Here is a 57389-nt window from a genome sequence, read left to right as displayed (position 1 = left end):
GCCGAGGTCGTCCGCGTGGACCGGCCCGGCCGGCAACCGCACCGCCCGCACACCGACGTGCTCAACCGCAACCGCAGCCACATCGTGCTGGACCTGAAGAAACCGGAGGGCGTGACCGCCCTGCTCGACCTCGTCGACCGGGCCGATGTCCTGCTCGAAGGCTACCGGCCGGGAGTGGCCGAACGACTGGGCTTCGGGCCGGACGTCTGCCTCGACCGCAACCCCCGGCTGATCTTCGGCCGGATGACCGGATGGGGACAGAGCGGACCGCTGGCCCACACCGCCGGACACGACATCGACTACATCGCACGCACCGGGGCACTGCACGCCGTCGGCCGAGCAGATGGACCACCACAGATCCCGCTCAACAGCATCGGCGACTTCGGCGGCGGCGGAATGCTGCTGGCGTACGGCGTCGTCACCGCCCTGTTCGAGCGAACGAACTCCGGCCTCGGACAGGTGGTCGACGCCGCGATCGTCGACGGAGTCGCAGCGCTGATGGCGATGCAGTACGGCTTCATCGCCGACGACTACTGGCGCGACGAGCGAGGCGTGAACACTCTCGACTCCGGTGCTCCCTACTACGACGTCTACGAAACCTCCGACGGACGCTGGTTCGCGGTCGGCGCCGTCGAAGCCCAGTTCTACGCGCAGCTTCTCGACGCTCTCGAACTCACCGGGCTACCCGACCGCACCGACCGTGCGAACTGGCCGGTAATCCGCGAAGCCTTCGCGAAGCGCTTCGCCGAACGCACCCGCGACGAATGGACGAAGGTCTTCGAGAGCGTCGACGCATGCGGTGCACCGGTGTTGTCCCTGCTCGAAGCACCCCACGACCCGCACAACATCGCACGGGAGGTGTACCTGGACATCGACGGCGTCGTGCAAGGTGCACCGGCACCGCGGTTCTCCCGTACCCGCCCGTCCGCGGTCCGTCCGGCGGGCTCACCGGGGCGGGACACCCGGGCAGTCCTCGAAGCCTGGGGCGTAACGGATCCGGAGAAACTGATCGCGTCCGGAGCGGCGGTCGACGACTCGGCGTGACGGTTTGCGGTGCACATCACACCGCGATCCCATTGGACGGCATTTCGCCATTCCCCCTCGAACACCTCGCTGAATAGATTGCAGATCAACAGATCAGGCGACGCCGAAGCGAGGTGCTCGAGGCGATGGACACGACAACGTCCGCAGATTCGGCCGTGGTGGAGATACGCACTCTCCGAAAGAGTTTCCAGCGCAGGGACGGTGCCACGATCACGCCGGTCGACGACATCTCACTCGAGGTTCGTGCCGGTGAGTTCGTGGTGCTGCTCGGCCCGAGCGGGTGCGGCAAGACCACCCTGTTGCGCTGCGTCGCGGGGCTCGAACAACCCGACAGCGGCGAGATCGAGATCGGCGGAAAAACGGTATTCTCCTCCGCCCGCGGCATTCTCACCCCGCCCGAGCGGCGCTCGGTCAGCGTCGTCTTCCAGAGCTACGCGCTGTGGCCCCACCTGACGGTGTTCAAGAACGTCGCCTATCCCCTGCGTCGGCGTCGTCTCGGCACCGCCGCCGTCGCCGAGCGCGTCGCGCAGATGCTCGAACTGGTCGGCGTCGGACATCTGGCGCAGCAGTATCCGGGTCAGCTCAGCGGCGGTCAGCAACAGCGGGTCGCACTGGCCCGGGCGCTGGTGGCCGGCAACGACCTCGTCCTCTTCGACGAACCCCTGTCGAACGTCGATGCCAAGGTGCGCGACCAGCTTCGCGGCGACCTGCTGGAGATGCAGCAGGAACTCGGCTTCGCCGCCCTGTACGTCACCCACGATCAGACCGAGGCGATGGAACTCGGGCATCGCATCGCCACGCTCCGGGACGGCGTGGTCGAGCAGCTCGCGCCACCGCGCGAGGTCTACCTGCGACCGGCCAACCGTTACGTCGCCAACTTCGTCGGCCGGACCAACGAGTTCGACGGGCCCGTCACGCAGGTCTCCGGCGAGACCATCGAGTTCAAGTCCGCGATCGGACCGATGGTCGGCATGTCGAGCCGCGAATTCCCCGTCGGCGCACACGTGCTCGGGGTCGTTCGGCCCGAGGCGATCCGGATCACGGACATCGCCCCGGCCGCCGAGACCAACGTCCATTCCGGCACTGTGCGTTCCGTCGTCTTCGGCGGCGCTCAGGTGCGGATCCAGATCGACCTGGACGGCGCCTCGATCGAGGTGTGGCGTCCGAGTGACACCCCCGCCCCCGAACTCGGTTCCACCGTGTGGATCGACTTCGACGCCGGAAACTGCTGGCTCATGGACGGCACCGAACTGAGTCCGGCTGTCGGACAGGACGACCGGTGAGCGCCCCGTCGCCGGTCGCAGATCGTCCCGCTCCCCTATCCGGGACGGAACCCGAGACGACCGCACCGCAGCGGTATGCACGCTGGGCACAGCAGGTTCGGCACCGGCCATTGCACGCGATCACCGCCGCGGTCACTCTCGTGCTGTGCGCCCTGTTGCTGTATCCGCTGGTCATCATGATCTGGCGGACCTTCGTACTCGACGGCGACGTGATCGGTTTCGACGAGTTCGAACGCGTCTTCACCGACCCCCGGACGCGATCGGCGATCGTCAACACCGCGATCATTCTGTTCACCGCGGGCCCGCTGGCCCTGGTCGTCGGTGGAATGCTCGCATGGTTGAACGAACGCACCGATGCGCGATTCGGTATCGTCGGCGAACTCCTGCCCATCGCCTCGCTGCTGGTGCCGCCGATCGCCGGATCGATCGCGTGGACCTTTCTGCTGTCGCCGAACAGCGGGTTCGCCAACGTACTCATCCGCGACGGTCTGTCCGTTCTCGGTATCCAACTCGAGGACGGTCCGTTCGACGTCTTCAGCTGGTACGGAGTGATTCTCGCGTACACGGCCTACATGGTTCCGTACGCCTACCTGCCGCTGGCGGCGTCGCTTCGTTCCCTCGACCCGGCGCTGGAAGAGGCCGCCCGCATGGCGGGTTCGTCTCCGCTCCGGACCTTCGTCACGGTGACGCTGCCCGCCGTCAAACCGGCCGCGCTGTCCGCGGTCTTCCTCGTGACGGTCGTCGGTCTCGGAATCTATTCGGTTCCGAGCATCCTCGGCACCAGATCCGGTATCGACGTGGTGTCCACCCGCATCGTGCAGGCGATGAAGTTCTCCTATCCACCCGACACGCGCACTGCCCTGCTGCTCGGCCTCGCGATGCTCGTGGTGATCGGTGTCGTCTGGATTCTCCAGTCCCGCAGTGCCCGCAGCAGCAACTTCGCGCGGATCTCGTCGCGTGGACAGTCCGATGCTGTCGTGGCACTCGGCCGGTGGCGTCCGGTCGCTCGCATCGGCATGCTCGGCTACCTGCTGATGATGTCGGTGGTGCCGTTGTCTGCGATCCTGTTCGTCTCGCTGCAGCGTTACTGGACCCCGGACGTGAAGTGGGACGAACTCGGCCTGCACAACTATCGCGCTCTCCTCGCGAGCAGCGGGCCCGCCGGCGAAGCGCTGCGCAACAGCCTGTGGCTCGGCGTGGTGGGTAGCGTCATCGGTGTTCTCGCAGCTGTTTTCGCCGCGCTGTACCTGCACCGCAGTACGGCGTGGCAGGCGCGGGTGGCCGACGGCGTCCTCAAACTGCCCGGCAACATGTCGCACATCGTTCTGGCCGTCGCATTCGTCCTCGCCTTCGCCGGTGACCCCTTCCGGCTCGGGAACACTCGCTGGCTGCTGCTGATCGCTTTCATCGCGGTGTACCTCTACCAGGCCGTGCTGCAATCGTCCGACGCGTTGTCCCGCGTCGGCAACGACCTGATGGATGCCTCGTACACCTCCGGCCACGGGGAAGGCCGCACTCTGCGTTGGGTGACGCTGCCGCTGATGGCGCCCGGGCTCGTCTCCGCCGGGATCCTGTTCTTCGTCCACATCATCGGGGATGTCAACGCTGCCGCGATCCTGGCCGGGTCCCGTAATCCCGTCGTCGGTTCGACGCTCGTCGACCTCTACGAAGGCGGCGATCACGCTCAACTCGCAGCGCTCGCAGGCATTCTCAGCCTGATCTCGGTGCTGTTCGTGCTCACCGCCCTGTCGCTCGCCCGGTTCCTCGGCCGCCGCCGATAACTCCACGCGGCCCACATCTCAGAGAGGTACAGTCCCATGCCTTCACCGATCCGACGCCGACTCCACCTCGTCGGCGCCCTCAGCACCATCGCCCTGCTTCTCGCTGCCTGCGGTGAGAGCACAGGGGAGGGCCCCACCGAAGCGATGGACTCCTTCGACGCGATCGTCGAGGCAGCGCAGGAGGAAGGTAGCGTGGTCGTCTACAGCGCCTACAACGCCGAGCTCACCCAGAGCCTGGCCGACGCGTTCGAAGACGAGTACTCCATCACCGTGCAGGTCGTCCGCCAAGCGAGCGCCGACCTCAACGCCCGGTTCGCCGCCGAATCCGAAGCCGGATCGCTCGGCGCCGACGTTCTGTGGCAACCGGACCCGGTGTTCGCCGGAGACGTCGCAGAGAAGGGGTGGCTGGCACCGCTGGATCCCGCGCAGATCCCCAATCTGGAACGGGTCGATGCGGCCGAGCAGACCGAGTACACCGTGCCGGTGCTGGAGCAGCCGTGGGGCATCGCCTACAACACCGACCTGGTCACAGGGACCCCTCCGACTTCGTGGGAGGACCTGATCACCGGTGACGCCATCGCACGCGGATTGCTGGTCGCTGCACCGCAGAACAGCGTCGCCACCGCCGGTGTCTACAACTTCTGGCTCGACACCTTCGGCGAGGAGTTCTTCACCGAACTCCAGCAGACCCAGAACTACTCCATGGGTGATTCGGTCAGCAACGCCATTCAGCAGGTCGCGGCGGGCGAGGTGGGCGCATTCGTGCCTGCTCCGCTGAGCACGGTGTCGACGGTGCAGAAGGCGGGGGCGCCCGTCGAGGTCGTCGTCCCGGACAACACCACCGGCTTCGCGATGCTTGCCTCCATCAGCAGCACCGCCCCCAATCCGAACGCGGCCCGGTTGTTCGTCGAGTTCCTCCTCTCCGATTCCGGACAGGCGATCGCGGTGGGTGATCTCGCGGTGCCGGTCGTCGAATCGGTGACCACCGGAGTGTCGCGTCCGGCCGAGTACGTTCCCACCGACAACGTGGCGACCAGTTCCCGCCTGGACGAGATCGTCGAGCTGGTCACGCCGTGACGGTGGGATCGATCACCTTCGGGGTGAAGCTTCCCAATCTCAGCCCACTCGCGTCGCGCGACGCGATCCTGACGACGGGAACGACCGCCGAGCGACTCGGATTCGACGCGGTGTGGGCCAGCGACCACGTCGTCTTCACCCCGACCACCGAACACGATCACCCGGATCGGCGTTTCCCCGTCGGGTTCGACACGCCGGCCGTGGATCCGCTGATCGCGCTGTCGCTGGTGGCCGGCGCCACCGAGCGGGTCGAACTCGGCACGTCCGTCCTGGTGCTGGCCAACCGTAATCCGGTGGTGGTGGCCAAGTCCTGGGCGTCGCTCGATCTACTCGCTCCGGGACGTGTGGTGGCCGGTATCGGTACCGGCTGGCAGGAGAACGAGTTCCAGGCTCTCGGTGCGGGTGAGAGGTTCCGTCGGCGTGGCTCGGCAACCGCGGAGTTCATCGACATTCTGCGGACCTGCTGGAGCGACCCTTCGGACGGATTCAGCGGTGAGTTCTACTCGTTCGGTCCACTGTTCTTCGAACCACGTCCCACGAAGGAGATCCCTATCCTGCTGGCAGGTCGCACCTCGCGCGGGTTGCGCCGCGTCGCGAGCCACGGCGACGGCTTCCACGGCACGAACCTGAGCCCGGAGGCAGCGCGGGAAGCGATCACGCGCATCGAGGAATACGCGGTGGAGTATGGGCGCGAACATCTCTCGCGCCGGTACACCACGCTGTGCGAACTCGACCTTCGCGACCGCCCGGTCCGTCCGGACGAGGATTACGACGGCATCCACCTGGTGGGTACACCCGAGCAGGTCGCCGAACGCGTCCGGGCGTTCGCCGCCGCAGGCATCGCACACCTGGCCCTACGGGTGCGGGCGCTGTCCGGCAGTACCCGCAAGGAGGTTTCGAACGAGCTGTCGGTCTCCGCCGGAACGGAGCAGCTCGAACGGTTCGAGGCCGAGGTCACGCCGCTCCTCGCGTGAGCTTCCGGCTTCGGCCGAGTCATCGGATCCCGATACGCACCGAGAGTGATCGCTACTGGCGACCCGTCTGCCACTTCATTCCCATCGCGGTATCGGTGCCCAGTGTGCAGCGGTGCGCCATCCGGTACCGAGCTACGGGCGACAGTTCGAACCGTTCGGAGGCGAGGTGGTGAAGAGCAGTCGTGCTGCGCGGGTGATCGTATGACGGATGTCGGTGATGTTGGCAGGATCGGTCGTCAGGTCGAGCAAGCAGGTGGTCAGGACGTGGCCGAGGACCAAGGCTCGATCGTGGTCGTCGGTCCAGTCGGGGTCGGCGAGGGCGGCGCGGACCAATTCGGTGAACAGGGGGCGCCAGACCCTGATGCCGGGTCCGTCGCCGGAGTGCACAGAGTTCATCCCGGCTTGCAGCAGATTGCGGTCTTCGGCGGCCCAGTCGATGAATTGGGAGAACGCAGCAGCAATCCGGTCGGCGGACTCGGCGCCGGGATCGACCGGTAATCGGGCGAGGCGCTCGAGGGTGCCCAGGGCCCAGTCCGCCATGAGGTACTGGATCAGGCCGTCTTTGGACCCGAAGTAGCGGTAGACGGTGACCGGAGTGGTACCGGCCTGGGCCGCGACCTCGCGGATCGTGACGCCCTTGTAGCCGTGCTGGGAGGCCATCGTGCGGGCGGCCGCGGCGATCTCGGCGCGGCGCGCGCGTTCGGCGGGCCCGAAATCGCGAATCACGCGCAACGAGTCACGGGACTCACGCAGCAGGGAAGCAGTGTCATCGACCACCACTGGAGGGTATCGCAAGACCGGAACACGTTGTATAACACGTTATACAACGTGCGAAAGGACGGTGCCGCCGATGACCACTGCCGATGTGTTCTCTGCCGAGGCATTGCAGGACCCCTATCCGCTGTTCGAGCGATTGCGTGGCGCCGGGGATGTGCATTTTCTGGCTGATCAGCAGGTGTATGTGGTGCTCGGGTTCGATGCGATCCGCACCGTGCTGGCCGATCCGCACACCTATTCGAGCAATCTGGTCGCGGTGTTGTCGGCGGCGTCGGGGTCAGCGACCGTGTCGGTGGCCGAGGCCGGGGCCGGGGCCGGGGCCGGGGTGGATGTGCTGGCGACCGCGGATCCGCCCGCGCATACGGCGCAGCGGGCGCTGGTGATGTCGCGGTTCAGCCCGCGGGCGGTGGCCGAGACGACCGAGCTGATCGATGCTGCGGTCGCTCCGGCGGTCGCCGGGCTGGTTGCTTCCGGCGGCGGTGACTGGATGACCACGGTCGCCCACCGGGTCCCGGTGCAGGTGATCGGTGAGCTGATCGGGCTCCCGCGCAAGGACCATCAGCGCCTCGCAGCCTGGTCGGACGCTGCGATCGACTTGGTGTCCGGTGTCGCCAGTCCCGAACGCGCGGGACGGGCCGCGCTCGCGGTGCTCGAATTCGCCGGCTATCTGGGCGAGTGCCTCGACCAGGCCGGCCCGGACGCGGACGCGGGGGTATTGGGCAGCGTCGCCGCGGCGGTCGCGGCGGGAACCCTGACCCGTGATCAGGGAGCGATGCTGCTGGTGCAGCTGGTCACCGCGGGCGCGGAATCGACCACGAGCCTGCTCGGCACCGCGGTACGGCTGCTGGCCGACGACCCGCAACTGCAAGCCACCCTGCGCGCCGAACCCGACCGGATCGGTGCGCTGGTCGAGGAAGCCGTGCGCATCGAGAGTCCGTTCCGCGGCCATTTCCGCGTCACCACCGCCCCCACCCGCCTCGCCGGTGTCCGCCTCGAACCAGGCGCACGACTGATGTTGATGTGGGGCGCCTCCAACCGCGATCCACGCATCTTCGACCGCCCCGACCAGGTCGACCTCGACCGTGTCCAGCCGAAACTGCACCACAGCTTCGGCCGCGGCATCCACTTCTGCCTCGGCGCCCACCTCGCCCGCAAAGAAACCACCCAAGCCGTACGCGCACTGCTCGCCGCGACCTCCACCATCTCGCTCGACGGCACCGAACCCGCCTACGTCCCCAACCTGATGGTGCGTCGCCTGGCGCACCTGCACCTGTCGCTCACCCCGGTCGACTCCAGGCCGGGTTCGTCCTGATCCGGCTGCATTTCGGAGCACACCGACTGCGCGGACACCCGGGTGGCGTGGTCGATCTCCCTCGCGGTGAGCCGTCGGTCGAGCACGCCCGCAGGGACCGTGTACGTCTTCGCGAGCAAAGGGGGTGCACCTTCCCACCCGGCCTGGTACTACAACCTCACCACCGCCGGTCGAGCGGAGGTCGAGATCGGCACCGAGACCTTCGAAGTCACGGTAGAAGAGATCACCGGCGCCGAACGCGACCGTATCTATGCCGAACAGGCTCGCCGCTACACCGGCTTCGCCGAGTACGAGGAGAAGACCCGCGGGGTGCGCACCATTCCGGTCCTCGCTCTCCACCGAAACTGACATTCCGGTTCGACAATCGACATCCCGCCCGAGAGAACCGGACGCACACACCTCGGTGTCTTCGACCCCGCTGAGCGGGGTCGGAACCACCGAGATCCCGCCGGCACGCGCCGACGGGATCTCCGTGACCGGCCACCCGGGCCGGGACGACTTCTGGGGTAGACCTACTTACGCCCCGCCTGCCACTGCATGCCCCACCCGAACGCGCGGTCGAGGTCGGACTGGCTGCCGTCGATGTACTGCACGAGACGCTCGACGGTGATGCCCTGCCCGGTGTTCTGCAGCATCGCGATCGCGCAGATCCGCGCGCCGTTGTTCGGCGAGTCCAGACGCACCTCGATCTGCGGCCCCGACGGCGGGGTCAGGGTGACGACGCCGTCCACGGCAGCCCAGTTCGGCGCGCCCTCGTAGATCATCGCGAAGATCAGCACACGCTTGAACAGTTCGGGGCGTTCGAGGTTGACGGACATGTTCTCGCCGCCGGTGTTCGAGCCGGTGCGGTCGTCACCGTCGAGGTGGATGTACGGCGGGGTGTTCAGCGCGCCGAAGCTGTTGCCGAGCGCCTGGATGACACCTTTCGATCCGTCGGCGAGTTCGAAGAGGCAACCGAGGTCGAGGTCCACACCACCGCTCGCGCCGGTGAGCTTGGCGAGGAAGCCCTTCTTCTGCTCACCGCGCGACCAGTTGAGGTTCACCCGCGTGACGCCCTGCCCGGACCCGGCCTTCGACAGGCTCACGGTGGGCGATTCCTTGGTGAGGTTGATCTTGCTCAGGTTGACGCCGCCGGCGTTCTGCTCGGGCTTCTTGTTGTAGTCGATGGCCATGTCGAGCCTTTCGTCGGAGTTGCTGCGCGCGGTTGCGCACGGGATGGGAAAGCGATGGGAGCCCCCGATCCGAGGTGTCGGATCGAGGGCTCCCATCGGCATGTGGTTCGAACTGTCGAGGATCAGGGGATGCTGGTCTTCACAGCATCTTCGCCTTCCCTCGCCGCGATCTTGCGGTTGCGGTAGATGCTCGAGGCGAATGCCGCACCGATCAGGGCGACACCGACGAGGCCGGTGATGACCTCGGGGACGTGGGTGCCGATCGAGTACAGCAGGATCAGTGCCAGCGCACCGATGGCCCAGTGAGCACCGTGCTCGAGGTACACGTAGTCGGACAGCGTGCCCTTGCGCACCAGGAAGATGGTGATCGAGCGGACGAACATCGCGCCGATGAAGCCGAGGCCCAGGGCGATGATGATCGGGTCGGACGTGATGGCGAAGGCGCCGATGACACCGTCGAACGAGAACGACGCGTCGAGCACCTCGAGGTAGAGGAACAGGAAGAAGCCGGCCTTACCGGTGGCCTTCGCGAGGCCGCTCGGTCCGCCGCTGGGCTCTTCGCCTTCCTCGGGGATGTGGAACATCTCGCCGAGCCCGTTGACCGCGATGTAGGTGATCATGCCGAGCGCGCCGGCGATCATGACGGTCGAGACCTTGTCCTCGGGTGCGATGACGGTGGCCGTGATGAGCAGCAGCGCGGTGGCGACGACGACCTCGAGCTGTTCGAGCTTGCCGGCCTTGGCGAGGGGACGTTCGAGCCATTCCAGCCACTTGATCTCGCGCTCTTCGAGGATGAAGTGCAGGAAGAGCATCAGCAGGAACATGCCGCCGAACGCCGCGATCTGCGGATGCGCGTCGGTGATGAGGGTCTCGTAGCTGGGGCTGCCGTCCGGGAAGTAGGCAGCTCCGTCGGCCGGCGGATTGAGCGCCAGATTCAACGCCTCGATCGGTCCGAGTCCGGACGCCACCCACACGATCGCGAGGGGGAACACCAGACGCATACCGAAGACGGCGATGAGGATGCCGATGGTGAGGAAGATCTTCTGCCAGAACTCGCTCATCCGCCGCAGCACGGTCGCGTTGATGACCGCGTTGTCGAACGACAGCGAGACTTCGAGGATGCCGAGGATCACGCAGAGGAACAGAGCTTGCGGGCCGCCGTAGAGGAAGGCGACCACGAGGGAGACGACGGTGACCGCGAAGGATGCACCGAATATTCGCAGAACCACGAAGCGTGGCCTTTCTAATCGGAATCAGGGCGTTGCAGGGTGGTTACTGCACGGCGGTTCCGGCTTCGGTACTGCGACCGAAGCCGGAACCCGGAAGAAACGAACTAGACGTTGACGCCGTAATCGCGGGCGATACCCGCGAGACCGGACGCGTAACCCTGGCCGATGGCGCGGAACTTCCACTCCGCACCGTTGCGGTACAGCTCGCCGAAGACCATGGCGGTCTCGGTCGAGGCGTCCTCGGACAGGTCGTAACGAGCGAGTTCGTTGCCGTTCGCGCGGTCGACGACGCGGATGTACGCGTTGCGGACCTGGCCGAACGACTGGCTGCGGGAATCGGCATCGTAGATCGAGACCGGGAAGAAGATGCTCTCGATGTTCGCCGGGGTGGCGGCGAGGTCGACGTTGATGACCTCGTCGTCGCCTTCGCCCTCACCCGTGCGGTTGTCGCCGGCGTGCTCGATGGCACCGTCGGGCGACTTGAGGTTGTTGAAGAAGACGAAGTGCTGGTCGGAGACGACCTTCTTGTCGGCCCCGGTGGCGATGGCGCTGGCATCGAGGTCGAAGTCGGTGCCGGTGGTGGTGCGAACGTCCCAGCCCAGGCCGACGGCCACTGCCGTCAGGTTCGGAGCTTCCTTGGTGAGGGAGACGTTTCCGCCCTTGGTCAAGCTGACGCCCATGCGGGGTCCTTTCGATCGTTCCAACGGTCGACGTACCGGTATAGGGCACGCCCGGTGTGCGTTTCTCCCCACACTAGTTGTTGCCGTGGGGTACGCCCATATCCACTATGCCCGGTCCCGCGCCTCACTTCCGTGACCCGCACGAACCACGGTTCCGACCGGCGGAAAGGTGACGGATCGGCCCGGTGGACGTGCGCCCAGTACCATTCGGTTCTGTGGCGACCCGATGGACGCGCCGCCTGTTCGGCGGGGGAAACACGGAAGATCCCGCGGCTCGTCGTGCACACGATGCGATGGTCGCGGCGTTCCTCGACATGGACAAGCGCCAGTCCGTCATCGAGGCCGGTGTGGCCGCGTCGTACGAGCTCGAACCCGAACGGCACCTGCTGCGTCAGTGGGATCCCATCCGCCAGGCGTGTTATCGCGCCGGTGAGACGTATCTCGAACTGGCAGTGACGGATCCGGAACAACCGCTCGCACCTGCTCCGGCCTACGAGCAGGCGCTGCGGCAGATAACCGAAGCAACACGAACACTTGATGAATCCTTCGGAAACAACCGGGGGCACCTCGAGCACATGACGGCCGTGGCGAACACCGTGCCCGAGCTGGCGCACCGGATGCGTACCGAAGCGCGCAACACCCTCGCCGCGACACAGACCCCGGATTTTGTTGCCTTTGCGAACTATCCGTCGGTTCGATCCGCCACCGAAGCGCTCGAGAAGGCCCTGAACAGCCTCGATGCGGCGCACGGCGTAGGCGCGACCCGCACGACGGCCCTCCGAGTCGAAGAGGCGACCACCGCTCTGCTCGACGCCCTCGCCGCAGCACCGGGGCGCCGCGACGAGGCCGCTCGCACCCTCGCTTCGGTGACCACCAGGATCGGAGCGGTCCGGACCCGCACGGAAGGTCTCGCCCCGGCCTTCTCCGCGCTGCTCCGCGAGTTCAATGCGGCCAGCTCCGCCGACCTGTCCGGGAACGAGAAACAGGCCGCCGAACTGCTCGCTCGCGCCGAGGACCAGCTCGGACGCGCACGGGCGGCGGCGAAGGACGGCCGCCCCGAGGAAGCCCTCGAGCTGGTCGCGGCGATCCGCGCCGAACTGTCGCGCGCCGAAGAACTCGTCGACGCCGTGACCGCACGACTCGCTACGCTGCGTTCCGTCCGGCAGAATCCGGGGGCCAAGGTCGACGAGGTGCGGTTCCGCCTCCGTGACGCACAACACCTGGCCGTGCAACGCGGTCTCACCGCAGAATGGGGTTCCGTTCTCGACTCGCAGTTGAGCCGGATCGACAGGGCCGTCAACGCACTCACCGGTGTGCACCCCGACTACTGGGCCTACGTCAGAGATTTGGATGCGGTGTCTACCTTCATCGCAGGAGTGGTCGATCGGATGAGAGGACGGACCGAGAACGCATGAGGGGGGCCACGCTTACCGAAGTGCGCGCCATGCAGCACTTTCGGCATCTCGACGGCGCGACGATGGAGGAGTTGTTCCTGCACCGTCCCGGGCCGTTCGGGCACAGCGACGATCGCGACCGCCTGGCGACCGCTCTCGGCGCCACGCTCTACGTACCCGCGACGCGCGGCGATCTCGTCGCGACCATCTCGAAGCGTGCGACCGAGGGTGTGACGTCGATGGTCCTCGACCTCGAGGACGCCGTCGCCGACGACGAGGTCGAGCAGGGCCTGCAGAACGCCGTCGCGACGCTCGATGCGCTCGCCGAACACGGACCGTCGCCGATGATGTTGTTCGTCCGTGTCCGCACGGCCGACGGCGTCGGACGGATCGCGTCGATGCTCGGCGCCGGCAAGGCCGTGCTGACCGGATTCGTGGTGCCCAAGTTCACCGCACACACCGGGCCCGCCTTCCTCGAGGCGGTGGCCGCGGCGTCGGATCTGCTCGGCCGTCACCTCTACGCGATGCCCGTCATCGAGTCGGCCGAGGTCGTCCACCGCGAGACCCGCGACGGCGAATTGCGTGCGATCTCCGGCATCCTCGCCGAACATCGCCACCGTGTCCTCGCCGTCCGGATCGGTGCGACCGACATGTGCGCGACCTTCGGTATCCGGCGCGACCGCGACCTGACGATCTACGACGTGCGCGTCGTCGTCGACGTGATCGCCGACATCGTCAACCACCTCGGGCGTACCGACGGAACGGGTTTCGTCATCACCGGGCCCGTCTGGGAGTACTTCGCCGATCACGAACGCATGTTCCGCCCGATGCTGCGTTCGACGCCCTTCGAGGAGCAGGACGCCGTGCTGTTCCGTCAGCAGCTCGTCAGCCGCGATCTCGACGGTCTGCTACGCGAGATCGCCCTCGACCGCGCCAACGGTATCCAGGGCAAGACCGTCATCCATCCGTCGCATGTCGCTGCGGTACATGCCTTGTCGGCCGTGACCCACGAGGAGTTCCACGATGCGACCGACATCCTCGATCGCGACACCGGCGGTGTGCAGGCCTCGGGATACGGGAACAAGATGAACGAACGGCGACCCCACCGCACGTGGGCCGAGCAGACCCTGTTGCGCGCGTCGGTGTTCGGTGTCACCCGTAAGGGGATCACCTTCGTCGACCTGCTGACGGCGCTGGTGGACCGATGACCGATATTCTCGACATTCCTTGGGCCACCGCAGAACTCGGCTTCGCTCTCGAACATGTGGAGTCGCCGTGCGGTTACACCGTTCCCGAACTCGTCCGACCGGGGCTGCGACGCAATCCACGACGCGCGCACCTGCTCGTCTCCACGGTTCTCGGTAAGCACATCCCCACCGAGCCGGCCGCGGTGCGCGGTGCCGGTCACCGGCTCGGCCGGCTCGTCGCCGATCTCCTCGGCGATGCAACATCCGACGCTGTCGTCATGGGATTCGCCGAAACCGCAACGGGTCTCGGTCACTGCGTGGCCGACGCCCTCGACGCCGCATGCTACCTGCACTCGACGCGACGCCAGGTTCCCGGAGCGGAGGTGCTCACCGGATTCGAGGAGGGGCACTCGCACGCGACCTTCCACCTGCTCCAGCCGACCTCTGGCGCACTGTTCGCCAACGCTGCGCCGCTCGTCCTCGTCGACGACGAGATCTCCACGGGTGCAACGGCCCTCGACGCCATCCGCGCGCTGCACCGCGATCATCCTCGTGATCGTTACGTGCTCGCCTCCCTCGTCGACATGCGGTCGGAGCAGGATCGCCGCCGGACTGCGGAGGTCGCGGCGGAACTCGGCACGACCATCGAGCACGTGAGCCTGGCCGCCGGACGATCCGTCGTCCCCGACGATCTCGTCGCGCGGGTCGCGGCGTTGCCCGACCCTCTCCTCAATCCGGTGGGCGATCGACGCGGCGACGTCCGGTTCCTCCACGCGGCGTGGCCGTCCCACGTGCCCGACGGTGGGCGGCACGGGATGCTGCGGGCCGACGCGACGGCCTTCGACGCGGCGTTGTCGACACTCGCCGACGCGATCGCGGACGTGCGCGATGCCCGGCGTCCCGCCGTCGTCGTCGGACACGAGGAACTGATGTACCTGCCGCTGCGACTCGCCGAGGCGCTCGTCGAACGCGGCACCCCCGCCCGGTTCCAGACCACGACCCGCTCCCCCGTCCACGTGATGGACGTCGACGGATATCCGTTGCGCCGCGGATTCCGTTTCACCGCCCCCGAACACATCGACAGCGAGTTCGAGAACGAGGTGCCGCGCTTCCTCTACAACGCGCAGTGGCCCACGCCGACCGAGGTCCGCGCCGAGCTGATCCTCGTCATCGATTCGCCCGCCGATACCGACCGTCTGCGCGCACCGGGAGGCGTTCTCGACGTGCTCACCGCTGCCGGCGAGGACGTCCTCGTCGTGATCGTGCCCGCCACCGATCCGACGGTGCTGCGCACCCACAGGGAGACCGTATGACCGTGCCACTGACCGGACCCGAGTTCGGCTCCTACGCGCCCGACGAGGTGACGTGGCTGCTCAAGGACCTCTCCCACGCCGACCTCGAGGGCGACATCGCCGAACGTGAGGCACGGATCCAGGCGGGTCTCGCGCACTACGCGGAGTCCCTGCCGATCGAGTACCAGCCCGACGCCGCCTACCGCGAACTGTTCGACAAGGCACTGGCCGGCACAGCGGGCCGGTTGGCGCACGCGGTGGGCACGGTCACCGAACTGCTTCTCTCCGAACGCGGAACCGACCTGACCCTCGTGTCGCTCGCGCGGGCGGGCACCCCGATCGGCATCCTGATCCGCCGGTGGGCGCTGCACCACCACGGGTTGACGCTGCCGCACTACGCCGTGTCGATCGTCCGGGGCCGCGGAATCGACTCCGCCGCCCTCGACCACATCACCGCGCGGCACGATCCCGCGTCGATCGTCTTCGTCGACGGCTGGACGGGCAAGGGCGCGATCGCGCGTGAACTGTCTGCTGCGCTCGCCGAATACACCGCGCGAGGCGGTCCCGTCCTGTCCGACGATCTCGCGGTACTCGCCGACCCCGGCCACTGCGTCCGCACCTACGGCACGCGCGACGACTTCCTCATCGCCTCGGCCTGCCTGAACTCCACCGTCTCCGGACTGGTCTCGCGGACGGTCCTCAACGACAGCCTGATCGGCCCCGGGGAGTTCCACGGCGCCAAGTTCTACGCCGAGCTGGCCGCGGACGACGTGTCGAACCATCTTCTGGACGCCGTCACCTCAGAGTTCGACACGTGCGGCGACGTCGCATCGGCCGCGCAGACAGTGCTCGAATCCGATCGCACCCCCACCTGGGCCGGCTGGGCGTCCGTCGAACGGGTGCGGGCGCAGTACGGCATCTCGAGCGTCAACTTCGTCAAACCCGGTGTCGGAGAGACCACCCGCGTGTTGCTGCGCCGCGTCCCCTGGAAGGTTCTGGTACGCGACATCACCGCCGACGAGCACGCCCACATCCGGATGCTCGCGGCCGCCCGCGACGTTCCCGTCGAGGAGGTTCCCGACCTGGCCTACTCCTGCATGGGCCTGATCAAGGACCTGCCGTGACCAGCACTGCGCCCGCCCTGGTCGCCACCGATCTCGACCGCACCCTCATCTATTCGCGCGCCGCGATGACCGGCGACCAGTTCGACACGCGGGATCTGCTGTGCGTCGAGTACTACGAGGGCGCACCGCTGTCGTACGTCACCGACACTGCTGCACAACAGCTTCGGACGCTCGCCGACGAGGTCGCGATGGTGCCGACGACCACGCGCACACCCGAACAGTTCCGCCGCATCGACCTCCCCGGCGGTCCGTGGCGGTATGCCATCGCGAGCAACGGTGGGTCGATCATCGAGGACGGGCATCTCGACCCGCACTGGCGCAGGACCGTGGAAGCAGCGGTACGCGATGGGGGCGCGAGCCTCGACGAGGTGACGACCGAACTGCGTCGCCGCATCTCCGAGGACTGGGTGTCGAAGTTCCGCATCGCCGACGAGTTGTTCTGCTATCTCGTCGTCGACGTCGCAGCGCAACCGGCGGGATTCCTCGACGACTGGCACGAGTGGTGTTCGACGCGCGGCTGGAACGCCTCGCAGCAGGGCCGGAAGATCTACACGATGCCGAACAGCGTGTGCAAGAGCCGCGCGGTGGCCGAGGTGCACCGGCGGCTCCGCGACCGCGGGGTGCTCGCCGAGGATGCCCCCGTCTTCGCCGCGGGGGACGGTGCGCTCGATGCGGAGATGCTGAAGGCCGCCGACGCCGCGATCCGGCCTCGCCACGGCGAACTCGAACTGATGGACTGGCGCCACCCGACCGTCTCGGTGACCGACGCCGCGGGCGTCACCGCCGGAGAGGAGATTCTCACCTGGTTCGCCCGATCCGCTCGTCTTCCGGTCGCTTCGTAGAGTAGAAGGTGCCCGGTCACCGAACACAGTGAGGACACATCTCTTGCCGACTCCGCTCTCCAAGGGTCAGAACGGACCGCTCACCGCGTCCGACGTCGTCGTCTCGCTCGAGCTGACCACGCCCGCCGATCTGTCCGCACTGCTCGTCAAGGCCGACGGCAAGGTGCGCTCCGACGCCGACTTCGTGTTCTTCAACCAGCCCACCGGGCCGGGTGTGCGTCTCGTATCCGGCGCGCCCGGACAGGCAGCCTCGCTCGCCGTGTCGCTCGCGCAGGTTCCCGCCGACATCGATCAGGTACGCGCCGTGATCACGCTCGACGATGCGTCGAGCAACTTCGGCCGGTTCGCACCGCCCACCGCGCGCGTGTCCGACAGTGCGGGAACGGTGTTGTACGAGTACCGGATCGACGGACTGAGCACCGAATCCATCGTGATCGCGCTGGAGTTGTACCGGCGCCAGGGCGCGTGGAAGGTCCGCGCCGTGGGCCAGGGATATGCGGGCGGATTCGCGGCGCTGGTGACCGATCACGGCGTCAGCGTCGACGACGCACCGGCCCAACCTGCTGCCGCACCGCAGCCCGTCGCTCCCACGCCCGCTCAGGCTCCGCCCGTTCAGCAGACTCCGCCTCCGCCGGTGCAGCAGACCCCACCTCCGGCATATCCGGCGCAGCCGGCACCTCCGGCACAACCTGCCTCTCCGGCACAGCCCGCGGAGGTCAGCCTCACGAAGAACCGCCCGGTGAGCCTGGTGAAGGGCCAGAAGGTCACCCTCCGCAAGGACGGCGGCGTCGCGTTGACCTTCCTGCGCATGGGGCTCGGCTGGGATCCGGTGGAGAAGCGCGGCCTGTTCGGCAACCGCTCCGCCGACATCGACCTCGACGCCTCGGCCGTGATGTTCGCCGACAACCAGATCGCCGACGTCGTGTACTACGGCCAGCTGCAGTCGAAGGACGGTTCGGTCCAGCACCAGGGCGACAACCTCACCGGTGCCGGTGAGGGCGACGACGAGGTGATGCTCGTCGACCTCACGCGGGTCCCCGCCCATGTCACGACGGTGATGTTCATCGTCACCTCCTACAAGGGCCATACCTTCGAGCAAGTGAAGAATGCGTTCTGCCGTCTCATCGACGGCACGATCGACACCGAGCTGGCCCGCTACACGCTGCAGGGTGGCATGCCGTTCACGGGCATGGTCATGGCGAAGGTCTACCGCCAGGGCAGCGAATGGAAGCTGCAGGCCATCGGCGAGGGCATGCAGGCGAAGCATCCCGGTGAGGCTGCGCCGCAATTGGGCCGGTTCCTGGCCGTCTGACCGGTGGGCGAGCTCTTCACAGCGGGGCGCAACGCCCCGCTGCCGACCCGCACGGCCCGTTTCACGGCGACCGCATCCGTCCCGCTCGACGTGTGCGCGTTCGTCGTGGACGACGGCCTGCAGGTGGCGTCCTCCGACGACGTCGTGTTCTACAACCAGCCCGGCACGCCCGGCGTTCGACTCGAGGGTGAGGTGATCGTCGTCGACGTCGACTCGGTCCGTCCCGGTGCACGCGTGCTGTGCGCGGTCGGCTGCGAGCGACCCGCAGCCGTGTCGGCCTCGTTGTCCGACGCGGCGGGCACCGTCCTCGCGTCGTTTCACGTGGAACCGGCGGTCGGTACCGAGACGGCGCTGCTGTGCTGGGAGATCTACCGTCGTCACGACGAATGGAAGATCCGCGCCCTCGGCCAGGGATACGCCGGTGGACTCGCCGAGATGTTCACCGCGCACGGAGTGGATGTCGAGTCACCCTCCGATGCGGAGAAGGTGGCCGCTCCCGGGGCCGATCCCGTCATCGGCCTCTCACCCCTCGAGGTGTTGTGGCGGATCTTCGAGGACGCCGCCCGGTCGGCCGCCGCGTACACGTCGAGTGTGGAGTTCGCCCAGCACCGCTTCGACGACGAACTCTCGGCAGCCGTGGCCGATCCCGCCCGGCGCATGGAGCCCGAGGCCGACCGTGCCCGGGCACGTGCGCAGCAGCGCTACGACGAGCTCGTCGGTGTCGCCGAGGTCCGCTACCGCGACGACAGTGCGGTGCTCGCCGCCGAGCTGCTCACCGTCGACGCGACGTTGCCGCCCGCACTCGCATCGTGGATCTCCCCGGCCTGGATGCACCTGCACCTGCCGAGCGACGGCGTGCGGGTGGGTGAGGTGACGGCGCCCGATCTGGGTCCGCTGCGCATCCCCCTGTGTCTGCCGGCGCCGCTCACGCGACCGTTGTGGATCGACGGTGATCCGGCCGAACTCGGTCCCGTCGTGTCGTCCGTGGTCGTGCGGCTGCTCACGGCCCGGCCCGACACCCTGTTGCACCTCGTCGATCCAGGGCGGACGCTGCCCGCACTCGAACCCCTCACCGCAGCCCGACTTGCCGGACCACCCGTCCACGACCGGTCACAGGTCCCCGCCAAACTCCGAGGGCTGGCCGACGCGGCGGACCTCGACGCGCTCGCCCGGCAGGTCGACGCGGAGACCGCCTCACCCGTGTTGCTGGTCCTCGCCGGGTTCCCCTACGGCTACGACCACGACGACCTGATCGAGATCGTCCGGATCGCGCGTACCGGCAGTGCCGGTCGGGTCTCGGTCGTCCTCGCGGGCGATCCATCGGACGATCAGGTCGCGGAGATGCTGTGGGACGAGGCGCAGAAGCTCCCCGTCGACGGGGAGCTGGCCGATCCGTGGACGGGAGGCCGGTGGACGTTCGTTCCCGACAGCCTGCCCACCGAGACCGAGCATCTGCGCGGCGCGCTGGGTGGGAGCTCGCTCCCGGAGTGATCCAATCCTCGGACGACGGGGTCAGCGCCGGTCGACGAGCGCCGTGAAATCGGGCGCGTACACGGTCATCCAATGCGGATCCAGGCGGTAGTAGACCACCTCCTCGTCCCAGTCGAACGCGTCCCCGCCGTAGAACGACTGAAGGTAGGCGAGTAGTTCGGGCCAGTCGTCGGCCGGCTCACCGCCGCACGGGTTGAGAATCTCCACGTGACCGTGCGTGAACACGCCGAGGTCCTCCCCGCGTATGTGCGCCGCGCTGACTGCGGGACGTGCGGCGAGATGCCGGGCCTTGGCGGCGTTGGGGGCCGTGCCGAAGTACCACTTGCCGTGCAGGAAGTGTCCGTCCACACCGCTGATGCGCGGTTCACCGCCGGCGGTGACCGTCGCCAGCGAGAGGACGCACATGCCCGTGAGCACCTCGACGAGCTGCTCGGCCGTGAGGGTCCGCGACGCGTCGACGATCGACCTCAGATGGGATGTGGACCGGGACAGCGACGTGTCGAGGAGCACCTGGAGTTCGGCGAGTTCGGTGGGGGTTTCGTGCATGACTCCATGCTCACATCACCGAGGCCCACGGGACCCGACAGTTCTTGCTCTGTTCCACCTCGCCGCTCCATGCTCTCGGGGAGACCACCGAGCGCCGGGTCACCCGCATGGAGGACCCGCCATCCCCCGGTCGGCCGACGCGCACCGCACCCTCCGCGTCGCATGGTGAGGACCATGACGGTCACCGATCCGACGACGCGACAGCGACGCATCCTCGCCCTCGACGTGGCCCGGGGAATCGCCATCCTCGGCACCTTCGCCGCCAATGTCTGGATCTTCACCGATCCCGCCGGCATCGTCGGCTATCTCGCCTCGGTCGGCACCGATCCGTGGCCGCAACGCATCCTCATGCAGCTCACACAGGGGAAGTTCCTCGGGCTACTCACGCTGATGTTCGGGATCGGCCTGGCCGTGCAGGCGGCCTCCGCACAGCGAGCGGGGCGGCCGTGGCCCGGCGGCTACCGGGTACGCGCCGCCCTGCTCCTCGTCGACGGGCTCGTGCACTACCTGCTCGTCGCCGAGTTCGACATCCTCATGGGATATGCACTGACGTCCATGCTCGTGTGCGGGCTCGTGATCTCCTCCGGTCGTGTGCGGTTGTGGGTCGCGGGTGCGGCCGTCGCTGTGCACGCGCTGGCCGTGACCGCGCTCGTCGTGGCGCTCGCCGGTTCACCGCCGAATCCGGAGACCCCCGAGTTGACCACCGCCACCTGGTGGGACATGGTCGTCTTCCGCGTGGACAACGCCGCTGCGTTCCGCGCCGAGGTGATCTTCGTGATCCCGATGACGGTCGCGCTGTTCCTGACCGGTGCCGCACTGTATTCGACCGGTCTGTTCGACAGCAGAGGTGCGGTGCTGCGCCGACGGCTGATGGTGGTCGGCGCGATCGCGGCGCCTCTCGATCTCGCCGCAGGTCTGTTCGGTGGTGCCGCAGGTGTATTCGCAGCGCGCTACGGCATCGCACCGTTCGTCGCGCTCGGCCTGCTGGCGTGGATCGCCCATTTCTACATCGGCAGGTCCACGACCGGCACGGTCGGTACCGCCTGTGAACGCATCGGGCGGACCGCGCTGAGTTGCTACATCCTGCAGAACATCGTCGCGTCGGTGCTCTGTTACGACTGGGGATTCGGCCTGGCGAAGACCGTGGACGCCGACATGCGGGTCCCGTTCACGATTGCGGTGTACGTTGCGGTGGGAGCGGTGATGGTGGTCGGATCCCGGTGGTGGCTCGGCCGATTCCGTCAGGGTCCGGTCGAATGGGCGTGGCGGGTGTCCTACGAGCGGCTGTCGGAACGTCGTTGACGTGTCGTCCGCTCCCGTTTCGAAGCGCGGCCGAATTCGATTCCGTACTCGCGGATCTTGCGGTAGATCGTCGCGCGCGACATCCCCAGAGCATGTGCCGCGGCGGCCTTGTCGCCGTTGTGGAGCGCGAGGGCGTCGACCACCGCGTCGCGTTCGAGCGATTCGATTCTCGTCAGGCGCCGGCGGGTGGCCGACCGGCACTCCGCGGGCAGATCGTCGAGCTCGATCGTGCCGGACCGTCGGCGCCTGAAGATGTCCTCGAGCACCGTTCGAAGATGTGTCACGTTGCCCTGCCACGACAGTCGCGCGAGCTGGTTCGCCGCGGCGCGGGACAACGTCAGGTTCTCGGCACCCATCGAATCGAGCAGGAAGCGGGACAGTTCGGGCAGATCGTCGACGTGGTGGCGCAACGGGGGCACCGGCACGGTCTTGGGGAACAACCGCAACAGCGGATGCGTATCGGGCAGGCCGTCGGTCGAATCCATCGTGACCGTCACCCAGGAATCGTCCGCAATGGATTTCGACGCCGCATCGAGCAGGAGATCGCTCACCGCATCGAGGGTGTCGCCGTCGAGTCCGTCGACGCGGCGGATCAGCAGATCCGCTCCCTCGTCCACCGCCGCCGCGATCCGCTCGAGGAGCTCGTCGACGCTCACCGTCGACGCATCCGCCGAGACGAGAAGGCGCCCGCTCCTGGCGTATTCGTGCACCGCACGGACCAGGGCCGACCTTCCGGAGCCCGGCTCGCCGTCGACGACGATCCACTCGGTCCGCGCACAGGCGTCGAACACCTCCTCGACGGCGCGCGTCCACGTGGCGCTCGTACCGACGACGGACCGCAGAACCGGAGCGCCACCGCGACCGGCCGTCCGTGCCCTCCCGCGGCTCACCTGTTCCTTGATGTGCACGATCCCGCCTGCGAGCCTGTCGTCGACGAAGGTGGGCCGGTAGGACAACCGTGCGGTGACGCCGCTCGGCAGGTCGGCGAGGAGCGTGAACGGTTCGGACCTGCCCCGCGAGTCGCGGGTGCGGTCGATGATGGCCGCCTGGTCACGCGAATCGAACACGCGCTGCGTGAGGTCGTTCATCATGAGCACTTCGTCGCCGATCGCGATGACCGGTCGGCCCGAATGCTGGCAGGCGAGGTGGTAGTCGCGCAGCAGCGCGCGGTCGAGCTCGCCGGCCTCCTCGAGGATCTGTTCCCGGATCCGCTGCGCGACCATCTTCGCGAACGACAGCAGCAGCGCATTGGTGTTCTCCGCCAGGGTGGTCAGGTCCACGGCGCCGAGCACCGCCCCGGTCACCGGATGGGTCACCGGAGCGCCCGCACACGAGAACCGGCGTAGACGTCCGTTGTAGTGCTCGTCGCCGCGGATGAGCAGGGGTGCGCCCACCTCGAGGGAGGTGCCGATGCCGTTCGTGCCGACGCTCGTCTCGGCGTACCGGAACCCGGGGGCGAGATGGACGCTGTCGAGCGCAGCGGCGAGACCGGGGTCTCCGAGGTGCCGGCGCAGCACGGTTCCGGAGGCGTCGGTGAGGATGAGCGAGACGGGTTCGCTGTCGATCTCCTGGGCCATCGCATCCAGCACCGGCGCCGCAGCGCGGGTGAGCACGGTGTCCACCGTGTCCGGGTCGACGTAGTCGGCGCCCGGCTGGTCGGTGTCGACGTTCGCCTGCGCCGATCGCAACCACGACACGCGCAGCCAGTGCCTCATCCGACCGATATCGCCCGGTGCGATCGCACTACCTCCGGCTTCGTCTCGGGATGCTGCGCGTTTCGACGCAGCACCCGGTCTGTCTGCACTCACCGTCGATCTCCCGATTGTCGGTCGCGCGGGTCGCTCTTCGGAATGTTTCGAACGCAACTTTAACGCTTCAAACTGTGATCCACGTCTCAGAATGAGACAGATTGTGTGTTTCTTCCGGGGTTGTATCGACATCACCCCCGATCTCCCGACGGCCGGCGCCAGCCGGCTCCCGATCCAGGAGGCACACATTGAGCAGGCAGAGCCTCACCAAGGCGCATGCGAAGATCACCGAACTGTCGTGGGAACCCACCTTCGCGACACCCGCGACCCGCTTCGGCACCGACTACACCTTCGAGAAGGCCCCGAAGAAGGATCCGCTCAAGCAGATCATGCGGTCGTACTTCCCGATGGAGGAGGAGAAGGACAACCGCGTCTACGGCGCCATGGACGGCGCCATCCGCGGCAACATGTTCCGCCAGGTCCAGCAACGCTGGCTCGAATGGCAGAAGTTGTTCCTGTCGATCATCCCGTTCCCCGAGATCTCCGCGGCCCGCGCGATGCCCATGGCCATCGACGCCGTGCCCAATCCCGAGATCCACAACGGGCTCGCGGTGCAGATGATCGACGAGGTTCGTCACTCGACGATTCAAATGAACCTCAAGAAGCTGTACATGAACAACTACATCGACCCGGCCGGCTTCGACATCACGGAGAAGGCGTTCGCGAACAACTACGCGGGCACCATCGGCCGGCAGTTCGGTGAAGGATTCATCACCGGCGACGCCATCACCGCCGCGAACATCTACCTGACGGTGGTCGCCGAGACCGCCTTCACCAACACGCTTTTCGTCGCGATGCCCGACGAGGCCGCCGCCAACGGCGACTACCTGCTGCCCACGGTCTTCCACTCCGTGCAGTCGGACGAGTCCCGGCACATCTCCAACGGCTACTCGATCCTGCTGATGGCCCTCGCCGACGAACGCAACCGTCCGCTCCTCGAACGCGACCTGCGGTACGCGTGGTGGAACAACCACTGCGTCGTCGACGCCGCGATCGGCACCTTCATCGAGTACGGCACGAAGGACCGCCGGAAGGACCGCGAATCGTACGCCGAGATGTGGCGGCGGTGGATCTACGACGACTACTACCGCAGCTACCTGCTCCCGCTCGAGAAGTACGGGCTCACCATCCCGCACGATCTCGTCGAGGAGGCGTGGAAGCGCATCACCGAGAAGAGCTACGTGCACGAGGTGGCACGCTTCTTCGCGACCGGCTGGCCGGTGAACTACTGGCGGATCGACGCGATGACCGACGCCGACTTCGAATGGTTCGAGGAGAAGTATCCCGGCTGGTACTCGAAGTTCGGCAAGTGGTGGGAGAACTACAACCGTCTCGCCCATCCCGGACGCAACAAGCCGATCGCCTTCGAGGACGTGGGATACCAGTACCCCCACCGGTGCTGGACGTGCATGGTGCCGTGCCTCGTCCGCGAGGACATGGTGGTCGAGAAGGTCGACGACCAGTGGCGCACCTACTGCTCGGAGCCGTGCTACTGGACCGACGCGGTCGCCTTCCGCGGCGAGTACGAGGGCCGCGAGACCCCGAACATGGGTCGCCTCACCGGTTTCCGTGAATGGGAGACGCTGCACCACGACAAGGATCTCGCCGACATCGTCCAGGACCTCGGTTACGTCCGCGACGACGGGAAGACCCTCATCGGCCAGCCGCACCTCGATCTCGACCCGAAGAAGATGTGGACCCTGGACGACGTGCGGGGCAACACCTTCCAGAGCCCGAACGTGCTGCTGAACCAGATGTCGGACGCGGAACGGGAAGCACACGTCGCAGAGTACCGCGCCGGTGCCACTCCGCTCTGACACACCCCGGTCCGGCCGGCGCGGTCACACCCCCTGCATCCGCGCCGGCCGGGTCCCCCTACCGAAGTACAGGAGGTTCCAGTGGCCGACACCCACCGCATCCACTTCGAACCCGTCGACATCGAAATGGACGTCGCCGAGGACGAGAAGATCCTCGACGCGGCCTTCCGGCAGGGCATCCACCTGATGCACGGATGTCGTGAGGGGCAATGCTCGGCCTGCAAGTCCTACGTCCTCGACGGCGACATCCAGATGGACCGCTACTCCACCTTCGCCTGCAACGACGCCGAGGTCGAGGAGGGATACGTCCTGCTCTGCCGCTCGCATTCGTTCAGCGACTGCACCATCGAACTGCTCAACTTCGACGAGGACGAATTGCTCGGCGGCGTGCCGATCCAGAACGTCCGGACCGAGGTGGTCTCGATCGAACCGGTCACCCGGGACATCGTCGCGCTCGAGGTCCGGCCGATCGAACCGGAGGTCTTCGAGTTCAAGGCCGGCCAGTACGCCGACATCACCATCCCCGGAACCGAGGATCACCGGTCGTTCTCCATGGCCACCACCCCGGCGACCACCGATCGGGTGCAGTTCCTCATCAAGAAGTATCCCGGCGGTGTCTTCTCGGGCCTGCTCGACGACGGTCTGCACGTGGGAGACGAACTGGCACTGACGGGTCCGTACGGATCGTCGACGCTCAAGGACGGTCACGTGCTGCCCATCGTCTGCATCGGTGGCGGGGCCGGGATGGCGCCCATCCTGTCGCTGTTGCGGCACATGAGCGAGACCTCCGATCCGCGCCCGGTGCGCTTCTACTACGGCGCCCGCACCGCCGCCGACCTGTTCTACCTCGACGAGATACGAGAATTCTCGAAAAGCTTACGGGACTTCGTCTTCGTGCCATGCTTGTCGGAGAGCGCGGACTGCCTTCCCGACGATCTCACCGGGGTGGAGACGGGCATGGTTCCGGACGTGGTCGGTGCGCACGAGACCGAACTCCACCGGTGCGAGACGTATCTGTGCGGCCCGCCCCCGATGGTGGATGCCACCCTCGAGCTCCTCGAGAGCAGGAACGTCCCGAAGGACCAGATCTTCTACGACAAGTTCACCAGCCCGACCTTCGAGTGATCGAAGCTCCCCACTTCGTCCCAGCGACAGGAGAATCCACAGATGACCGCCACTGCAGAGCCCCAGAGGCGCAGTTTCCCGCGCATCGAGTTCACCGATGCCGAGGCCGGCGCACTGGAGTTCCCGAGTTCGAAGAGCCGCACCTACAACTACTACAAGCCGGCGAAGCTGCGGGCGACGACCTACGAGGACGTCACCGTCGACGTGCAACCCGACCCCGAGCGGCACCTGAGCCAGGGCTGGATCTACGGATTCGGCAACGGCCCCGGAGGCTACCCGAAGGAATGGACGGTCGCGAAATCATCGGACTGGCACCAGTTCCGGGATCCGAACGAGGAGTGGGACCAGTCGATCTACCGCAACAACGCGGCGGTCGTCCGGCAGGTGGACCTGTGCCTGAAGAACGCGAAGCGGGCACGCGCGTACGAGGTGTGGAACACCCCCTGGCTCACGTTCATCGCCCGGAACCTCGGTGCGTGGATGCACGCCGAGAACGGTCTCGGTCTGCACGTGTTCACGTCGATCCAGCGGTCGGGACCGACCAACATGATCAACACCGCGGTGGCGGTCAACGCGGCACACAAGCTGCGGTTCGCGCAGGACCTGGCGCTGTTCAATCTCGACCTCTCCGAATCCGGTGTGCCGTTCGACGGATCGGCCCACAAGGAGGTCTGGCAGTCCGCCCCCGAATGGCAGCCCACCCGCGAAGTGGTCGAACGCCTGACGGCAGTGGGCGACTGGTGCGAACTGCTCTTCGCCACCAACATCGTCTTCGAGCAGCTGGTGGGATCGCTCTTCCGCACCGAGTTGATCATGCAGATCGCCGCCCGCAACGGCGACTACATCACCCCGACGATCGTCGGCACCGGCGAACACGACTACGACCGCGACCTCTCGTACACCCGGGCTCTGTACCGAATGCTCACGCGCGACGAGGAATTCGGTGAATCCAACAAGGAACTGTTCTCGTCGTGGATGAGCACGTGGGTGCCGCGGTGCATCGACGCGGCACGGGCGTTGCAGCCGATCTGGTCGCAGCCGTCCGACAAGGCGATCACCTTCGCCTCGAGCCTCGAAACCGCCCAGTCCAAGTTCCGGTCCCTGCTCGAGGAGATCGGCCTGGAAGCACCGAAGGAGTTGGACCAGTGAGCATGAATTTCGGATCCTCCACCGAATTCTCCAACAAGTGCGGAGTGACGCTCATGAACACTCCGATCGGCCGCGTCGTCGCCGACGTCATGGGTGCGAAGGAGGGAGTGGAACTGACGGAGTACCCGTCGATGATCCGCGTCGACGGCACCAGGTTGCTCGAGTTCGACTACGACGAGCTCACCGAGGCCCTCGGCAGCGAGTTCGACGGATCGATCTTCGAGGAGATCAGCTCGACCCACTACGGACGCATGGTGCATCTCGACGACAGGACCATGTTGTTCGCCAGCCCCGAGGACGCCGCCGAGTACATCGGCTTCGACCTCACCGCGCCCTAGGAATCGAGGTACGACATGTATTCCAAGAACGACGAGAACTACTTCATCGTCGACGCTCACGTACACATCTGGGACGCACGGGCTTCCAACCTGAAGAACATCCACGGCCAGCAGTTCATCGACTGCTTCTACGACTACCACAGGAACCTCAGCCCGCAGGAGGAGGTGTGGGACTTCGACACCTACGCCTACTACGGCAGCGAGAGGTTCATGAAGGACCTGTTCGTCGACGGCTACGTCGACCACGCGATCTTCCAGGCGACGCTGCTGAGCGAGTTCTACAAGACCGGCTTCGGGCAGACCGAGGAGTGCCTCGCCCTCACCCGCAAGCATCCGGGCAAGCTCACCTACAACCACGCCTACGATCCGCGTCACGAGGAGGCCGGCCTCGAACAGTTGCGGCGCGACGCGGAAAGCATGAACCTGCAGGGCGTCAAGCTCTACACGGCCGAATGGTTCGGCGACTCCCGCGGATACAAGCTCGACGACAAGTGGTCGCGCCGTTATCTCGAGGAATGTATCGAGCTGGGCATCAAGAACATCCACGTGCACAAGGGCCCGACCATCAGGCCGCTCGACCGTGATGCCTTCGATGTCGCCGACATCGACAAGGTTGCCACCGACTACACCGACCTGCGGTTCGTCGTCGAGCACGTCGGACTGCCCCGCCTCGAGGACTTCTGCTGGATCGCGACGCAGGAATCCAACGTGTACGGCGGTCTGGCCGTGGCGATCCCGTTCATCCACACCCGCCCGCGCTATTTCGCGCAGATCATCGGCGAGCTGATGTACTGGATCGGCGAGGACAAGATCCTGTTCTCGAGCGACTACGCGCTGTGGACACCACGCTGGCTGATCGAGAAGTTCGTGGACTTCCAGATCCCCGAGGACATGACCGAATACGCACCGCTGACCACCGACCAGAAGAAGAAGATCCTCGGACTCAACGCGGCGGCGCTGTACGACATCGATGTGCCCGCGGAGTTGCGGCTTCCCGAACCAGCCGGACAGGAAGGGGTCGAGGTCGCCGCGGGAGCGCAGGAAGCGGTGTCGTCATGACGGTCGGACCGGTGACGGCCGACGACGTCCTGCGGGCGTTGTCGGACGTCACCGACCCCGAACTGGACGAGCCCATCACCGATCTCGGGTTCGTCCGGTCGGTGGTCCTCGACGACGAGGGCGTCACCGTCCACCTGCGTCTGCCCACGGCCTTCTGCTCACCCAACTTCGCGTACCTGATGGCCTCGGACGCGCAGGACGTGCTCGAGGCCGTCGAGGGGATCGGGCAGGTGCGGGTGCTGCTCGACGACCACCACGACAGCCACAAGATCAACACCGGATTGGCGGCGAACGCCGGCTACCGCGGCACCTTCGGGGTCGAGGCCGTCGACAGTCTCGAGGATCTGCGGCACACCTTCCTGCGCAAGGCCCATCTCGCGGCGCTCGAACGCTGCGTCGAGGCGCTGCTCCGCACCACCGAGCTCACTCTCGACGACCTGCCGTCGCTCACCCTGAGCGACATCCCGCCCGGCCGGTACCGGTCGGCCCTGATCCGGCGACGCCTGGCGCTCGGCCTGACGCTGTGTCCTGCGGGACGGGTCTTCGTCGACGACGACGGCAGAACGATTCCGGCCGAGAAGATTCCGATGCGACTGCGGTTCGCGAAGTCCGTGCGCATCTCCATGGAGGGCAACTCCCACTTCTGCCGGGGACTGCTCGCCACCCGCTACGCCGACGACGACGGGACCGCCGGCCCGCGGATCGTCGACGCCAGATCCACCTCGTCCGTTCCAGTCAGGAGGGTGTCATGAAGGCCGTCCAGGTCGTGGGTTACCACACGAAACTGCAGCTCACCGAGGTGCCGGAACCGAAGATCGAAGGTCCCCTCGACGTGATCGTCCGCATCGGCGGTGCCGGGGTGTGCCGCACTGACATCCACATCCTCGAAGGACAGTGGGCGGAGAAGAGCGGCGTCGAACTGCCGTACACGATCGGCCACGAGAACGCCGGATGGGTGCACGCCGTGGGGAATGCGGTCACGAACGTCGCGGTGGGCGACAAGGTGATCCTGCACCCGCTCATCACGTGCGGTCAGTGCCGCGCGTGCCGCTCCGGCGACGACGTGCACTGCGAGAACAACGCCTTCCCCGGTATCGACACCCACGGTGGCTACGCCGAATACCTGAAGACGACCTCCCGCAGCGTCGTCCGTATCGACGATTCGCTCGAACCCGCGGACGTCGCTGCTCTCGCCGATGCAGGCCTGACGGCCTACCACGCAGTCGCCAAGGCAGCCAAACTTCTTCACCCGGGCGACACCTGCGTGATGATCGGCGCGGGCGGTCTCGGCCACATCGGCATCCAGGTGCTGAAGGCGATCTCGGCGGCCACACTCGTCGTCGTCGACCGCAATCCCGACGCCGTGGAACTCGCCGCCGAGATCGGCGCCGACCACGCGATCGTCGCCGACGGCACCCACATACAGCAGGTCCTCGATCTCACCGGCGGCAAAGGAGCCGAGGCCGTCGTGGACTTCGTCGGCGAAGGCGGCGCCACCAAGGAAGGCGTGGCGATGCTGCGACGCGCCGGCAACTACTACGTCGTCGGCTACGGCGAGAACATCGACGTCCCCACCATCGACATCGTCTCGACGGAGATCAACTTCATCGGCAATCTCGTCGGCTCCTACAACGACCTGCAGGACCTGATGGTCCTTGCCGCGCAGGGCAAGGTCACGCTCCACACCACGAAGTACCCGCTCGACCAGTTCCAGCAGGCCATCGACGATCTCGATGCCGGTCGCGTCCGCGGTCGCGCGATCCTCGTTCCCTGATCCCGAACCGCATCGACGAAAGGAAACCGCCATGGCCAAGGATCTGCGGTTCGAACAGGAAGCCCGCACCCTGCTCGAATACGGCGTCAACGCGCTCGCCGACGCGGTGAAGGTGACGCTCGGCCCCAAGGGACGCAACGCCGTCCTGGAGAAGCTCACCGGCCCGCCGACCATCACCAACGACGGCGTCACCATCGCCCGGGAGATCCAGCTGCGCGACCCCTTCGCGAACATGGGGGCGCAGCTGGTCAAGGAAGTCGCGATGAAGACCAACGGGACGGTCGGCGACGGCACCACCACCGCCACCGTGCTCGCGCAGGCCATGGTCCGCGAAGGGCTCCGGGCGGTCGAGGCGGGCGCCAACCCGATGCGTGTGCGTCGCGGCATCGAACGCACCGTGCCCGTCGTCGTCGACGCCGTGCGGGCCCACGCCGTGCAGATCCGCGACCGGCAGGATCTCGCCCGCATCGCGACCCTCGCCGCCAGCGACGACGACGCGATCGGTGAGGTCATCGCCGACGCCGTCGCGCATGTGGGACGCTCCGGCATCGTCACCACAGAAGAGTCCGACACGCTCGGCATGTCGGTGGACGTCGTCGACGGCATCGAGTTCGACCACGGCTACATCTCCGGCTACATGGTCACCGACCCCGAGCGCATGGAGTCGGTCCACGAGAACCCGCTGGTGCTGCTCACCAACAAGAAGATCAGCCAGGTGCAGGACATCATGCCGAGCATCGAGGCGGCCAAGCGCGCCGACCGGCCGCTGGTGGTGCTGGCGGAGGACGTCGACGGACCGGCGCTGCACCTGCTCGTCGGCGGCAACATGCACAAGACGATGCAGTCCGTCGTCGTGCGCGCCCCGGGCTTCGGGCACCGGCGGGTCGCCGAACTCGAGGATCTCGCGGTGGCGCTCGGCGGTCACGTCGTCGCCAAGGACACCGGTATCGAACTGTCCGAGGTCACGCGTGAGCACCTGGGCTCGTGCGATCGCATCACGGTCACCGAGAACGACACGACGATCGTCGGGGGTCACGGCGATCCTAATCTCGTGCAGGCCCGCATCGCGCAGCTCGAGACCCAGCTGCGGCGCGCCCGCATCGACGCCGATCAGGACGCGCTGCAACTGCGGCTGGCACGGCTGACCGGCAGTGTTGCGGTCATCAAGGTCGGTGGCGCGACCAGCGTCGAACTCAAGGAGCGGATGCTGCGGGTCGAGGACGCACTCGCCGCGACCCGCGCGGCTCTCGAGGAGGGTGTCGTCGCCGGTGGCGGCACGGCACTCGGGCAGGCCCACCGGGCGCTGGCCGACCTCGATCTTCCGGGCGACGAAGCAGTCGGACGCGACGTGGTGCGGCGGGCGCTCGCCGAACCGATGCGCCGCATCGCGATCAATGCGGGCTTCGACGGCGACCAGGTCGCCGAGGTCGTCGAGGGGCTGCCGCTCGGTCACGGATTCAACGCCCTCACCGGTGAGTACGGCGATATGTTCGACGAGGGCGTGATCGACCCGTTCAAGGTCACCCGGGCGGCCTTCGAGAGCGCGGCGTCGATCGCGGCCCTGCTCATCACCACCGAGACCGCCGTGGTCGAGGAGGTCATGGGTAATCCCGGGGCGATCCCCGCGCCGGGCTTCGGCGACCTCGCCGAAGGCATGATCCGTCCCTCGAACATCTACTGACCGGAGGCGAGATGATCTTCATCGTGGTCCGTTTCAAGGTGAAGCCCGAGTACCAGGACAGCTGGCTCGCGACCACCGCGGAGTTCACCGAAGCAACCCGGGGCGAACCGGGGAACCTGTGGTTCGACTGGTCCCGCAGCGTGGACGATCCGTCCGAATTCGTTCTCGTCGAGGCGTTCCGCGACGGAGATGCCGGGGCCGAGCACGTGAAGTCCGATCACTTCCGCAAGGGACTCGACGCGATGCGGCCGGCGCTGAGCGAGACTCCACGCATCCTCAACACGGAGATTCCGGGCACCGAGTGGGCCCGGATGGGCGAACTGCAGATCGACTGATCGACCGCATCGAGACCGACGTCGTGTGCGAGATTCGTCGGGGATTTCGCACACGACGCCGGTCTCGGTGTGCGCCCATAGGTTTGTCCTAACGTTTCGTACGGCTGCAGGTCTTTGTGGCAGCAGTCACGGTCGTGATCGACTGGACCGGCGTGGACGGCATGTCCGCGCGTCGGCCGTGTCGATCAGGAGCGTGATGTGAGCGAGTTGCACCTTCCCAACCGAATCCGGCAGCTGGCAGTCGAGCATCCGGATCGTGCGGCGGTCAGCTCCGGCGGAACGACCCTCACCTACTCCGAGTTCGACGCGCTCACCAACCGGGTCGCCTCGGCACTCGCGACCGTTCCGGCGACGTCCATGCGCATCGGTGCGCTGCTGCGCATGGGCCTGCCCGGCGCGGCCTCGTTCGTCGGCTGCGCCAAGGCCGGGCTCGTCTTCACCCCGCTCAACTGGCGCCTGAATCCGGACGAGATCGCCGACATCGCCGACGACGCGCAGCTCGACGTCCTGATCGTCGAGGACGAGTTCGCCGCATCCGCCCGTGCTGCCACCGCGGTCCTGCCCGACGCACAGATCGTCGTGGTCGGCGACGCCTCTACCGTTCCCGGCGCACGCTCGTGGGACGACTTCGTCGCCTCCGGTGACGACATCGACCCCGGCTTCGGCGACGACCCGCGGACCGAGGTGCTGCAGCTCTACACCTCGGGCACCACCGGTCGTCCCAAAGGTGTTGTGGCGACGCATCACAACCTGTTCAACGAACCACAGAACTTCGCGCTGTACGAGTTCACCGAGGACTCGGTGTCCCTCGACGCGCTGCCCCTGTTCCACATCGCCGGCGCCGGCTGGATGAGCACGACCCTGTCGGCGGGTCTGCACCTGGTGCTGCTCGGCGAGATGCGCCCGAACCTCGTGGCGGCAGCCATCTCCGAGCACGGCATCACCCACGCATTCCTCGTGCCGTCGGTGATCAACATGCTCGTGGAGATGCCCGACCTGTCGGATTACGACCTGTCGACGCTGCGCCTGGTGGCCTACGGCGCCTCCCCCATCACGCCCACCCAGCTGGCCCGCGCCATGGACACCCTCGGCTGCCGCTTCGTGCAGCGTTACGGCATGACCGAGACGATGGGTGCCCTCACGGCCCTGCGTGCCGACGACCACGACCCGCACGGATCCCGCTCGTACCTGCTGCGTTCGGCCGGCAGCCCGCTCCCCGGCGTCGAGGTCGAGATCCGCGACATCGCCACAGGTGAACCGCTTCCCGACGGTCAGACCGGCGAGATCGTCTGCCGGTCGCGCAACAACACGTCGGGATACTGGCGTCGCGACGCCGAGAACGCGGCCCTGTTCACGGCCGACGGTTTCCTGCGCACCGGCGACGCCGGACACATCGATTCCGACGGCTACCTGTTCGTCACCGACCGCGTGAAAGACATGATCATCTCGGGTGGCGAGAACGTCTACCCGATCGAGGTCGAATCCGTCCTGTCCGAACACCCCGCCGTCGCGGAGGTCGCCGTCGTCGGTGTGCCCGACGACCGTTGGGGTGAGGCCGTCACCGCCGTCGTGCGGGTCGCGCCGGGCGCATCCCGCCCGACCGAGGACGAACTCCTCCAATTCACGGTGGAGCGACTCGCGTCCTACAAGAAGCCCCGGCACATCCACTTCGTCGACGAACTGCCCCGCAACGCGAGCGGAAAGATCCTCAAGCGCACACTGCGCAACGAGTTCGCTCCCGTGCAGGAGGGAACGACGCCATGATCGTCACCGAGGACCTCGGCGCCGTCCAGCGTGAAGCATGGGCCGCCGGAGTACTGCCGCCCGTCGAGGAAGTGCGTCCGGGACTGTGGTCCATCCCGGTCCCGATGCCGAAGAACCCGCTGCGGTACGTACTTTCGTATGCGCTCGCACTCGACGACGGTCTCGCTCTGATCGACCTCGGTATGGACACCGAGGAGTCGTGGGACACCCTCGTCGCCGGTGTCGCCGCGACCGGCCACCACATCACCGACGTGCGCTACGCGGCGATCACCCACCTGCATCCCGACCATTTCGGCCTGGCACCCCGCCTGAAGGAGACGACCGGCGCCGTCATCGCGATGCACGCCGCCGACGCCACCGCCCTCGGGCACTTCACCCCGGAGGATGTCGCCGCCGACAAGGAAGCATGGCGCGTGGATCTCACCGGGCTCGGCGCACCGCCCGAGGTGGTCGAAGCCGCCCGCTTCGAACTCGTGCGCTTCCCCGAAGGCGAGAGCGCCGATGTAGTTCTCGCCCAAGGTGATCGACTCGATCTCCCCGGATGGAACATCGAAGCGGTGTGGACACCCGGCCACACACCCGGACATCTTGCGTTCGTCGACCGCGACCGCGACCTGCTGTTCAGCGGCGACCACATGCTCCCGCGCATCAGCCCCAACATCTCCTCGGGTCCCGGCGAACTGGGCGACCCACTGCACCGCTACCTGTTGTCGCTGCACGCGACGACGGCCCTGCCGGACTGCGAGGTACTACCGGCTCACGAGTACCGCTTCCGCGGAATCACCGAGCGTGCACGCCAACTCATGGACCACCACGAGGTCCGTCTCGACGAGATCCGCGAAGCCGTCGCCGTCCGGCCCGAATCGACGGCCTGGGAGATCACGACCCGCGTCACCTGGTCGCGCCCCATCGACGCGATGGATCCCCGGCTGCAGCGCCTCGCCGTCCGCGAGACCCAGGCCCATCTCATCGTTCTCGCCGATCGAGGCGACATCCGTTCCGACGGCGGAACTCCCGCCCGCTGGACTCTCTCCGCTCCGACCGATACGAAGGAAAACTGACATGAGCGTTGTCCTCACCGAATTCGCCGACGGCGTCGCGGTGTTCACCCTCAACCGCCCCGAGGCCAAGAACGCCGTGAACCTCGAGGTCTCGGAAGCGCTGGCCGCGGCCATCGACGAGTTCGAGGCACGTCCCGACCTGACCATCGGCATCCTCACCGGCGCCGGCGGAACGTTCTGCGCCGGAATGGACCTGAAGGCGTTCGCGCGCGGGGAGAAGCCGTCGATCCCCGGCCGCGGATTCGGTGGCCTCACCGAGGCACCGCCGAGCAAGCCGCTCATCGCCGCCGTCGAGGGCTGGGCTCTGGCCGGTGGATGCGAACTCGCCCTGTCCGCCGACCTGATCGTCGCGTCGCGCGAAGCGAAGTTCGGCATCCCGGAGGTCAAGCGCGGACTCGCCGCGGCGGCCGGCGGCCTGCTGCGCCTGCCGAAGATCCTGCCCTACCCGCTCGCGATGGAGCTCGCCATCACCGGCGACCCGCTCACCGCCGAGGTCGCCCACCAGCACGGCCTGGTCAACCGCGTCACCGAGCCCGGTGAAGCACTCACCGTGGCAAAGGAACTCGCCGCTCGCGTCGCAGCGAACGGCCCGCTCGCCGTCAAGGCCACCAAGCAGGTCGTCGCGATGGCCGCCAACTACACAGACCCCGACGCCTTCGTCGCGCAGCGCAAGTTCATCGACCCGGTCTTCGCGTCGGCCGACGCCAAGGAAGGCGCCCGCGCGTTCGCCGAGAAGCGTGCACCGGTCTGGAAGGGCGAGTAGGAATGTCGGACGTGCTGGTCGCGCAGGACGGCTCGGTCGCCACGATCACGCTGAGTCGACCGGAGCGCAAGAACGCGATGACGCTCGATGCATGGCGATCGTTGCGTGAGACGTTCGGTGCGCTCCAGCACGACGACTCCGTCCGCGCCGTGATCCTCACCGGCGCCGGTGGCGACTTCTGCACCGGCGCCGACATGGAACGGCGCGACTCCACCCATCCCCTCGACCGCATGCGGGAGATCAACGCGACGGCGCTCGCCGTCGCCGAGTTCTCCAAACCGCTGGTCGCGCAGGTCGAGGGGTATGCGGTGGGCGCCGGATGGAACATGGCGCTGCTGTGCGACGTGGTCGTCGCCTCCCGGACGGCGAAGTTCAGCCAGATCTTCGCGCGGCGCGGACTGTCGGTCGACTTCGGCGGATCGTGGATCCTGCCGCGCCTCGTCGGATTGCACCAGGCGAAGCGTCTGGTCATGCTCGCCGACATCGTGAGCGCCGAGGAAGCGCACGGCCTGGGGCTGGTGACCGAGCTCGTCGAGCCCGACGCCCTCGCCGGTCGCGCCGCCGAACTGGCCGCGCGACTGGCCGCCGCCCCACCGGTCGCGGTGAGCATGTCGGCGCGGATGCTCGAGCAGGGTTCGTCGCTCACGCTCCGCGAGGCACTCGAGAACGAGGCGCGTTCGCAGGCGGTCAATCACGCCACCGACGCGCCCGACGCGATGCGCGCCTTCGTCGAGAAACGCGAACCGTCGTTCACCGGCGGATGGCAGGTACCGCGCCCGGTCGACACCCCTTCCTGACGGTTACGTGCGGGACGATTCGGGGCGTCACCTACGATAATCGGGTGGACCTGCACCTCGTGACCTATTTCGTGGCCGTCGTCGACCACGGCGGAATCACGAAAGCCGCTCAGGCACTCTATATTTCGCAGCCATCGTTATCGCAGGCCATCCGCACCCTCGAACGACGGCTCGGCACGACCCTGTTCGACCGCACCGGCCGACGGCTCACCCTCACCGAGGACGGTCGTGTCCTCGAGGTCGCCGCGCGCCGCATCCTGGCCGACGTCGAGCGGGCGAAACAGAAGGTCGCGGCGGTGCGCGACCTCGAGGCCGGTCGCGTCGAGATCGTCACCTTCGCGACGTTCTCGATCCACCCCGTCATCGAGTTCGTCCAGCGCTTCCGTCAGCGCTACCCCAACCTGACCGTGCGGGTGAACGACGCCGAAGGGCCTCCCGGGGTCCACGCGGCGCTGCGCCGCGGCGAGGCGGAGATCGGCATCACCGACCTGTCGGTCGAGCACGCCGGCATGATCACCGTCCCGGTCCTCGAGCAGGAGATGGTGCTCGCCCTGCATCCCGACCTCGCCGCCGACGTGCCCGACCCGGTCACCCGGGCCCAGGTCCGCGACTTCCCGCTGGTCCTGGACCTCGGCTCCCGCGCGAGCGCCGCGCGGACCGGTGAACTGCTCGGCGAGCAGAACGTCGTCGTCGACTGCGCCAACCAGGCCGCCCTGTGGCAGTTCGTCGAGCGGGGCACCGCCGGGACGGTCGTTCCGCGTCGCGTCGCCGAGAAGCAGATCCCCGGTGCGGTCATCCGGCCGCTGGACCCGCCGTTCCGGCGTCCCGTCGGGTTGGTGATGCGCCCCGGCGATCTGTCCCCCGCTGCCGCCGCATTCGTGGCGACCACCACCGGCACCTCCTGGGAAGCGTGACGACATGGAGTTCCGTCAGGTCGAGTACTTCCTCGCCGTCGTGGAGAACGACGGCATCAACGGCGCGGCCGCCGAGCTCGGCGTCGCCCAGCCCACCGTCTCCCAGGCCCTGCGCAGCCTCGAGCGCGAGCTGGGCGTGCAGCTGTTCCACCGCATCGGGCGCGGCATGGTGCTCACCGCGGCGGGCAAGGCGCTGATCGGCCCGAGCCGGCAGATCCTCCGCGATGTGAACGCGGTCGAGGAGCTGCTCACCGTGTCGACGACCGAGGTGACGGGCCGACTGGATCTGATGGTCTTCCCCGCTCTCGCGACCGGCCCGATCGTCGACCTGGTCTCCGAGTTCCGCCGCCTCCATCCCAAGGTCACCGCGCGCCTCGGTGATCTGCGTGCGGAGGAGTTCACCGCGTCGGTCATCCACGACGGACACTGCGAGTTCGTCGTCACCCACCTGCCCGTCGAGGACGAGGTGGGTCTCGAGATCATCGAACTCGGACAGACCGAATACTGGCTCGCCTATCCCCCCGGCACCGACCTGCCACCCGGGCCGCTGTCCTTGGCCGAACTCCCCGACATCCCGATGGTGTTCGTGCCGCGCGGTGGGGGCTCCGTGAGCGACGCGATCGACTACGCGATGCGACAGGCCGAGGTGCGCCGTCCCATCTCCGTGCTCACCGATCACCGCGAGGCCCGACTGCCGATGGTGCTCGCCGGCCTGGGTGGATCGTTCGTCGAACGGTCCCTCGCCGAGTCGGCGCAGGACGTCGCGGTGGTCCGTCCGTGCGAACCGACCTTCGCGCAGTCGTACGGACTGGTGTTCGATCCGGCCTCGCTGTCGAAGGCCGGACGCGCCTTCGTCGACTTCGTGCGAGCGTCCGAGGAGTCCGACGCGGAGGAGTAACTCCCTCCAAGCGGTGACATCCGGGGATCCCGGCGCGACCATAGGTGGGTACGACGTCCACTTCCGCCCTCGGGAGATGATCCGTATGTCCACATCGACGTCCTCCCCCGTCCACCTCGACTCCGTCGACGCGTACGCGCAGCGCGTCCTCGATTCCGTCCTCGGCACCATGGACACCCTCATGATCCTCATCGGCGACCGTCTCGGCTGGTACCGAAGCCTCGCCGACGACGGACCTGCGACGGCCGACGAACTGGCCGAACGCACCGGCACCCACCCGCGGTACACCCGTGAGTGGCTCGAACAGCAGGCCGTGACCGGTCTGCTCGACGTCGACGACGGCGATCCCCCGCGCTTCGCTCTGTCGTCGGCCGGTCGCGACGTGCTCACCGATCCACGCAACCTGGCGTACATGGCGCCGCTCGCCCGGATGATCGTCGGCGCGACCATGCAACTACCCGGCCTGCTCGAGGCCTACCGCAACGGCGGCGGAGTGAGCTGGAGTCAGTTCGGCCGCGACGTGTGCGAGTCGCAGGCCGACGCGAACAGGCCGCTGTTCGAGAAGGCCCTGCCCGATGCCCTGCGGTCGGTACCGGAGGTCGACCGGGTGCTCGGACAACCGGGCGCGCAGATCGCCGACATCGGCTGCGGCGGAGGATGGTCGACGATCACGATCGCACGCACCTATCCGGAGGCGAAGGTGCAGGGCTTCGACATCGATGCCCCGTCGGTCGAGATGGCCCGGTCGAACCTCGCGGAGAATGCCGATGTGGCGCAACGCGTCACGTTCACGCAGTGCGACGCGTCCGAACTGCCCGGCGGAAACTTCCACGCGGCCTTCGCGTTCGAATGCGTCCACGACATGCCGCAACCGGTCGAGGTACTGGCTGCCGTGCGACGTTCGCTCGCACCCGGCGGGTTCATGATCGTCATGGACGAAGCGGTCGCCGACACCTTCACCGCACCCGGCGACGACGTCGAACGGCTCATGTACGGCTACAGCCTCACCATCTGCCTCCCCGACGGCATGAGCCACACACCGAGCGCCGGGACAGGCACCGTCATGCGTCCCGCGACCCTGCGCCGCTACGCCCTCGACGCCGGTTTCACCGAGGTCGACGTGCTCCCCATCGAGGACTTCGGCTTCTTCCGCTTCTACCTCCTCCGCACCGAATAGCGGCGCCCGCCGGAACTTCGGGGAGGTTGTGGTCGCGTTTTTCGAAATGCACGCACACAACCTCCCCGAAGTTCGGCTCAGACGGGCGCACCGGCCGCTCCCAGAGCACGCCGCACCCGTTCGACGAAGACTTCGGGGCGCCGGTAGAGGAGGTCGGCACCGACCCTGATGACCGTCCACCCCAGTTCGGGCAGCACCGCGTACCGGTCGATGTCGCGGGTCCGCTGAGTGGGGTCGGTCCAGTGCTGCACGCCGTCGTACTCCACGAGCACCCGCCACCGCTTCCATCCCATGTCGGCTCGCGCCACGAACTCGTCGCCGTCGAAGATCTCGATCTGGGTCTCCGGCGGTGGGAGACCGGCACGGACGAGAAGCAGACGCGTATGGGTCTCGGGTGGTGACGCAGCTCCACCGTCGACGAGGGCAAGTACCCGCGGCACGGCACCGATACCGTGTGCCCCCTTGCTCCTCGTCGCGAGTTCCTCGATCTCACGAACCTTCAGGCCGGTCGCGTTGCAGAGCGCGTCGATCGTTTCGACGGCCCGGTCGAGCGGCATTCGTCGGGCGAGATCGAAGGCGGTCTGCGCAGGTGTGGTCGCGACCATCCCGCCGACCACGCAGGTGTCGAGCTTCGGCGCGCGTCGGACCGAGATTCCCGGCACCGACCGGACGTGATCGGAGCGGACGAGTTCGGCCGCCGCATCAGGGTCGAGCCACCGAGTGCCGTGCACGGCAGCGGCAGAGACTCCCGCGAGGACGCCACGGCTCTGCGACCACAACCATGCCGCCTTCGCGCGCAGCAGCGGGGTCGCCGGTATCCCTCGTCGGATGTAGACGTCGCGGTGGAGGTGGACGAAGTCGCGTGCGAGCCGATGCCGCGTGACGACGCCGGCTGCGAGTGCCGCACGCCCCGAGAACGGTTCGTCGAAGTCGATCACGCGCCGAGCATGCCGGGCGCGACTCCCGTCCGGACGCCGCGTCGGGGCCCGGTTGTGGACGAACCGACGCTATCCCCAGGCCGGTCACCTGCGACGAAAGAAGTTCGGGGAGGTTGTGTCCGGGATTTTCGAAAAAACCGAACACAACCTCCCCGAACCCGGGAGCTGTCTGCTTACGCGACGCGCTCGAAGATCGCTGCCAGACCCTGGCCGCCGCCGATGCACATGGTCTCGAGGCCGTAGCGGGCCTCGCGACGGTGCAGCTCGCGGGCGAGGGTGGCCAGCATGCGTCCGCCGGTCGCGCCGACCGGGTGGCCGAGCGAGATGCCCGAGCCGTGGACGTTGGTGCGCTCGAAGTCGGCCTTGCCGAACTTCCATTCGCGGATCACGGCGAGGGCCTGCGCGGCGAACGCCTCGTTGAGCTCGATGAGGTCGACGTCGGCGAGGGTGATGCCCGCCTTGGCGAGGGCGACCTCGGTGGCCGGCACGGGGCCGATGCCCATGATCTTGGGCTGGACGCCCGCCACACCCCACGAGACGAACCGCACCAGCGGGGTCAGGCCCAGCTCGGCGGCCTTCTCCGGGGTGGTGACGATCGCCATGGACGCGGCGTCGTTCTGGCCGCTGGCGTTGCCGGCGGTGACGGTGGCCTCGGGGTCCTGCTTGCCCATGATCGGCTTCAGCTTGGCGAGGGTCTCCAGGCTGATGTCGGGGCGCGGGTGCTCGTCGGTGTCGATGACCTCGTCGCCCTTACGGCTGCTGACCGTGACGGGGATGATCTCCTCGGCGAGGATGCCGTTCTTCTGGGCGTGGACGGCACGCAGGTGCGAGTTCAGGGCGAGCTCGTCCTGCTCGTCGCGGGAGATCGAGTACTCGCGACGCAGGTTCTCCGCGGTCTCGATCATGCCGCCGGGCACCGGATAGAAGCGGCCACCGGCGGTCGAGCGAGCGCGGACCAGACCGTCGTGCATCTGCACGCCGGTGCGGGCGCCGCCCCAGCGGATGTCGGTGGAGTAGAACGCGGCGTTGCTCATCGACTCGGTGCCACCGGCGACGACGAGATCGTGGTCGCCGTTACCGACCTGGAAAGCGGCCTGGATGACGGCCTGCAGGCCCGAACCACAACGGCGGTCGATGTGCATGCCGGGCACCGTGATCGGCAGACCGGCGTCGAGGGCGACGACGCGGCCGATGGCCGGGGCCTCGCTGTTGCCGTTGCAGTGGCCGAGGATGACGTCCTGAACCTGTTCGGGCGCAACACCGGTGCGCTCGAGCAGACCCTTCAGTGCCGCGACACCGAGATCGACTGCGGTGAGGGATTTGAACATTCCGCCGTAGCGGCCGATCGGGGTACGGACCGGCTCGCAGATGACTACTTCGCGCATGATGACCTTTCGGGAAGAGAGTGAGATGACGGGCGGACCGTCACATGAAGCGGCCGCCGGTGACCTCGAGGACGGTGCCGGTCATGTAGGAGGACATGTCGGATGCCAGGAACAGTGCGACGGAGGCGATCTCGTCGACCTCACCGGGGCGGCCCATGGGGATCTCGGCCATCTTCTGGTCCCATGCCTTCTGCGGCATGGCCTCGGTCATCGCCGAACGGATCAGGCCGGGCTGGATCGCGTTGACCCGGACGCCGTGGTGCGCCATCTCCTTGGCGGCGGCCTTGGTCAGGCCGACGATGCCCGCCTTGGCGGCGGAGTAGTTGGTCTGGCCGACCATGCCGACCTTGCCGGACAGCGAGGAGATGTTGACGATCGCGCCGCGCTTGGCCTCACGCATGATCGCGGCGGCCTTGCGGGTGCCGTGCCAGGTGCCCTTGAGGTGCACCGAGATGACCAGGTCGAAGTCCTCTTCGGTCATCGTGCGCATGGTCGCGTCGCGGGTGATACCGGCGTTGTTGACCACCACGTCGAGCGAACCGAACCCGTCGACGGCCTCGGCGAGGAGGGTGTCCCAGTCGGCGGACTCGACGACGTTGGCACGCACGGCCCGGGCGACCTCGCGGCCACCGAGCTTCTCGGCGGCGGCGGTGGCGGCATCGAGGTCGAGGTCGCCGATCACGACGCGAGCGCCGGCGTCGACGAACTCCTGCGCGATGGCGAAGCCGATTCCCTGAGCGCCACCGGTGATCACGGCAGTGCGGTTCTCCAACAGAGACATCTACGATTCCTTTCGGCGGGGCTCGGGACGGCCCCCAGACAAGTCGATGCTCCGAATATAACGGCGATCCGACCCGCGGAACGGTCTCGATCCATCGACAATGCCTATACGGGAATGGCGCCATTCGTATTGGACACCTCCCGGCGGCCGCACGAAGGTTGTAGACATGACACTCTCCATCCCGGCCCCCGAGGTCGACGAAGACGACTTCCGCGAGATCCTCGCGCAGACCCGCGCGTTCGTGCGCAACGTGGTCGTGCCGCGCGAGCAGGAGATCGCCGAGACCAATGCGATTCCCGAGGACATCCGCCAGGCCGCGAAGGACATGGGCCTGTTCGGATACGCCATCCCGCAGGAGTGGGGCGGCCTCGGACTGAATCTGCAGCAGGACGCGGAACTCGCGATGGAGCTGGGTTACACGACCCTGTCGCTGCGCTCGATGTTCGGCACCAACAACGGCATCGCCGGCCAGGTGCTCGTCAACTTCGGCACCGACGAGCAGAAGAAGCAGTGGCTCGAGGGCATCGCCTCCGGCGAGGTCGTCGCCTCCTTCGCCCTCACCGAGCCGGGCGCCGGCTCGAACCCGTCGGGTCTGCGCACCAAGGCCGTGCGCGACGGTGACGACTGGGTGATCACCGGCGAGAAGCGCTTCATCACCAACGCGCCGCTGGCGAACCTCTTCGTCGTGTTCGCCCGCACCCGTCCGGCGGACGAGAACGGCACCGGCATCGCGGTCTTCCTCGTCCCCGCCGACACTCCCGGCCTGACGGTGGGCAACAAGGACGCGAAGATGGGCCAGGAAGGCGCCTGGACCGCCGACGTGCACTTCGACGGGGTGCGTGTGCCGAACTCCGCTCTCGTCGGCGGCAGCGAGGACGTCGGCTACAAGGCGGCGATGGTCTCGCTCGCCCGTGGTCGCGTGCACATCGCCGCACTGTCGGTCGGCCAGGCCCAGCGGGCGCTCGACGAATCGGTGGCCTATGCGGCCGCGGTGACCCAGGGCGGCACTCCCATCGGCAACTTCCAGTTGGTGCAGGCGATGATCGCCGATCAACAGACCGGTGTGATGGCCGGCCGTGCCCTCGTCCGCGACGCCGCGAAGGCGTGGGTGGAGGAGACCGACCGCCGCATCGCACCGTCGGTCGCGAAGCTGTTCTGCACCGAGATGGTCGGCAAGGTCGCCGATCTCGCGGTGCAGATCCACGGTGGCAGCGGCTACATGCGCGAGGTCGCCGTCGAGCGGATCTACCGCGACGTGCGTCTGCTGCGCCTGTACGAGGGCACCAGCGAGATCCAGCGCCTGATCATCGGCGGCGGACTCGTCAAGCAGGAACAGAAGAAGAACTCCTGATCTTTGCGGCGTGGTTCCGGAACGGGTACATCCGGAACCGCGCCCGAAGCGATTCTCTCGAATCGCCTTCCATCGCATACGAAGAAACCCCCGGCATTCGATGCCGGGGGTTTCTCGTGTGCGGGTCAGGAGATCGTCAGGCGCGATCGCAGATCGGTCTTGAGGATCTTGCCCGCGGCGGAGGTCGGCAGTGCGTCGACCACCACCACTTCACGGATCTTCTTGTACGGCAGGACCCGTTCGGCGACGTACGCCTTCAGTTCCTCCGCGTCGGGCTCCTCGCCGGCGACGGGGACGACGAAGGCGACCGGCTCCTGACCGATCGCGCCCGCCTCCCGGCCGACGACCGCCGCGGTGGACACCTTCGGGTGGGTCACCAGGATCTCCTCGAGCTCACGCGGATACACGTTGTAGCCCTTGTAGATCAACATGTCCTTCGCCCGGTCGGCGATGTACACGAATCCGTCGGCATCGCGGTAGGCGATGTCACCGGTGGCGAGCCAGCCGTCGACGTACTGCTCCGCAGTGATCTCGGGGTGTCCGAGATATCCGTCGGTGACCTGCGGTCCGCGGATCCACAGTTCGCCACGCTCCCCCTCGGGAAGGACGACGCCCGGATCGATCTGCGACCGGATCTCGAGCTCGGTGTCGAAGACCGGAAGGCCGACGCTGCCGAGGCGGTACTCCGAGTCGACGACGAGCGGCATCGCCGTGACGACGCAGGTGCCCTCGGTGAGCCCGTAGCCCTCCGCGATACGTGCGTTGGGGAAGGCGCGCTCGAGATTCTCGAGGGTTACGTGGTCGATCGGCGCGGCACCGGACGCCACGACCCGCACGCTCGACAGATCCCGAACCTCCACATCGGGGTGTTCGGCGAGCGCGTGCCACATGGCCGGGCTGCCGGTGATGTAGCTGGCCTCGTACCGCTCGATCAGCTCGAGCATGCGCCCCGGGTCGAACCGTCCCGCGAGCACCTGGGTCAGGCCGCACGCGAGAAGGAACGACGTGTTGATCAGCGCGTGCGCGTGGAAGAGCGGGGACACCACGATCGTCGATCCGTGGCCCGGAACGACGCCGGCGATCTCCAGATCGTCGATCGGCTCGAGTAAGATCCGTCCGTCGACATCAGCGACCAGTTGATGCCCGGCCCGCCACGCGCACATCTGGGTGACGTTGCCGACGACGTTACGGTGCAGTACCCGAACGCCCTTCGAAATGCCGGTCGTGCCACCGGTGTACGCGATGTGCGCAATGTCGTCCGGGCCGGTCACGACCGGTTCGAATGTCGTGGGACGTTCCTCCAGAGCATCGGCGAAGTGCACCGCGCCCGCCGCGGTGACCGCCGCGTCGGAGACGACGGCGATCAACCGGACACTCGTCCCCTCCGCGGCCCGCAGCAGCGTGTCCGATTGGGCGGACTGCGTGACCGCAACCGCCGCGGAGGTCTCCTCGATCTGGCGGCGCAGGCCCGGCTCGGGCTGGAGCGGATTGACCAGCGTGACCGCCGCTCCGACGCGGAGCGCGCCGTAGTAGGCGATGTGGAACTCGACGCAGTTACCGAGGTGCAGGAGCACCACGTCGCGGGCCCGCACCCCGGCCTCGTGGAGCACGCCGGCGAACTGCGCCGAACGTGCGTCGAGGTCGTTGTAGGTGAGCACCCGGTCGCCGTCGATCACCGCGGGACGGTCGCCGTAGACGGCGGCGAGGCTCGGTGCCCACACCGCCATCGTCGTCGCCGGGTACGACAGCCTGCGCTGTGCGAGGTCGGAAGCCGAGGTCATGGTCGACGCCCGGCTCAACGCGGTGCCATACGGATGGCGCCGTCGAGGCGAATGGTCTCGCCGTTGATGTAGCCGTTCTCGAGGATGTTCGTGGCCAACTGACCGAACTCGTCGGGGCGGCCGAGACGCGACGGGTTGGGCACGGTCGCCTCGAGCGACTTTCGGACGTCCTCGCGCAGGCGGGCGAGCAGCGGGGTGTCCATGATGCCGGGGGCGATGGTGTTGACGCGGATGCCCTTGCTGGCGAGGTCGCGTGCGGCGACGATCGTCATGCCGACGATGCCGGCCTTGGACGCCGAGTAATTGATCTGCCCGATCTGACCCTCGAAGGCCGCGACGGAAGCCGTCATGACCACAGCGCCACGCTCGTCCTCGATGAGGTCGAGTTCGGCCATGCGCTCGGCACCGAGACGCAGCGCGTTGAACGAGCCGATGAGGTTGAGGCGGATCACGAACTCGAAGTCCTCGAGCGAACCGGCCTTGCCCTCCTTGTCGAGGACACGCATCTTGCGTCCGGCGCCGGCGCAGTGCACGACACCGCGCAGGCCGCCGCGCTCGTGCGCGACGTCCAGTGCTGCCGCGAACTGCTCCGAATCGGTCACGTCGCCGGGAGCGAAGACGGCGCCGTCGCCGAGTTCCTTGGCGATCTCCTCACCGTTCGAGCCGGGGAGGTCGATGAGGGTGACGTTGCCGCCGGCAGCCAGGACGCGACGTGCCGTGGCGAGGCCGAGACCGGACGCTCCGCCGGTGACGGCAACGGACAGACCCTTGAGTTCCATGGTGTTTCCTTCGAATTCGTAGCAGCTTGGGTGATGAGCAGGATCAGAGCAGTTCGAGGATGGTCGCGTTGGCCATGCCGCCGGCCTCGCACATCGACTGCAGGCCGTAACGGATGCCGTTGTCGCGCATGTGGTGCACGAGGCGGGTCATGAGGATCGCACCGGAGCCGCCGAGCGGGTGGCCGACACCGATCGCGCCGCCGAGCGGGTTGAGGCGGTCGGGCTTCGCGCCGGTCTCGACCTGCCATGCGAGCGGCACCGGTGCGAAGGCCTCGTTGATCTCGAAGGCGCCGATGTCGTCGATGGACAGACCGGAACGCTTGATGGCCTTCTCGGTGGCGGGGATGGGGCCGGTGAGCATGACGACCGGGTCGTCGGCAGCGACGACGGCGGTGTGGATGCGTGCGAGCGGGGTCCAGCCCTGGGCCGCGGCGTATTCGCTGGTGGTGATGAGCAGGGCGCCGGCACCGTCCGAGATCTGCGAGGAGTTGCCGGCGTGGATCACGCCGTCCTCCTTGAAGACGGTCTTGAGCTTGGCGAGCGACTCGACGGTGCCGCCGCGGCGGATGCCCTCGTCGGTGGCGAAGTCGCCGACCGGGGCGATCTGGCCGGTGAACGCGCCCGCGTCGGTGGCGGTCGCGGACAGCTCGTGCGAGCGCAGCGCGTACTCGTCGAGCTGGGTGCGGGAGAAGCCCCACTTCTCGGCGATCATCTCGGCGCCGATGCCCTGGCTGAAGCCGCCGACCTCGAAGCGGTCGAGCACGTTCTGCGGGAAGTGCTGGCCGTCCTTGCTGGCGCTGCCCATGGGCACGCGGCTCATGGACTCGACACCACCGGCGATCACGACGTCGTTCTGTCCGGAGATGACGGTCGCGGCGGCGAAGGACACCGCCTGCTGGCTCGATCCGCATGCCCGGTTGATGGTGGTGGCGGGAACGGTAACCGGCCATCCGGCCGCGAACACGGCGCTGCGCGAGACGATTCCGGCCTGGTCGCCGACCTGGCTCACGCAACCCCACTGGACGTCGTCGATCGTGGCGGGATCGAGTCCGGTTCGCTCGGCCAGTGCGGTCAGCACATGGGCGGACAGGTTGACGGGGTGGATCTCGGACAGTGCACCACCGCGACGTCCGATGGGGGAACGGACGGCGTCGACGATCACGGCATCGCGCATGCGAATCGGTCCTTTGCTGTTGCGGGTCACGGTTGCCGGGCAACCGTGGTGGGAGAAAAGACGACCGGCCGGGTGGTGGTCCTCACATTCGAGGAGACCATGCACCCGGCCGGTAGGGGAAAGTCTTTCCGCGGAAGCTTCCGTTAGGCGGAAGCTATGCCGAACTGGTCAGGCCGCGGCCCGGATGAGCTTGCGATCGCGTTCCGGGTTCGCCAGGAACAGGACCAGGATCGCAGCGAGCGCACCGAGTGCACCGATGACCTGGAAGGCCGTTGCGTAGCCCTCCGCCGCGGTCGCGGCGTTGTCGACGAGGACACCCGTGCCGTAGGGGGCGACGAGGCCGCCGACGGCCATCAGGGCGAGGAAGACACCCATCGTGCCGGCGGTCTGCTGCGGCGGGCACAGCTCGGAGATCGCGGCGTTGATCAGCGGGAACGCGATGGCACCGAAACCGTAGCCGATGGAGACGACCGCGACGGCCAGGGCCGGCGTACCGATGGACGGGAGGAAGACCAGGATGGCACCGCAGATGAGCACGCCGACGGCGGGCACGATGATCCGGACGACCCGCGAACGGTAACCCTTGGCGCTGAGACGGTCGGTGACCGTACCCGAGCTGATCATGAGGAACAGACCGATGATGGACGGCAGGGCGAACATCGAGCCGGCCTGCAGGGCGCTGTAGCCGAGGCCGACCTCGAAGTAGGACGGCAGCCAGGTCAGGACGACGGTGGTGAGCGCGTAGACGACCATGATCAGGATCGCGCAGCTGATGAACGTGCGGGTGAGGAAGATCTTGCGCCACGGCACGGACGGTTCGGTCTGTGCAGCGGACGCAGAGGTCTCGGCGCCCTTGACGGCCTTGGTGGTGTAGGGGCCTTCCTTCCAGCCGAGGAGCCAGGAGCCCATCCAGACCGCTCCGAGGATCGACAGAGAGATCAGCGCGGCACGCCATCCCCACTCGACGGTGATGAAGGTCAGAACCGGGGCGAGGGCGATCTTCGCGACGGAGGCGGAACCGGCCAGGAAGGCGCCGGGCAGGCCACGCTTGGCCGGCGGGTGCCACGAGTACGCAGCGGTGTGCATGAGGGCCGAGCTCGGTCCTTCGGCGAGACCGAGCAGCATGCGGGTGACCACCAGCATCGCGAAGCTCGCGCTGACGACGAGCGGCAGCATCACCACCGACCAGATCAGGCCGAGGGCCAGCAGGGCCCAGCGGAGGGTCAGGTACTTGTTCAGCGGCCCGGCGAAGAATCCGCCGACGGTGAATGTGACGAAGAACAGCGATCCGACCAGGCCGATCTGGGAGGAGCTCATGCCGAGCTCACGCGCCAGGGGCTGGGCGATGATGCCGAGGACGGCCTTGTCGGCGTAGTTGACGACGTAGAGGAAGATGACCAGGCCGGTCATGCTCCACGCGCGGCCGGGAGTCACGAGAGGCGCGCGACCCGTTTCAGCCGGTCCGCCCGGAGAACCCAATTTTTCGTGCACGATTTCGCCTGTAGTCACTGAGAGTCCCTTCAGAACTCGGATGGGAGTCGACGGACGAATCCCCGTGGAATGCACCGCCGGTAAAAATGTCAAGCCTGATGTCCCAGCCATTGAACGTGAGCAAGCTCACGATTGGCAAAGTGCAGGAAGTGAACGAATCGATCACCAAAACCTATGACCCCTCACAAGCCGCTCCACTCGCGGTCTGTACCCACCGGTGATATTGGTCTGCGCTAACCGTGGGATAGCCGATCGGTGCTGTTCCCGGGCGCGAGAGCTGGGGCATGCTGACAGTGCATCCCCCGATTCGGGTCACCGCTGTACCCGACGAACCGCGACGAGAACAGGCGAGCAGCATGAACTCCACCGCTTCCACCGACGAGCTGCCCTCGTCCACTGCGCCCCTCGCGGGAGTGCGCGTTGTCGAGGTGTCCAGCTTCGTGGCCGCGCCCCTGTGCGGCATGACCCTGGCCGCTCTCGGCGCCGACGTGATCCGGGTCGACCCGATCGGCGGCGCCGCCGACTACCGTCGCTGGCCGGTCACCGACGACAACGAGTCGATCTACTGGGCCGGCCTGAACAAGGGCAAGCGGTCGTTCGCAGCGGATTTCCGTAACCCGGACGCGCAGAACCTGATCCGCGACCTGATCATCGACGCGGGGGTGCTGGTCACCAACGCTGCCGGTCGCTCGTGGCTCGACTACGACGAGCTCGCCGCGATCCGCCCCGACCTGATCCACGTGCAGGTCCTCGGCCGCGCCGACGGCACCGGCGCTGTCGACTACACCGTCAACGCCGCCGCCGGTTTCCCGCAGGTCACCGGCGCCGAGAACGTCTCGACCCCGGTCAACCACGTGCTGCCCGCCTGGGACGTCTCGTGCGGCCTGTACGCCGCGTTGTCGGTCGCCTCGGCCGTCTACCGCCGCGAGATCACCGGTGCAGGAACGAAAGTCGTACTCCCCCTCGAGGACGTTGCGTTCGCGACCGTCGGCAACCTCGGCTACATCGCCGAGGCCCAGCTCGGCCGCCCCGTCCGGGAGAAGGTCGGCAACTCCGTCTACGGCACATACGGCGCCGACTTCGCCACCAGTGACGGCGCACGCTTCATGCTCGTCGCGCTCACGCCGCGGCACTTCCGCGACCTCACCGAGCTCACCGGTACCGCCGAGGCCGTGGCCGCACTCGAATCCGCCCTGGGCGTCGACTTCCGCGACGAGGGCACCCGGTTCGAACACCGCCACGTGCTGAACAGCCTGTTCGGCGCCTGGTTCTCGCGCCACACCGCCGACGAGGTCGAGACGGCGCTCGGTGGTACCTCGGTCCTGCACGAGCGCTACCGCACCTTCGCCGAACTCGCCGCCGACCCGCGCGTGACCGACAACCCGATGTTCCACAAGCTCGACCAGCCGCGCATCGGCAGCTACCACGCCCCGAGCACCCCGATGTCCTTCGACGGCTGCTACCCCGAGGTCCGCCCCGCGCCGGCCAACGGCGACGACACCGCCGAGGTGCTCACCGAACATCTCGGGCTGACCGACGACGAGGTCGACGCCCTCGCAGCTTCCGGCACCATCCGCATCTCCCAGAAAGAGCCCGCATGACCCGCCTCGCCCAGACCCTCGGTCTGACGGAATTCCAGTCCGAGATCCTCGACACGGTCCGCACCTTCGTCGACCGCGAGATCATCCCGAACGCTCAGGAACTCGAGCACTCGGACACCTACCCGCAGGCCATCGTCGACCAGATGCGCGAGATGGGGTTGTTCGGACTGATGATCCCCGAGGAGTACGGCGGACTCGGCGAGTCGCTGCTGACCTACGCGCTGTGCGTCGAGGAACTCGCCCGCGGCTGGATGAGCGTCTCCGGCGTCATCAACACGCACTTCATCGTCGCGTACATGATCCGCCAGCACGGCACCGAGGAGCAGAAACAGTACTACCTGCCGCGCATGGCCACCGGTGAGGTCCGCGGCGCGTTCTCCATGTCCGAGCCCGAACTCGGCTCCGACGTCGCCGCCATCCGCACCAAGGCCAAGCGCGACGCCGACGGCAACTACGTCATCAACGGCCAGAAGATGTGGCTGACCAACGGCGGCAGCTCCACCCTCGTCGCCGCCCTGGTCAAGACGGAGGAAGGCTCCGACAAGCCCCACAAGAACCTGACCACCTTCCTGGTGGAGAAGCCCGCCGGCTTCGGTGAGGTCGTCCCGGGTGTCACCATCCCCGGCAAAATCGACAAGATGGGGTACAAGGGCATCGACACCACCGAACTCGTCTTCGACAACTACAAGGCCTCGGCCGATTCGATCCTCGGCGGCGAGCCCGGCAAGGGATTCTTCCAGATGATGGACGGCGTCGAGGTCGGCCGCGTCAACGTCTCGGCCCGCGCGTGCGGTGTCGCGATCCGCGCGTTCGAGCTCGCCGCCCGGTACGCCCAGCAGCGCACCACCTTCGGCAAGCCCATCGCCCAGCACCAGGCGATCTCGTTCTCCCTCGCGGAAATGGCCACCAAGGTCGAGGCCGCCCACCTGATGATGGTCAACGCCGCGCGCCTGAAGGACTCCGGCGAGCGCAACGACGTCGCCGCCGGTATGGCCAAGTACCTCACCAGCGAGTACTGCTCCGAGGTCACTCAGGCCAGCTTCCGCATCCACGGCGGCTACGGCTATTCGAAAGAGTACGAGATCGAGCGCCTCATGCGCGAGGCTCCTTTCCTGCTCATCGGTGAGGGCACCAGCGAGATCCAGAAGACGATCATCAGCAAGGGTGTGCTGCGTAGTTACGCGCTGTAAGGTCCACCCCCGCAATCATATTCATCCCTGGAAGGACAACGCGTGAAGCGCACGCTGTACAACGAGGATCACGAGGCGTTCCGGCAGACCGTCCGCGACTTCATCGCGAAGGAGGTCGTACCCGTCTACCCGGAGTGGGAAGAGGCCGGCCATCCTCCGCGCGAGTTCTACAACCGCATGGGAGAACTCGGGCTCCTCGGTATCCAGGTTCCCGAAGAGTACGGCGGAGGAGGCGAGACGTCGCTGAAGTTCAACGTGATCCTCGCCGAGGAGGCGTCGGCGGCCGGTGTGTCGTTCGGTTCGTCGTCGGTGCACTCGAACCTGATCCTGCCGTACATCATGCAGAACGCCACCGAGGAGCAGAAGCAGCGCTGGCTCCCCGGGTTCGCCTCGGGTGAGCTGATGTTCGCCATCGCGATGACCGAGCCGGGCACCGGTTCCGACCTCGCCAACATCGCGACCACCGCGAAGCTCTCGGAGGACGGCAGCCACTACGTCCTCAACGGCGCGAAGACGTTCATCACCGGCGGTGCGCTCGCCGACCGCATCCTCGTCGTGGCCCGCACCTCGCCGTACAACCCCGAGGACCGTCGCGGTGGCCTGTCGATTCTGGTGGTGGACACCAGGAGCGAGGGCTTCGCGGTCGGGCGCAAGCTCCACAAGATCGGTCTCAAGGCCTCGGACACCGCCGAGCTGGCGTTCGACGACGTGAAGGTGCCGGTCGCCGATCTGCTCGGCAAGGAGGGCGAGGCGTTCTCGTACCTGACGCAGAACCTCGCGCAGGAGCGTCTCACCATCGCGTTCGGCGCTGCCGCCACCGCGGCCGCGGCGATCCAGCACGCCATCGCATACACCAAGGACCGCAAGGTCTTCGGCAAGCCGGTCGCCGCGTTCCAGAACACCAAGTTCGTGCTCGCCGAATGCTCCGCGGAGCTGCAGGCGCTGCAGATCATGGTCGACAACGCCATCGAGCTCAACGATCGCGGTGAGCTCACCGTGCCCGACGCCGCCCGCGCGAAGCTGTTCGCGACGGAAACCGCCGGCCGCATCATCGACAAGTGCCTGCAGCTGCACGGTGGCTACGGCTACATCACCGAGTACCCCATCGCCCGCCTCTACGCCGACACCCGCGTGACCCGCATCTACGGCGGCACCAGCGAGGTCATGAAGACGATCATCGCCAAGGATCTGGGGCTGTAGATCTTCTGTCGTTCTTCGGTGGAGTGAACCCCGCTACCCGGGGTTCACTCCACCGAAGGCGTTTCCGACTATCGTTTCCCGCCATGCGGTTAGTCGTGAAGACCAAGAGGGTGATCGAAGCCCACCTGAGCAATTCGTCCGTCCGGGCCCTGTCGGGGTCGATGGTGGCGTACGAAGGGCAGGTCAGCTTCAAGTCCGCCGGATTCGGTGGTGGCGAGGGTGTTCTCTCCGGGCTGCGGCAGCGCGCGACGGGTGAGGGGCTCTCGCTCATGGAGTGCAGCGGCACGGGCGTCGTCTACTTCGCGCATCAGGCGCAGGACGTGACGGTGCTGGAGCTGAACAACGAGACCCTGCAGGTCGAGTCCGAGCAGCTGCTGGCACTGAGCGGGAACCTGAACACGAACGTGACGTTCGCGGGTCTGCGCGGCGGTATGAGCGGCCAGGGTTTGTTCACCACGACGGTGACGGGGACCGGGCAGGTCGCGCTGCTCTCGGCCGGGGGCCCGCTCATCCATCTCGAGGTGTCGCCGCAGTATCCCCTCGTCGTCGATCCCGACGCCTTCGTGTGCGCGAAGGGTCAGCTCACGCAGTCGTTCGTCACCGACGTGTCGTGGCGCTCGGCCATCGGTCAAGGTAGCGGCGAGGCGTTCTCCCTGAAGTGGGACGGCGTGGGCGTGGTCTCCATCCAGCCGGCGGAACGGTAGGAACAGATGAGCTTCACGAAGATCAACGGCAAGGTCGTACGCGTCGACCTGCGGCAGTCCGGTCCCGTCGTGGCCCGCCGCGGCGCGATGCTGTTCTACACCGGCAACGTCCGGTTCTCCCCCCACGGCGTTCCCGGCGGCACGGGAGGCGCTCCCGGTCTCGGCGGTCTCGCCGGTATGGCGGGACGCATGCTGCAGGGTGAACACGAGGCCACGATGCTCGCGCAGGGCGACGGTGTCGTGCACTACGGCTTCCGCGGTCTCGAGACGCACATCGTCGACATGTCCGCGGGCGGTGAACTACGCGTGGAGGCGTCGCGCCTGCTCGCCCACACCACCGGTCTGCAGTCCACTGTCGTCTCGGTGGCCGCGGCCTCCGGTGGGGGCGGTGGCGGCGGGGGTCTGTTCGGGGCGCTACGCGGCGCCGCCACCGGCGCGATGACCGGCACCGGCATGTTCACCACGCAACTGACCGGCCAGGGTGCGGCGGTGCTGCTCGCCCATGGGGGCGTGTTCGAGCTTCAGGTGGGCGGCCCGACGCCGGTGGTCGTCGACCCGCAGGCGTTCGTAGCGTCCTACGGCCCGGTCCGCACCGAACTGAAATCGTCGATGAGCTGGCGGAACGTCGGTCGCACCGGCGGGGAGGCCATGCAACTCGAATGCAGCGGACAGGGCATCGTCTACGTGCAGGCATCGGAGGAGAAGCTGTGAGTACCGTTCTGAACCCGTCGAGCTTCGGCGGCAGCGACAACGTGCCGGGCAATCCCTATGCCTACTGTATCGACCTGCAGACGCCTTGGTTCCTGTCGAAGGGCGCGATGATCGCGTACTACGGCCAGGTGCAGTTCTCGGCGCTCACCCACGGACTGCAGGGACACCTGCTGCACATGGTGGCCCAGCAGTTCTCCGCTCCGCTCTATCTCGGCGACTACGTCGTGGCCGAGGGTTTCGGGAAGCTGATCATCGGCGACCGCGGATACGACATCAACTCGTACGACCTCGACGACGGCAACCTCACGATCCGGCAGGCCAATCTGCTGGCCTTCGAACCGGGCCTGTCGCTCAACCAGTCGATCGTCCCGGGTTTCCTCACCCTCATCGGTACGGGCCGTTTCCTCGCGTCGTCGAACGGGCCGGTGATGTTCGCCGAGCCGCCCCTGAGGGTCGACCCGGAGGCACTCGTCGGCTGGGCCGACTGCCCGTCCCCCAGTCACCACTACGACGAATCGTGGATCACCGGGTTCGTCTCGGCCGGGGCGCGGCGTTTCGGCGTGCAGTCGGGGGAGGAACGGCAGTTCGATTTCACCGGCGCGGGCACCGTCCTGATCCAGTCGAGCGAAAAGGTTCTCGACGATTCGTCGCTGGTGCGCACGATCGAGAACCAGATCCCGGGCCTCACCGCGCCCGGTCTGCACCGGATCAATCAGGTGGTATCGCAACACCTGCAACAGCAGTAGCTGCGGTAACACCCCCTGGGACGGACCTGGGTATAACACGGATCCGGCCCTCCCTTTGTGTGACTACGATCACAAGCTAGGCTAGCCTAAGCCGATGTAAGGTTTGGACAACCTAAGTGAGTGTTCCCTCAGTCGCAGAAAGGTGGCTCTGATGATCGTCTGCAGTTGCCACGCTCTTACCCACCACCACATCGAGGCAGAGGTGGCTGCGGGAGCACGCTGTACCCGCGAGGTGAGCGCCAAGTGCCGCGCCGGTACCGACTGCGGGAATTGTGTACGCAATATCTCGGCGATCATCCGGCAGGCCCGGCAGCGGAATGAGACCATCGAACTCGAGACCGCCGTGTAGCCAGCCCCTACCCGGCGGTAAACCTGATGGTTCACCCCGGGAGGTGCCATGAAGGGCGACAAGAAGGTCATCGAGTTGCTCAACGAACAACTCACCGCCGAGCTCACGGCGATCAACCAGTATTTCCTGCATTCGAAGATGCAGGAGAACCGCGGATGGTCGAAGCTCGCGAAGCACACGCGCGACGAGTCGTTCGACGAGATGCGTCACGCCGAGAGGCTTACCGATCGGATCCTCTACCTCGACGGACTCCCCAACTACCAGCGCCTCGGCGCATTACGTCTGGGGCAGTCCGCCAAGGAGATGCTCGAATCCGACCTGCAGGTCGAGATCGAGGCCCGCGATCGCCTCCGCAAGGGGTCGGAGTACATGCGCTCGGTCAGCGACATCACCTCGGCCAACATCTTCGAGGACATCCTCGCCGACGAGGAAGAACACATCGACTATCTCGAAACCCAGCTCGACCTGATCGAGCAGCTCGGCGAACCGCTGTATCTCGCCCAGCACATCTCGCCGCCGGAATAACCCGGCACCGCAGAACGGGCCGCGGCATTGCGCCGCGGCCCGTTCTCTATGCTGTGGGACACACCCGCTTGTCGACGGTGAGAGGAAGACCATGAGCGATTCGTCCGTGACCGTGGTGCACAACGCCGAGAAGCAGAGATACGAAGTCCGCGACGACGACGCCGTCGTCGGGTACACGCAGTACCACCCCGACGACGACGGCCGCCTCGTCTTCGACCACACCGAGATCGACAAGGGCTACTCCGGTCAGGGACTCGGAGGCAAGCTCGTCGGTTACGCCCTCGACGACGTCCGCGAACGCGGCAAGCGCATCGTCGCGATCTGCTCGTACGTCGACAAGTTCATCGAGAAGCACCCGGACTACCGGGATCTGACCGACTAGACATGCACGCGGGCGCGGCACG

At 67.2% G+C, this 57389-nt stretch carries 53 protein-coding genes and 1 pseudogene (1 of these 54 only partly in view); 41 read left to right on the top strand and 13 right to left on the bottom strand.

Annotated features, from left to right (window positions below):
* From ACNJ7K_RS07730 to ACNJ7K_RS07710, 5 genes are all read left to right on the top strand, one after another.
* A protein-coding gene (locus ACNJ7K_RS07730) for a CaiB/BaiF CoA transferase family protein (RefSeq protein ID WP_159417224.1) crosses the window boundary here: on the top strand, positions 1-1044 show its 3' portion. The gene continues 90 nt to the left of window position 1, outside the view; only the last 1044 of its 1134 coding nucleotides appear in the window; its start codon lies beyond the left edge, outside the window; the stop codon is at positions 1042-1044.
* Positions 1045-1169: 125 nt separating this feature from the next.
* Entirely contained in the window at positions 1170-2327 is a 1158-nt protein-coding gene (locus tag ACNJ7K_RS07725; RefSeq protein WP_268654844.1) for an ABC transporter ATP-binding protein, read from the top strand.
* The gene (locus ACNJ7K_RS07720) at positions 2324-4108 is read left to right on the top strand and encodes an ABC transporter permease (protein ID WP_147414373.1); all 1785 of its coding nucleotides are present in this window, start codon (positions 2324-2326) and stop codon (positions 4106-4108) included. Before ACNJ7K_RS07725 ends, ACNJ7K_RS07720 begins: the two co-directional genes overlap by 4 nt.
* A 36-nt stretch (positions 4109-4144) precedes the next feature.
* Positions 4145-5185 (top strand): ABC transporter substrate-binding protein, encoded by a 1041-nt coding sequence (locus tag ACNJ7K_RS07715; RefSeq protein WP_268654845.1) that lies wholly within the window; start codon positions 4145-4147, stop codon positions 5183-5185.
* Positions 5182-6159: a TIGR03619 family F420-dependent LLM class oxidoreductase gene (locus ACNJ7K_RS07710; RefSeq protein ID WP_159417220.1), complete on the top strand. Its 978-nt coding sequence runs from the start codon at positions 5182-5184 to the stop codon at positions 6157-6159. The genes ACNJ7K_RS07715 and ACNJ7K_RS07710 overlap by 4 nt, the downstream gene beginning before the upstream one ends.
* 132 nt (positions 6160-6291) lie before the next feature.
* Here the strand turns inward: ACNJ7K_RS07710 and ACNJ7K_RS07705 are convergent, their stop codons facing one another.
* Complete coding sequence (locus ACNJ7K_RS07705; RefSeq protein ID WP_268654846.1) at positions 6292-6936, bottom strand: TetR/AcrR family transcriptional regulator; 645 nt, start codon at positions 6934-6936, stop codon at positions 6292-6294.
* A 73-nt stretch (positions 6937-7009) separates the two neighbouring features.
* Between ACNJ7K_RS07705 and ACNJ7K_RS07700 the strand changes: the two genes are divergently transcribed.
* Positions 7010-8248, top strand: a complete 1239-nt coding sequence (locus ACNJ7K_RS07700; RefSeq protein ID WP_487041441.1) for a cytochrome P450 — start codon at positions 7010-7012, stop codon at positions 8246-8248.
* 96 nt (positions 8249-8344) lie between these two features.
* Positions 8345-8596: pseudogene (locus ACNJ7K_RS07695) on the top strand (nitroreductase/quinone reductase family protein); the annotation flags it as partial.
* A 164-nt stretch (positions 8597-8760) separates the two neighbouring features.
* On the opposite strand, the gene ACNJ7K_RS07690 reads toward ACNJ7K_RS07695, so the two are convergent.
* From ACNJ7K_RS07690 to ACNJ7K_RS07680, 3 genes are all read right to left on the bottom strand, one after another.
* Entirely contained in the window at positions 8761-9420 is a 660-nt protein-coding gene (locus ACNJ7K_RS07690) for a TerD family protein (RefSeq protein ID WP_120283782.1), read from the bottom strand.
* Between the two features lie 122 nt (positions 9421-9542).
* The gene (locus ACNJ7K_RS07685; protein WP_120280819.1) at positions 9543-10649 is read right to left on the bottom strand and encodes a DUF475 domain-containing protein; all 1107 of its coding nucleotides are present in this window, start codon (positions 10647-10649) and stop codon (positions 9543-9545) included.
* A 104-nt stretch (positions 10650-10753) separates the two neighbouring features.
* Complete coding sequence (locus tag ACNJ7K_RS07680; RefSeq protein ID WP_006550710.1) at positions 10754-11329, bottom strand: TerD family protein; 576 nt, start codon at positions 11327-11329, stop codon at positions 10754-10756.
* Between the two features lie 293 nt (positions 11330-11622).
* Between ACNJ7K_RS07680 and ACNJ7K_RS07675 the strand changes: the two genes are divergently transcribed.
* The 7 genes from ACNJ7K_RS07675 to ACNJ7K_RS07645 all read left to right on the top strand — a co-directional run bounded on the left by ACNJ7K_RS07675 (position 11623) and on the right by ACNJ7K_RS07645 (position 19971).
* Positions 11623-12744 (top strand): hypothetical protein, encoded by a 1122-nt coding sequence (locus ACNJ7K_RS07675; RefSeq protein ID WP_487041567.1) that lies wholly within the window; start codon positions 11623-11625, stop codon positions 12742-12744.
* Between the two features lie 29 nt (positions 12745-12773).
* Positions 12774-13931, top strand: a complete 1158-nt coding sequence (locus tag ACNJ7K_RS07670; protein ID WP_487041566.1) for an HpcH/HpaI aldolase/citrate lyase family protein — start codon at positions 12774-12776, stop codon at positions 13929-13931.
* A complete protein-coding gene (locus ACNJ7K_RS07665) occupies positions 13928-15223 on the top strand; it encodes a phosphoribosyltransferase family protein (protein WP_487041440.1) in 1296 nt (431 codons plus the stop codon). The genes ACNJ7K_RS07670 and ACNJ7K_RS07665 overlap by 4 nt, the downstream gene beginning before the upstream one ends.
* On the top strand, positions 15220-16326 hold the full coding sequence (locus ACNJ7K_RS07660; RefSeq protein WP_487041439.1) for a cysteine protease StiP family protein: 1107 nt from the start codon (positions 15220-15222) through the stop codon (positions 16324-16326). The genes ACNJ7K_RS07665 and ACNJ7K_RS07660 overlap by 4 nt, the downstream gene beginning before the upstream one ends.
* A gap of 65 nt (positions 16327-16391) precedes the next feature.
* Positions 16392-17168: an HAD family hydrolase gene (locus ACNJ7K_RS07655; RefSeq protein ID WP_487041565.1), complete on the top strand. Its 777-nt coding sequence runs from the start codon at positions 16392-16394 to the stop codon at positions 17166-17168.
* A 43-nt stretch (positions 17169-17211) separates the two neighbouring features.
* Positions 17212-18480, top strand: a complete 1269-nt coding sequence (locus ACNJ7K_RS07650) for a TerD family protein (RefSeq protein WP_487041438.1) — start codon at positions 17212-17214, stop codon at positions 18478-18480.
* Between the two features lie 3 nt (positions 18481-18483).
* Positions 18484-19971 carry a TerD family protein gene (locus ACNJ7K_RS07645; protein ID WP_487041437.1) on the top strand — a complete coding sequence of 496 codons (1488 nt, stop codon included), beginning with the start codon at positions 18484-18486 and terminating at the stop codon, positions 19969-19971.
* Positions 19972-19992: 21 nt separating this feature from the next.
* Here the strand turns inward: ACNJ7K_RS07645 and ACNJ7K_RS07640 are convergent, their stop codons facing one another.
* Positions 19993-20517: a pyridoxamine 5'-phosphate oxidase family protein gene (locus ACNJ7K_RS07640; RefSeq protein ID WP_487041436.1), complete on the bottom strand. Its 525-nt coding sequence runs from the start codon at positions 20515-20517 to the stop codon at positions 19993-19995.
* A 174-nt stretch (positions 20518-20691) separates the two neighbouring features.
* Here ACNJ7K_RS07640 and ACNJ7K_RS07635 point away from each other — a divergent pair, with 174 nt between their 5' ends.
* Positions 20692-21819: a DUF418 domain-containing protein gene (locus ACNJ7K_RS07635; RefSeq protein ID WP_487041435.1), complete on the top strand. Its 1128-nt coding sequence runs from the start codon at positions 20692-20694 to the stop codon at positions 21817-21819.
* Here ACNJ7K_RS07635 and ACNJ7K_RS07630 read toward each other — a convergent pair.
* Complete coding sequence (locus ACNJ7K_RS07630) at positions 21792-23534, bottom strand: sigma-54-dependent Fis family transcriptional regulator (RefSeq protein WP_487041434.1); 1743 nt, start codon at positions 23532-23534, stop codon at positions 21792-21794. The genes ACNJ7K_RS07635 and ACNJ7K_RS07630 overlap by 28 nt on opposite strands.
* 281 nt (positions 23535-23815) lie before the next feature.
* Between ACNJ7K_RS07630 and ACNJ7K_RS07625 the strand changes: the two genes are divergently transcribed.
* The 16 genes from ACNJ7K_RS07625 to ACNJ7K_RS07550 all read left to right on the top strand — a co-directional run bounded on the left by ACNJ7K_RS07625 (position 23816) and on the right by ACNJ7K_RS07550 (position 40279).
* Positions 23816-25444: a ferritin family protein gene (locus ACNJ7K_RS07625; RefSeq protein ID WP_120280831.1), complete on the top strand. Its 1629-nt coding sequence runs from the start codon at positions 23816-23818 to the stop codon at positions 25442-25444.
* An 81-nt stretch (positions 25445-25525) separates the two neighbouring features.
* Positions 25526-26569 (top strand): 2Fe-2S iron-sulfur cluster-binding protein, encoded by a 1044-nt coding sequence (locus tag ACNJ7K_RS07620; RefSeq protein ID WP_230791835.1) that lies wholly within the window; start codon positions 25526-25528, stop codon positions 26567-26569.
* A gap of 42 nt (positions 26570-26611) precedes the next feature.
* Complete coding sequence (locus ACNJ7K_RS07615; protein WP_145690506.1) at positions 26612-27718, top strand: aromatic/alkene monooxygenase hydroxylase subunit beta; 1107 nt, start codon at positions 26612-26614, stop codon at positions 27716-27718.
* A complete protein-coding gene (gene mimD / locus ACNJ7K_RS07610) occupies positions 27715-28056 on the top strand; it encodes a propane 2-monooxygenase effector subunit MimD (protein ID WP_174246967.1) in 342 nt (113 codons plus the stop codon). The genes ACNJ7K_RS07615 and mimD overlap by 4 nt, the downstream gene beginning before the upstream one ends.
* Before the next feature lie 15 nt (positions 28057-28071).
* A complete protein-coding gene (locus tag ACNJ7K_RS07605) occupies positions 28072-29115 on the top strand; it encodes an amidohydrolase family protein (RefSeq protein WP_016692546.1) in 1044 nt (347 codons plus the stop codon).
* On the top strand, positions 29112-29867 hold the full coding sequence (locus tag ACNJ7K_RS07600) for an iron-sulfur cluster assembly protein (protein ID WP_159417208.1): 756 nt from the start codon (positions 29112-29114) through the stop codon (positions 29865-29867). Before ACNJ7K_RS07605 ends, ACNJ7K_RS07600 begins: the two co-directional genes overlap by 4 nt.
* Positions 29864-30889: an NAD(P)-dependent alcohol dehydrogenase gene (locus ACNJ7K_RS07595; protein ID WP_230791834.1), complete on the top strand. Its 1026-nt coding sequence runs from the start codon at positions 29864-29866 to the stop codon at positions 30887-30889. Before ACNJ7K_RS07600 ends, ACNJ7K_RS07595 begins: the two co-directional genes overlap by 4 nt.
* A 31-nt stretch (positions 30890-30920) precedes the next feature.
* Positions 30921-32570 (top strand): chaperonin GroEL, encoded by a 1650-nt coding sequence (gene groL, locus ACNJ7K_RS07590; protein WP_159417207.1) that lies wholly within the window; start codon positions 30921-30923, stop codon positions 32568-32570.
* An 11-nt stretch (positions 32571-32581) separates the two neighbouring features.
* Positions 32582-32905 (top strand): putative quinol monooxygenase, encoded by a 324-nt coding sequence (locus tag ACNJ7K_RS07585; protein ID WP_230791833.1) that lies wholly within the window; start codon positions 32582-32584, stop codon positions 32903-32905.
* Between the two features lie 198 nt (positions 32906-33103).
* Positions 33104-34669 carry a long-chain-fatty-acid--CoA ligase gene (locus tag ACNJ7K_RS07580; protein WP_159417205.1) on the top strand — a complete coding sequence of 522 codons (1566 nt, stop codon included), beginning with the start codon at positions 33104-33106 and terminating at the stop codon, positions 34667-34669.
* A complete protein-coding gene (locus tag ACNJ7K_RS07575; protein WP_487041433.1) occupies positions 34666-35730 on the top strand; it encodes an MBL fold metallo-hydrolase in 1065 nt (354 codons plus the stop codon). Before ACNJ7K_RS07580 ends, ACNJ7K_RS07575 begins: the two co-directional genes overlap by 4 nt.
* A gap of 1 nt (position 35731) precedes the next feature.
* On the top strand, positions 35732-36493 hold the full coding sequence (locus ACNJ7K_RS07570; RefSeq protein WP_120280839.1) for a crotonase/enoyl-CoA hydratase family protein: 762 nt from the start codon (positions 35732-35734) through the stop codon (positions 36491-36493).
* Positions 36494-36495: 2 nt separating this feature from the next.
* Positions 36496-37290, top strand: coding sequence for an enoyl-CoA hydratase/isomerase family protein (locus ACNJ7K_RS07565; RefSeq protein WP_487041432.1), 795 nt, complete (start codon positions 36496-36498; stop codon positions 37288-37290).
* Between the two features lie 44 nt (positions 37291-37334).
* On the top strand, positions 37335-38204 hold the full coding sequence (locus tag ACNJ7K_RS07560) for a LysR family transcriptional regulator (protein ID WP_120280841.1): 870 nt from the start codon (positions 37335-37337) through the stop codon (positions 38202-38204).
* 4 nt (positions 38205-38208) lie between these two features.
* The gene (locus ACNJ7K_RS07555; protein ID WP_487041431.1) at positions 38209-39102 is read left to right on the top strand and encodes a LysR family transcriptional regulator; all 894 of its coding nucleotides are present in this window, start codon (positions 38209-38211) and stop codon (positions 39100-39102) included.
* A 76-nt stretch (positions 39103-39178) separates the two neighbouring features.
* A complete protein-coding gene (locus ACNJ7K_RS07550; protein ID WP_487041430.1) occupies positions 39179-40279 on the top strand; it encodes a class I SAM-dependent methyltransferase in 1101 nt (366 codons plus the stop codon).
* 77 nt (positions 40280-40356) lie between these two features.
* Here the strand turns inward: ACNJ7K_RS07550 and ACNJ7K_RS07545 are convergent, their stop codons facing one another.
* The 3 genes from ACNJ7K_RS07545 to fabG form a co-directional block, all read right to left on the bottom strand.
* The gene (locus ACNJ7K_RS07545; RefSeq protein ID WP_487041429.1) at positions 40357-41217 is read right to left on the bottom strand and encodes an endonuclease domain-containing protein; all 861 of its coding nucleotides are present in this window, start codon (positions 41215-41217) and stop codon (positions 40357-40359) included.
* Between the two features lie 173 nt (positions 41218-41390).
* Positions 41391-42602: an acetyl-CoA C-acetyltransferase gene (locus ACNJ7K_RS07540; protein ID WP_487041428.1), complete on the bottom strand. Its 1212-nt coding sequence runs from the start codon at positions 42600-42602 to the stop codon at positions 41391-41393.
* Between the two features lie 40 nt (positions 42603-42642).
* Positions 42643-43383, bottom strand: a complete 741-nt coding sequence (fabG, locus tag ACNJ7K_RS07535; RefSeq protein ID WP_230791829.1) for a 3-oxoacyl-ACP reductase FabG — start codon at positions 43381-43383, stop codon at positions 42643-42645.
* 166 nt (positions 43384-43549) lie between these two features.
* Between fabG and ACNJ7K_RS07530 the strand changes: the two genes are divergently transcribed.
* Entirely contained in the window at positions 43550-44734 is a 1185-nt protein-coding gene (locus tag ACNJ7K_RS07530; protein WP_059384416.1) for an acyl-CoA dehydrogenase family protein, read from the top strand.
* 125 nt (positions 44735-44859) lie between these two features.
* Here ACNJ7K_RS07530 and ACNJ7K_RS07525 read toward each other — a convergent pair whose 3' ends face one another.
* The 4 genes from ACNJ7K_RS07525 to ACNJ7K_RS07510 form a co-directional block, all read right to left on the bottom strand.
* Positions 44860-46515: a class I adenylate-forming enzyme family protein gene (locus tag ACNJ7K_RS07525; protein ID WP_159417199.1), complete on the bottom strand. Its 1656-nt coding sequence runs from the start codon at positions 46513-46515 to the stop codon at positions 44860-44862.
* Positions 46516-46529: 14 nt separating this feature from the next.
* A complete protein-coding gene (locus ACNJ7K_RS07520; protein WP_016695806.1) occupies positions 46530-47294 on the bottom strand; it encodes an SDR family NAD(P)-dependent oxidoreductase in 765 nt (254 codons plus the stop codon).
* 43 nt (positions 47295-47337) lie between these two features.
* Positions 47338-48468: a thiolase family protein gene (locus ACNJ7K_RS07515; RefSeq protein ID WP_487041427.1), complete on the bottom strand. Its 1131-nt coding sequence runs from the start codon at positions 48466-48468 to the stop codon at positions 47338-47340.
* A 168-nt stretch (positions 48469-48636) separates the two neighbouring features.
* On the bottom strand, positions 48637-49977 hold the full coding sequence (locus tag ACNJ7K_RS07510; protein WP_120280848.1) for an MFS transporter: 1341 nt from the start codon (positions 49975-49977) through the stop codon (positions 48637-48639).
* Between the two features lie 338 nt (positions 49978-50315).
* Between ACNJ7K_RS07510 and ACNJ7K_RS07505 the strand changes: the two genes are divergently transcribed.
* The 9 genes from ACNJ7K_RS07505 (at position 50316) to ACNJ7K_RS07465 (ending at position 57367) form a co-directional block, all read left to right on the top strand.
* On the top strand, positions 50316-51560 hold the full coding sequence (locus tag ACNJ7K_RS07505; protein WP_120283788.1) for a CoA transferase: 1245 nt from the start codon (positions 50316-50318) through the stop codon (positions 51558-51560).
* Complete coding sequence (locus ACNJ7K_RS07500) at positions 51557-52750, top strand: acyl-CoA dehydrogenase family protein (protein ID WP_016693093.1); 1194 nt, start codon at positions 51557-51559, stop codon at positions 52748-52750. Before ACNJ7K_RS07505 ends, ACNJ7K_RS07500 begins: the two co-directional genes overlap by 4 nt.
* Before the next feature lie 42 nt (positions 52751-52792).
* On the top strand, positions 52793-53950 hold the full coding sequence (locus ACNJ7K_RS07495; protein WP_120280849.1) for an acyl-CoA dehydrogenase family protein: 1158 nt from the start codon (positions 52793-52795) through the stop codon (positions 53948-53950).
* 83 nt (positions 53951-54033) lie between these two features.
* Entirely contained in the window at positions 54034-54654 is a 621-nt protein-coding gene (locus ACNJ7K_RS07490) for an AIM24 family protein (protein WP_064852038.1), read from the top strand.
* Between the two features lie 6 nt (positions 54655-54660).
* Positions 54661-55365, top strand: coding sequence for an AIM24 family protein (locus tag ACNJ7K_RS07485; RefSeq protein WP_006550739.1), 705 nt, complete (start codon positions 54661-54663; stop codon positions 55363-55365).
* A complete protein-coding gene (locus ACNJ7K_RS07480; RefSeq protein ID WP_006550740.1) occupies positions 55362-56111 on the top strand; it encodes an AIM24 family protein in 750 nt (249 codons plus the stop codon). Before ACNJ7K_RS07485 ends, ACNJ7K_RS07480 begins: the two co-directional genes overlap by 4 nt.
* 151 nt (positions 56112-56262) lie before the next feature.
* Entirely contained in the window at positions 56263-56460 is a 198-nt protein-coding gene (locus ACNJ7K_RS07475; protein ID WP_006550741.1) for a (2Fe-2S)-binding protein, read from the top strand.
* A 48-nt stretch (positions 56461-56508) separates the two neighbouring features.
* Positions 56509-56985 (top strand): bacterioferritin, encoded by a 477-nt coding sequence (gene bfr / locus ACNJ7K_RS07470; RefSeq protein ID WP_006550742.1) that lies wholly within the window; start codon positions 56509-56511, stop codon positions 56983-56985.
* 91 nt (positions 56986-57076) lie between these two features.
* The gene (locus ACNJ7K_RS07465) at positions 57077-57367 is read left to right on the top strand and encodes a GNAT family N-acetyltransferase (protein WP_120280850.1); all 291 of its coding nucleotides are present in this window, start codon (positions 57077-57079) and stop codon (positions 57365-57367) included.
* Positions 57368-57389: the final 22 nt, after the last annotated feature.

This window comes from Rhodococcus shunpengi, from assembly GCF_048381395.1.
In the GTDB taxonomy this organism is placed as follows: domain Bacteria; phylum Actinomycetota; class Actinomycetes; order Mycobacteriales; family Mycobacteriaceae; genus Rhodococcus.
The sequence above is the reverse complement of the archived record's forward strand: the minus strand, read 5'-3'. Positions and strand labels throughout refer to the sequence as shown.

Bases quoted from the DNA above. Each gene is read 5' to 3' on its own strand.
- ACNJ7K_RS07725 (WP_268654844.1), top strand. From the start codon at position 1,170: ATGGACACGACAACGTCCGCAGATTCGGCCGTGGTGGAGATACGCACT.
- ACNJ7K_RS07715 (WP_268654845.1), top strand. From the start codon at position 4,145: ATGCCTTCACCGATCCGACGCCGACTCCACCTCGTCGGCGCCCTCAGC.
- ACNJ7K_RS07700 (WP_487041441.1), top strand. From the start codon at position 7,010: ATGACCACTGCCGATGTGTTCTCTGCCGAGGCATTGCAGGACCCCTAT.
- ACNJ7K_RS07690 (WP_120283782.1), bottom strand. From the start codon at position 9,420: ATGGCCATCGACTACAACAAGAAGCCCGAGCAGAACGCCGGCGGCGTC.
- ACNJ7K_RS07680 (WP_006550710.1), bottom strand. From the start codon at position 11,329: ATGGGCGTCAGCTTGACCAAGGGCGGAAACGTCTCCCTCACCAAGGAA.
- ACNJ7K_RS07675 (WP_487041567.1), top strand. From the start codon at position 11,623: ATGGTCGCGGCGTTCCTCGACATGGACAAGCGCCAGTCCGTCATCGAG.
- ACNJ7K_RS07670 (WP_487041566.1), top strand. From the start codon at position 12,774: ATGCAGCACTTTCGGCATCTCGACGGCGCGACGATGGAGGAGTTGTTC.
- ACNJ7K_RS07665 (WP_487041440.1), top strand. From the start codon at position 13,928: ATGACCGATATTCTCGACATTCCTTGGGCCACCGCAGAACTCGGCTTC.
- ACNJ7K_RS07660 (WP_487041439.1), top strand. From the start codon at position 15,220: ATGACCGTGCCACTGACCGGACCCGAGTTCGGCTCCTACGCGCCCGAC.
- ACNJ7K_RS07655 (WP_487041565.1), top strand. From the start codon at position 16,392: ATGACCGGCGACCAGTTCGACACGCGGGATCTGCTGTGCGTCGAGTAC.
- ACNJ7K_RS07640 (WP_487041436.1), bottom strand. From the start codon at position 20,517: ATGCACGAAACCCCCACCGAACTCGCCGAACTCCAGGTGCTCCTCGAC.
- ACNJ7K_RS07635 (WP_487041435.1), top strand. From the start codon at position 20,692: ATGACGGTCACCGATCCGACGACGCGACAGCGACGCATCCTCGCCCTC.
- ACNJ7K_RS07630 (WP_487041434.1), bottom strand. From the start codon at position 23,534: ATGAGGCACTGGCTGCGCGTGTCGTGGTTGCGATCGGCGCAGGCGAAC.
- ACNJ7K_RS07615 (WP_145690506.1), top strand. From the start codon at position 26,612: ATGACCGCCACTGCAGAGCCCCAGAGGCGCAGTTTCCCGCGCATCGAG.
- ACNJ7K_RS07605 (WP_016692546.1), top strand. From the start codon at position 28,072: ATGTATTCCAAGAACGACGAGAACTACTTCATCGTCGACGCTCACGTA.
- ACNJ7K_RS07600 (WP_159417208.1), top strand. From the start codon at position 29,112: ATGACGGTCGGACCGGTGACGGCCGACGACGTCCTGCGGGCGTTGTCG.
- ACNJ7K_RS07595 (WP_230791834.1), top strand. From the start codon at position 29,864: ATGAAGGCCGTCCAGGTCGTGGGTTACCACACGAAACTGCAGCTCACC.
- groL (WP_159417207.1), top strand. From the start codon at position 30,921: ATGGCCAAGGATCTGCGGTTCGAACAGGAAGCCCGCACCCTGCTCGAA.
- ACNJ7K_RS07585 (WP_230791833.1), top strand. From the start codon at position 32,582: ATGATCTTCATCGTGGTCCGTTTCAAGGTGAAGCCCGAGTACCAGGAC.
- ACNJ7K_RS07575 (WP_487041433.1), top strand. From the start codon at position 34,666: ATGATCGTCACCGAGGACCTCGGCGCCGTCCAGCGTGAAGCATGGGCC.
- ACNJ7K_RS07570 (WP_120280839.1), top strand. From the start codon at position 35,732: ATGAGCGTTGTCCTCACCGAATTCGCCGACGGCGTCGCGGTGTTCACC.
- ACNJ7K_RS07565 (WP_487041432.1), top strand. From the start codon at position 36,496: ATGTCGGACGTGCTGGTCGCGCAGGACGGCTCGGTCGCCACGATCACG.
- ACNJ7K_RS07555 (WP_487041431.1), top strand. From the start codon at position 38,209: ATGGAGTTCCGTCAGGTCGAGTACTTCCTCGCCGTCGTGGAGAACGAC.
- ACNJ7K_RS07550 (WP_487041430.1), top strand. From the start codon at position 39,179: ATGATCCGTATGTCCACATCGACGTCCTCCCCCGTCCACCTCGACTCC.
- ACNJ7K_RS07540 (WP_487041428.1), bottom strand. From the start codon at position 42,602: ATGCGCGAAGTAGTCATCTGCGAGCCGGTCCGTACCCCGATCGGCCGC.
- fabG (WP_230791829.1), bottom strand. From the start codon at position 43,383: ATGTCTCTGTTGGAGAACCGCACTGCCGTGATCACCGGTGGCGCTCAG.
- ACNJ7K_RS07530 (WP_059384416.1), top strand. From the start codon at position 43,550: ATGACACTCTCCATCCCGGCCCCCGAGGTCGACGAAGACGACTTCCGC.
- ACNJ7K_RS07525 (WP_159417199.1), bottom strand. From the start codon at position 46,515: ATGACCTCGGCTTCCGACCTCGCACAGCGCAGGCTGTCGTACCCGGCG.
- ACNJ7K_RS07520 (WP_016695806.1), bottom strand. From the start codon at position 47,294: ATGGAACTCAAGGGTCTGTCCGTTGCCGTCACCGGCGGAGCGTCCGGT.
- ACNJ7K_RS07515 (WP_487041427.1), bottom strand. From the start codon at position 48,468: ATGCGCGATGCCGTGATCGTCGACGCCGTCCGTTCCCCCATCGGACGT.
- ACNJ7K_RS07505 (WP_120283788.1), top strand. From the start codon at position 50,316: ATGAACTCCACCGCTTCCACCGACGAGCTGCCCTCGTCCACTGCGCCC.
- ACNJ7K_RS07500 (WP_016693093.1), top strand. From the start codon at position 51,557: ATGACCCGCCTCGCCCAGACCCTCGGTCTGACGGAATTCCAGTCCGAG.
- ACNJ7K_RS07490 (WP_064852038.1), top strand. From the start codon at position 54,034: ATGCGGTTAGTCGTGAAGACCAAGAGGGTGATCGAAGCCCACCTGAGC.
- ACNJ7K_RS07485 (WP_006550739.1), top strand. From the start codon at position 54,661: ATGAGCTTCACGAAGATCAACGGCAAGGTCGTACGCGTCGACCTGCGG.
- ACNJ7K_RS07475 (WP_006550741.1), top strand. From the start codon at position 56,263: ATGATCGTCTGCAGTTGCCACGCTCTTACCCACCACCACATCGAGGCA.
- bfr (WP_006550742.1), top strand. From the start codon at position 56,509: ATGAAGGGCGACAAGAAGGTCATCGAGTTGCTCAACGAACAACTCACC.
- ACNJ7K_RS07465 (WP_120280850.1), top strand. From the start codon at position 57,077: ATGAGCGATTCGTCCGTGACCGTGGTGCACAACGCCGAGAAGCAGAGA.